Origin of the sequence: Streptomyces sp. NPDC006733 (genome assembly GCF_040636125.1) — a bacterium.
In the GTDB taxonomy this organism is placed as follows: Bacteria; Actinomycetota; Actinomycetes; order Streptomycetales; family Streptomycetaceae; genus Actinacidiphila.
This window is the reverse complement of sequence record NZ_JBEYJD010000008.1, coordinates 57,672-113,113: the sequence shown is the minus strand read 5'-3', so window position 1 is coordinate 113,113 and position 55,442 is coordinate 57,672. Positions and strand designations below refer to the sequence as shown.

The following is a 55,442-nucleotide window of genomic DNA, read 5'->3' as shown; positions in this document are numbered from 1 at the left end:
CCTCACCTACGCGATCATCGAGGCGCCGGAGGCGGGGTGGACGTCGGCGCTGATCCTCGGCTGCCTGGCCGTCTCGATCGGCTCGCTGGCCGGGCTGCTGAGCTACGAGCGGCGCCGGGTGGACCCGCTGATCGAACTCGGCTTCTTCCGCAGCGCGCCCTTCAGCGGCGCCACGGTCATCGCGGTGAGCGCGTTCGCCGCGCTCGGCGGCTTCCTCTTCCTCAACACCCTCTACCTGCAGAACACCCGCGGGCTCTCCGCCCTCGACGCGGGGCTCTACATGCTGCCGATGGCCCTCATGTGCCTGGTCTTCGCCCCGCTCTCCGGGCGGCTGGTGGCCAACCGGGGGCCGCGGCTGTCGCTGGTGCTCGCGGGCAGCGCGATGACGCTCAGCGGGGTGATGTTCGCGGCGCTGGACGCCGAGTCCTCCAACACGCTGCTGTTCACCTCGTACGTGATCTTCGGGATCGGGTTCGGGCTGGTCAACGCGCCGATCACCAACACGGCCGTGTCCGGGATGCCGCGCTCGCAGGCCGGGGTGGCGGCGGCCGTCGCCTCCACCAGCCGCCAGGTCGGGCAGTCGCTCGGGGTCGCCGTGATCGGTGCCGCCGTCGCCGCCGAGCTGCACACCGCCGCCTGGTGGATCATCGCAGGCTGCGGCGCCGCCGTCCTGGTCCTGGGCACGCTCACCACCGGCCGCTGGGCCGCCGGGACCGCGGAGCGGGCCGCCGAGCGGCTGCGCGAGCCGTCGGTCGGGCCCGGCGCGGCACTGACGAAGAGCTGAGGGCGGGAGACCCTACGAGCGCCCGGCCGCCGCGAACACCGGGCGGGCCTCGGGGGCGGCCGCGGGCGCGGTGCACAGCTCGTACAGCCGCTGCAGCCGGGTGCGCGTCACGTCGTCCGCCGGGGTGTACGTCACCAGCCGCGGCCCGGAGCGCGGGCCGAGCCACAGGTGGGTGAAGTCGAAGGTGAGCAGCCCGACCTGCGGGTTCAGATAGCGCTTGGAGCGGTTGTCCGGCTGGAGCACCTCATGGCGCTCCCAGGCCTCGCAGAACTCCGGGGACGCCTGCTGGAGGCGCTTGAGGAGCGACTTCCACGCCGGTTCCGCGAGGTGCTCGGCCATGCCCGACCGGAACTTCGCGGCCATCAGCCGGATCACCTCGTCCCGGTCGATCAGCGCCTCGCGCCAGGCCGGGTCGGTGAAGGCGAGCCACATGATGTTGCGGTCCTCGAAGGGCCGCGCGTCCAGGTCGTCGATGAGCCGGTTGTAGGTGCGGTTGTACGCGATCACGTCGTGCCGGCTGTTGGCGACGAAGGCGGGCAGCGGCTCCAGTTGCCGCAGCATCAGGCGGATCTGGTCGGACATGCCGGGGCAGTCGGCGAACGGGCTGGGGTCGGCGACACCGGCGAGGGTGAACAGGTGCACCCGCTCGTTCCGGTCGAGCATCAGGGCGCGGGCGATGGCGTCGGCGACCTGCGCCGAGACCTGGATGTCGCGGGCCTGCTCCAGCCACGTGTACCAGGTGACGCCCACGGCGGCGAGGTTGGCGACCTCCTCGCGGCGCAGCCCCGGCGTGCGGCGCCGCCGCCCCGCCGGCAGCCCGACCTGCTCGGGAGCGATGCGCTCGCGGCGGCTGCGCAGGAACGAGGCGAGCTCGCGCCGCTTGATGTCGGCTGCCGACTCGGGGTGCGCGCTGGTCGTCGTAGGCATGCTTTCAGCATGCCCGATCGCGCAGCCAGTTGCCTGGTGGTTCTTATACCTGGATAAACGCTCTCTGGTACCACCCTGAAAACGGGCGCAAGGTTGCTCACGTGACCCCCATGGAACGTACTCCCGTCCTTCCCTCCCGCGCCGCGGTGCTCCCCCGCGTGACCCGCATCGGCGCCCCGGCGCCCGCCGCGCGGCCCGCCGGCCCCGTACTGACCGCCCTCGGCCTGTTCACCGTGCTGCTCGGCGCGGCCCTGCCGCTGATCGACTTCTTCATCGTCAACGTCGCGCTGCCGACCATCGACCGCGACCTCGCCGCCGGGCCGGCCCTGCTGGAGCTGGTGGTGGCCGGCTACGGCACCGCGTACGCCGTGCTCCTCGTGCTCGGCGGGCGGCTCGGCGACATGTTCGGCCGCCGCCGGCTCTTCCTCGCCGGGATGGCCGCCTTCGGCCTGACCTCGCTGGCCTGCGGGCTGGCGCCCGACGCCTGGACGCTGGTCGGCGCCCGCGTGGCGCAGGGCGCCGCGGCCGCGCTGATGCTCCCCCAGGTGCTCGCCACCATCCAGTCCACCACCGCCGGGACCCGGCGGGCCCGCGCGCTGAGCCTGTACGGCGCCACGGCCGGCCTGTCGATGGTCGCCGGGCAGATCCTCGGCGGCGTGCTGGTGGCCGCCGACATCGCGGGCACCGGCTGGCGCGCGGTGTTCCTGGTGAACGTGCCGGTCGCGCTGATCGGCCTGGTCCTGGCGGCCCGCACCATCCCCGAGACCCGTTCCGAGCGCCCCGCCCCCATCGACGTGCCCGGCACCGTACTGCTGGCCGTCTCCCTGGTGACGCTGCTGGCGCCGCTGACCGAGGGCCGCGCCTCCGGCTGGCCGCTGTGGACCTGGGTCTCGCTCGCCGCCTTCCCGTTCGCCGCCTGGGCGTTCTACGCAGTCGAGCGCCGCGCGGACCGGCAGGGCCGTACCCCGCTGGTGCCGCCGAGCCTGTTCGCGCTGCCCGGCATCCGGCGCGGGCTGCCGCTCGTCGTGCCGTTCTCCATCGGCTTCGGCGGCTTCATGCTCGTGCTGGCCGTCGCCCTGCAGCAGGGGCTGGCCTTCGGCCCGATCGCGGCCGGTGCGGCGATGGCACCGCTGGCCGCCACCTTCTTCGCCGCGTCCCTGATGGGCCCGCGCCTGGTCGCGCGGTACGGCAGCCGGGTGGTCACCGTCGGCGGCCTGATCCAGGCGGTCGGCCTGCTCCTGCTGGTCGCCGCCGCCCTGCACGACTGGGACCACCTGAACATCGCCCTCCTCGCCCCGGGCATGGCGGTGGCCGGCTTCGGCCAGGGCCTGCAGCTCCCGGTGCTCTTCCGCATCGTGCTCGCGGACGTGCCCGCCGAGCGGGCCGGCGTCGGCAGCGGCGTCATGGTCACCACCCAGCAGTCCGCGCTCGCGCTCGGCGTGGCGACGCTCGGCACCCTCTTCCTGGCCCTGGTCCCCTCGGCCGGTATGCGGAACGCCCTGGTCATCACCCTGCTCGTGCAGCTGGGGGCGATCGCCCTGACGATCCTGCTCAGCCTGCGGCTGCCGCGCCATGTCTCCTGAATGGAGTGACAGATATTGAAATCTGTCACTCCACATGCCATGCTTCAGTCGTACCCGCCCCCGCACCGCCCAAGGAGCACCCCGTGCTGAAGCGCACCCTCGGAACCACCGGCCCCTCCGTCTCCGCCCTCGGCCTCGGTGCCATGGGCATGTCCGCCCTCTACGGCGGCGTGGACGAGCAGGAGTCGACCGCCACGATCCATGCCGCGCTCGACGCCGGCGTCACCCTCATCGACACCGGTGACTTCTACGGCATGGGCCACAACGAACTCCTCATCCGCGACGCCCTGCGCAGCAGCTCCCAGGGGCGCGACGGGGCCGTGCTCAGCGTCAAGTTCGGCGCGCTGCGCGACATCGACGGCGGCTGGTCCGGCGTCGACGGCCGGCCCGCCGCGGTGAAGAACTTCCTCGCCTACTCCCTCAACCGGCTCGGCACCGACCACATCGACGTCTACCGGCTCGCCCGCCTCGACCCCGACGTGCCGATCGAGGAGACCGTCGGCGCCATCGCCGACCAGGTCCGAGCCGGCCACGTCCGGCACATCGGCCTCTCCGAGGTCGGCGCGGACGCGATGCGCCGGGCCGCGGCCACCGCACCCATCGCCGACCTGCAGATCGAGTACTCGCTGTTCTCCCGCGGCATCGAGGCCGACATCCTGCCGACCGCCCGCGAGCTGGGCATCGGCATCACGGCGTACGGCGTCCTGTCCCGCGGGCTGCTCAGCGGCCACTGGACGCGCGAGCGCTCCGAGCAGAGCGGCGCCAACGGCGACTTCCGCGGCATGAGCCCGCGCTTCTCCGGCGACAACCTGGACCGCAACCTCGACCTCGTGGAGGCGCTGCGGAAGATCGCCGACGGCAAGGGCATCAGCGTCGCCCAGGCCGCGATCGGCTGGGTGCTGGCCCAGGGCCCCGACATCGTCCCGATCATCGGCGCCCGCCGCCGCGACCGCCTCGCCGAGGCGCTCGGCGCCCTCGACACCGCCCTGGACGCGGCCGACCTGGCGGCCATCGAGGCCGCGGTCCCCGCCGGAGCGGCGGCGGGCGACCGCTACCCGCAGTCCCAGATGGCCAGTCTGGACAGCGAGCGGTAACCCTCCCGGCGGGCCGGGCGGACGGCGGCCTCCGTCCCGTGGAGCCCCTTCGCGCCGTCGCGCCCGCCGCGGGCATCGCCCGCTCTCTCCGGCCCGCCCGCCGGCGGTGGGGTGGGGTCCGGCGCGGGGCCGGCCCCCGAGCCAGCACACTGGGGACGTACGACCCCGCACCGAGAGGCCCGTCATGCCGCCGACCCTGACCACCGACCGCATCCTCGAAGCCACCGAGGACGTGCTGCGCCGCTACGGCCCCGCCAAGGCGACCGTGGTCGACGTGGCGCGGGCCCTGGGGGTCAGCCACGGCACCGTGTACCGGCACTTCGCGAGCAAGGCCGCGCTCCGCGAGGCCGTCACCCAGCGGTGGCTGGACCAGTCGCACTCCACGCTCTCCGCCGTCGCGGACGGGCCGCAGCCCGCCCCCGAGCGGCTGCGGCGCTGGCTGGCCGAGCTGTTCGCGGCCAAGCGCCGCAAGGCCGGGGGCGACCCGGAGCTGTTCGCGACGTACATGACGCTGGTGGGCGAGGCCAGCACGGTGGTCGCCCGGCACATCGAGGACATGGTCGGCCAGCTGGCCGACATCATCAGGAGCGGGCTCGCGCGCGGCGAGTTCGGCCTCCCCGGCTCGGCCGACCCCGCCCTCGCCGCCCGCGCCGTGTGGGACGCCACCGGCCGCTTCCACGACCCGGCGTACGCGGCCGAGTGGTCGCAGCCCGGCATCGACGCCGCCTTCGACGCGGTCTGCGACCTGCTGGTGGGCGGGCTCCGGCCTCAGGGCGCCCCGGAGGCTCCCTAGGGACAATGCCGCTTACTTAGCGGCTCCTCAAGTCGCTGACCAGCTGTGATGACGCTAGTGGAGCGCTCTGAGAGAGGGCAAAGTCACCGGTATTGGACCTAGTCCTGGTCCCGGTAGACCACGTCCACCGACCCGGACCCGGCCGTCGCGTCGATGACCCGCGGCGAACCGCTCTGCTCCAGCCCCGGGGCGTACTCCCGCGACCCGCTCCCGCTGCGCCCGACCACCTGGTAGCGGGACCCGGGCGGGACGCCGATCAGTACGGAGCCGGAGCCGACCTTCGCCGTCACCTTCTCCGGGGCCGCGGTGAACGCGAGGTCCAGCGAACCCGAGTTCGCCCGCACGTCGGCGGTACGGGAGGCGAGCCGGGTGCCCTGGATCGTGCCCGATCCGGTGCGGGCCCAGATGGTGCCGCCGACGTCGGCCAGGACCGTGGACCCCGAGGTGCTCGACAGGTCGAGCCGGCCGGTGGTGCCGCGTACGTCCGTGGATCCGGACGTGCCCGCGATCTGCAGCTCGGTCTCCGGCGGGACGTCGAACTCCAGCTTCACCGAGCAGCCGAGGCCGGCCATCGACCACCAGTCGGAACACCCCGCCTCCACCTTCAGGATGCCGCCGTCCCACACCTTCCTGATCTGCGGCTTCGTCGTCGACCAGGTCAGCGTCTGCCGGACGCGCACCTGGCCGGCGGGCCCGGGGCGCACCGTGACCGACGCGTTGCCCGCGTCCACCTGCAACCGCTCGACCCGTCCCCGCGGCGGCAGTTCGAGCGACTGGGTGGGCTCGGGCCGGTGCGCGCCGAAGTACGCCCAGGTCTCCACGGCCATCGGCGACACGATGAGCAGCGCGCTGAGCACCGCGACCACCAGCCAGGCCCCGCGGTGCCTGCGGAGCCCCCCGCCGCCGGCTCCCCCGGCCCCCGCGCCGCTCACGACCCTTCCAGGAAGCGCAGCACCGCGAGCACCCGGCGGTGGTCCCCGTCCGCCTGCGGCAGGTCGAGCTTGGCGAAGATGTTGTTGATGTGCTTGGCGACCGCGCTCTCGCCGACCACCAACTGCTCCGCGATCCCCACGTTGGAACGCCCCTCCGCCATCAGCGACAGCACCTCGCGCTCGCGCGGCGTCAGCCGCTCCAGCGGATCGGAGTTGCGGCGCAGCAGCAGTTGCGCGACCACCTGCGGGTCGAGCGCGGTGCCGCCGTTCGCGACGCGGCGCAGCGCGTCGATGAACTCCTCGACGTCCGCGACGCGTTGCTTGAGCAGGTAGCCGATGCCGCCGCCGTGCGCCGACAGCAGGTCGGCCGCGTACCGCTCCTCCACGAACTGCGAGAGCAGCAGGACGGCGGTGTCCGGCCACTGCCGGCGGATCATCAGGGCGGCCCGCACCCCCTCGTCGGTGTAGCCGGGCGGCATTCTCACGTCCAGCAGGGCCAGGTGCGGCCGGTGCTCGTCGACGGCGGCCAGCACCGCCTCGGCGTCGCCCACTTCGGCGGCGACCTCGAAGCCCGCGGTCTCCAGAACCTTGACCAGCCCTATCCGCAACAGGACCGAGTCCTCAGCGATCACAGCCCGCACGGCAACTCCACATCGATGATGGTCGGGCCCCCGACGGGGCTGCTGATACCGATCGCTCCGTCGACGGAGCCGACGCGCTGCGCGAGCCCGGCGAGGCCCGTACCGCCCGCCACGTCCGCGCCGCCGATCCCGTCGTCCGTGACGGTCACCCGCAGCACGTCGCCGCGCGACCGCACCGCGACGTCCACCCGCTCCGCGCGGGCGTGCTTGACCACGTTGGCGAGCGCCTCGGAGACCACGAAGTACGCGACGGCCTCGACGGTGGGCGCCGCCCGCCGCTCCAGGTCCACCTTCAGGTGCACCGGCAGCGGCGCCCGCGCGGCGACGCCGGACAGCGCGGCGTCCAGGCCCCGGTCGTCCAGGACGGCCGGGTGCAGGCCGCGCACGAGGTTGTTGAGCTCCTCGATGGCCTCCTTCGCCTCGCGGTGTGCCTCGTCGATCACCCGGCGCGCCTCGGGCGGCAGGTCCTTGAGGGTGGCGCGGGCCAGGCCGAGGTTCATCGCGAGGGAGACCAGCCGCTGCTGCGCGCCGTCGTGCAGGTCGCGCTCGATCCGGCGGCGCTCCGCGTCCGCGGCGTCCACCACGCCCGCCCGGCTCTCCGCCAGGTCCTCGACGCGGCGCCGCAGCTCCTTGGCCCGGTTGGGCCCCAGCAGCGCCGCGGCGGCCGAGGTGTCGAGCCGGGTGACGGCGGCGGCCAGCAACGGCGCGGCGAACAGCAGGACGACCCCGGCGGCGGTGACGAGCGTGTACCGCTGGGTCCACCCGGGCAGTCGATCCTCGACGGGCAGCGCCCACACCCAGGAGAAGACCAGTGTGCCGAAGATCCCCGCGACCCAGGCGCAGACCACCAGCACCGCTCCGGCCGCCGCGAGCGGGGCGGCGAGCAGGTGGTAGCCGCACTGCCGCCACGTCGCCTCCGAGCGCAGCCACTGCGCGGCGCCGCGCGGGGTGTACCAGGGGCGGGCGCGGGGCACCCGGGGGACGTTCAGCTCCAGCAGCGACCAGAACCGGCTGCGCTGGAGCGCCGTCAGCGGGCCGCACACCAGGGGCAGCGCGGGCAGCAGGATCAGCGACCGCCAGTCCGTCACGACGTCGAACACCAGCAGCGCGCCCACGCCCGCCGGCGGTACGCCCGCCGTGACGAACGCCGTGTTCCGCCATGCCCAGGCAGACCACGGGGCGTACGCGGCGGCCTGCTGGAGTGCGCGCCGCAGCGGCCCTGTCGATGCCATGGGCTCACCGTAGAGCCCCAGGTGGGGCGGTGTGCATCCCGCAGGGGTCCGCTCCGGGGGTGTAGCTGGCACCACCACAGGTCGGACCCGGGCGTTACTGACCCGCGGGGGCCCGGCGACGAGGCTTGTTCGCGTACCCGACAGCCGGGTCCGGAAGGAGTTCACCACCATGTCCGTCCTGGAGATCCCGGCCCACCGGATCCGTCCCGCCACCGAGACCGCCGCGACGTACCGCGCCGAGGTCATCGAGTTGCACGCCGTCCCGGAACCGCCGGCGAGGCCGGAGCCGCACCGTCCCAGACCGCTGGGCTACGTCCTGATCGCGCTCGGACTGGCCCTGATCCCCTGGCTGTTCGTCCTCGCGACCTCGCTCCCGGACACCGCGCAGGCGTCCCACTGGTCGGCCGCCTGGGTGGGCCTGGACGCCCTGGAGGCCGTCGGCCTGATCGGCTCCGGCGTGCTGCTGCGCCGCCGCGACCACCGCCACGGCCTCGCGGCGTCCGCCACCGCGATGCTGCTGGTCGTCGACGCCTGGTTCGACGTCACCACGGCCGCCCCCGGAGCGGATCTCGCGTCCGCGCTCCTGATGGCCGGCTGCCTCGAACTGCCGCTGGCCGCGCTGTGCGCGACCCTCGCCGTGCGGGCGTCGGGACGCGCGAACGCCGGTGCGGCCGGATGATCCGGCCGCACCGGCGTTCGCTGCGCACAGCCCGCCCGGAGGGCGGTCAGCAGCCGAGGAGACGGCCGCCCAGGTAGGACTGGATCTGGTCCAGCGACACGCGCTCCTGCTTCATGGTGTCGCGCTCGCGCACCGTCACCGCGTTGTCGTCGAGGGTGTCGAAGTCGACGGTGACGCAGAACGGCGTGCCGATCTCGTCCTGGCGGCGGTAGCGGCGGCCGATGGCGCCCGCGTCGTCGAACTCGATGTTCCAGTTCTTCCGCAGGTCGGCCGCCAGGCCCTTGGCCTTCGGCGACAGCTGCGCGTTGCGCGACAGCGGCAGCACGGCGACCTTGACCGGCGCCAGGCGCGGGTCGAGGCGCATGACCGTGCGCTTCTCCATGACGCCCTTGGCGTTGGGCGCCTCGTCCTCGTTGTACGCGTCGAGCATGAAGGCGAGCATGGCGCGGTTGACGCCCGCCGCCGGCTCGATGACGTACGGGAACCAGCGCTCGCCGGCCTCCTGGTCGAAGAACGACAGGTCCTGGCCCGAGGCCTCGGAGTGCGCCTTGAGGTCGAAGTCGGTGCGGTTGGCCACGCCTTCGAGCTCGGAGAACTCGTTGCCGCCGAAGTTGAAGCGGTACTCGATGTCAGTGGTGCGCTTCGAGTAGTGGGACAGCTTCTCCTTGGCGTGCTCGTACCAGCGCATGTTGTCCGGGTTGAGGCCCAGGCCGGTGTACCAGTTCCAGCGCTGTTCCATCCAGTACTCGTGCCACTGCTCGTCCTCGCCCGGCTTGACGAAGAACTCCATCTCCATCTGCTCGAACTCGCGGGTCCGGAAGATGAAGTTGCCGGGCGTGATCTCGTTGCGGAAGCTCTTGCCCATCTGGGCGATGCCGAACGGGGGCTTCTTCCGCGACGTGGTCTGCACCTGGGCGAAGTTGGTGAAGATGCCCTGGGCGGTCTCCGGCCGCAGGTACGCGACGGAGCCCGCGTCCTGGGTCGGGCCGAGGTGCGTCTGGAGCATGCCGGAGAACTGCTTGGGCTCGGTGAACGCGCCCTTGTTGCCGCAGTTCGGGCAGTTGATGTCGGCGAGGCCGTTGGCCGGCGGACGGTGGTGCTTGGCCTCGTACGCCTCCTCCAGGTGGTCGGCGCGGTAGCGCTTGTGACAGGAGGTGCACTCGGTCAGCGGGTCGGAGAACGTCGCGACGTGGCCGGACGCCTCCCACACCTCGCGCGCCAGGATCACCGACGAGTCGAGTCCGACAATGTCGTCGCGCGAGGTGACCATGGAGCGCCACCACTGGCGCTTGATGTTCTCCTTGAGTTCGACGCCGAGCGGCCCGTAGTCCCAGGCGGCCTTCGAGCCGCCGTAGATCTCGCTGGACGGGAATACGAAGCCTCGGCGCTTGCTCAGGCTGACGATGGTGTCGATCTTGTCGGCGGCCACGGTGCTCTCTTCAGTACGACGAAGCGGTCAGTTGCCCCAGGTTACCGGCGCGCCGGGTCCCCATATCAAATCGGTTCCGGCGGAACTCCGGGCTTCGACGGCAATTGACAATCGTTTCCACTTCAGATGAAAATGAGTGTCATGAACAAACGCTCCCGCCTCATACCCGCAGCCGTCGCCTCAGCCGCCGCCCTCGGGCTGCTCACCCTGAGCGCCTGCTCGGCCTCCGATGCCGCGGACGGTGCGGGCGGCAGCGGAAAACTCAAGGTCACGGCGTCCTTCTACCCCATGGAGTTCCTGGCGAAGGAGATCGGCGGCGAGCGTGTGGACGTGACGGCGCTCACCAAGCCCGGCGTCGAGCCGCACGACCTGGAGCTCACCCCGCGGCAGACCGCCGCCCTCGGCAAGGCCGACGTGATCGTCTACCTCAAGGGCCTGCAGCCCGCCGTCGACGAGGCCGTCAAGCAGTCCGGCGTGAAGAACACCGCCGACGCCGCCTCGCTGACCCGGCTCGAGGAGCACGGCACCGAGGTCGACGGCCACGCCCACACCACCGGCGACAACCACTCCGGCGAGGGCGAGGCCGGCGCCGATCCGCACGTCTGGCTCGACCCGGTGAAGTACGCCGAGGTCGCCAAGGGCGTCAACGCCGCGCTCACCAAGGCCGACCCGGACCACGCCGCCGCGTTCCAGAAGAACACCGACGAGCTGGTCAAGAAGCTGGACGGGCTCAACAAGGAGTTCACGGACGGCCTGCGGAACCGCGCCTCCGACACCTTCATCACCACCCACGCCGCCTTCGGCTACCTCGCCGAGCGCTACGGCCTGGTCGAGGAGGCCATCGGCGGCATCGACCCCGAGGCCGAGCCCAGCGGCGCCCGCATCAAGGCCCTGCAGCAGCTCTCCGCGAAGCACCACGTCACGACGGTCTTCTTCGAGACGCTCGCCAGCAACGCCACCGCCAAGACCCTGGCCGGCGACCTGAAGCTCAGGACCGATGTACTGGACCCCCTGGAAGGCATCACCGACAAGTCCAAGGGCGCCGACTACTTCGCCGTCCAGCGGAGCAACCTCAAGGCCCTGCAGACGGCGCTCGGCAGCAAGTGAGGACGCGATGACGGAGGCAGGCATGCAGACGGACCCGGTCATCTCCCTGCGCGGGGCGACGGCCTCGCTCGGATCCCGGCCCGTCCTGCGCGGGGTGGACCTGGCGGTCGGCCGCGGCGAGGTCGTCGCGCTGCTGGGCGCCAACGGGTCCGGCAAGTCGACGGCGGTCCGGGCCGTCGTCGGCCAGGTGCCGCTGAGCGAGGGCCGGCTCGACCTCTTCGGCACCCCGCTCAAGCGGTTCCGCGACTGGGCCAGGATCGGCTACGTCCCGCAGCGCACCACCGCCGCGAGCGGCGTGCCGGCGACCGTCCGCGAGGTGGTCTCCGCCGGGCGGCTGGCCCGTGCCCGGCTGCGGCCGCTCGGCCGCGCCGACCGCGCGGCGGTCGACCGGGCGCTGGAGCTGGTCGGCATGGCCGACCGCGCCAAGGACTCCGTCGACGCGCTCTCCGGCGGCCAGCACCAGCGGGTGCTGATCGCGCGGGCGCTGGCCGTGCGGCCGGAACTGCTGATCATGGACGAGCCGATGGCGGGGGTCGACGTCGCCAGCCAGGAGATCCTGGCCGGCACCCTGCGCGAGCAGGTCGCGGGCGGCGCCACCGTGCTGCTCGTCCTGCACGAGCTGGGGCCGCTGGAGCCGCTGATCGACCGCGCGGTGGTGCTGCGCGACGGCTGCGTCGTCCACGACGGGCCGCCGCCGCGCGCCGTCGGGCAGCACGCGCTGCCCGGCCACGACCACGTGCATCCGCACGCCGCACACGACGCCGCACCGATCAGGACAGGGCTGCTCAGCTGATGGACATCCTCGACTACGCCTTCATGCAGCGGGCCCTGATCGCGGCCGTCCTGGTCGGCATCACGGCCCCCGCCATCGGCATCTACCTCGTGCAGCGCCGCCAGGCGCTGATGGGCGACGGCATCGGCCACGTCGCGATGACCGGCGTGGGCCTCGGCTTCCTGCTGAACACCAGCCCGATCTGGATGGCCACCGCCGTCGCCGTCGTCGGCTCCGTCGCCATCGAGCTGATCCGCTGGTACGGCAGGACGCACGGAGACATCGCGCTCGCGATGCTCTTCTACGGCGGCATGGCCGGCGGCGTGATGCTGATGAGCATGTCGGACACGGGGTCCAACGCGAACCTCGTCACGTACCTCTTCGGGTCCCTGAACACCGTCTCGCCGCAGGACGTCACGACCATCTGCGTACTGGCCGCGTTCGTGGTCCTCGTCACCGTGGGGCTGCGACGGCAGCTCTTCGCCATCTGCCAGGACGAGGAGTTCGCCCGCGTCACGGGGCTGCCGGTCCGGCTGCTGAACCTGCTGGTGGCCGTCACGGCCGCCGTCACGGTCACCGTCGCGATGCGCGTCGTGGGCCTGCTGCTGGTCAGCGCCCTGATGGTGGTGCCGGTCGCGGCCGCCCAGCAGCTCTCCCGCAGCTTCGCGATGACGTTCGCGCTGGCGGTGCTGATCGGGGTGACGGTGTCACTCTCCGGAGCCGTCACGTCGTTCTACGTGGACGTTCCGTCGGGGCCGACGATCGTCCTGCTGGCCATCGCGATCTTCGTGGTGCTGGCGGTGCTGGCCGGTCCCCTGGCAAGAAAACGGGCCCGCGGTTCCGCCGCGGCGGCGGAACGGTGCACCCTGGAGGTACCCGGCGCGCGCGTCCCGCAGGACGACGTTCGGGTGCAGAGCCCGCGGCCTGACACAATGACGACCGACCGGACATCTGGACGGTGACGGTTACGACCGAGAAGGAGGCACCGGTGACGACCGCCAAGCCCCCCGTGCAGGGCCGATCGACCCGGCAGCGCGCTGCCGTCGCCGCCGCGCTCGACGAGGTCGAGGAATTCCGCAGCGCGCAGGACCTGCACGACCTCCTCAAGCACCGCGGCGACTCCGTCGGCCTCACCACCGTCTACCGCACGCTGCAGTCCCTCGCCGACGCCGGCGAGGTCGACGTGCTGCGCACCGACGACGGCGAATCGGTCTACCGCCGCTGCTCCGACGGCCACCACCACCACCTCGTCTGCCGCATGTGCGGCAAGGCCGTCGAGGTCGAGGGCCCGGCCGTCGAGAAGTGGGCCGAGGCCATCGCCGAGGACCACGGCTTCGTCAACGTCGCCCACACGGTAGAGATCTTCGGCACCTGCGCCGACTGCGCCACCGCGCAGAAGGCCTGACGCCTCAGCGGTCACCACCGGAACCGGTGGTCGGCCGCGCGTGCGCGGCGGACCCCCGGTTCCCGCGCGCTCACGCGCTCGGGGGCCGCTTGTCCGTCGGGGCCAGGTCGTTGGGGAGGGCTCCGCCGAAGCGGCGGTCTCTTGAGGCGTACTCGTGGCAGGCGCGCCAGAGGTCGCGGCGGTCGAAGTCGGGCCACAGGACGTCCTGGAAGACCATCTCGGCGTACGCCGTCTGCCAGAGCAGGAAGTTGGACGTGCGCTGCTCGCCCGAGGGGCGGATGAAGAGGTCCACGTCCGGCATGTCCGGGTAGTACAGGTACTTCGCGAAGGTCTTCTCGTTGACCTTCGCGGGGTCGAGCTTGCCCGCCTTCACGTCCGCCGCCATCGCCGCGGCCGCGTCGGCGACCTCCGCCCGGCCGCCGTAGTTGACGCAGAAGTAGAGCGTCATGGCGTCGTTGTCCTGCGTCTGCTCCTGCGCGACCTGGAGCTCCTGCACGACGGACTTCCACAGCTTGGGCATCCGGCCCACCCAGCGGATGCGGATGCCGAGCTCGTCCATCTCGTCCCGGCGGCGGCGGATGACGTCGCGGTTGAAGTTCATCAGGAAGCGCACCTCGTCGGGCGAGCGCTTCCAGTTCTCGGTGGAGAAGGCGTACAGGGAGAGGTTCTTGACGCCCAGCTCGATGCTGCCCTTGAGGACGTCGAGGACGACCGACTCGCCGACCTTGTGCCCCTCGGTACGCGGCAGGCCGCGCTCCTTCGCCCAGCGGCCGTTGCCGTCCATGACGATGGCGACGTGCTGCGGCACCAGCTCCCCCGGGATCTTCGGGGGCACCGCACCGGACGGATGCGGGTCCGGAGTCCGGTACTCCGGTCGGGAACGGCCCAGAATCCCGCGACGTGCCATGCGCGTTGCCTCTCCTACGTCTCGTACAGCTCGGTACTACTTCTCGACGAACTTCAGCGAGCGCAGCCCCCGCTCCAGGTGCCACTGCAGATAGGCCGCGACGAGCCCGCTGCCCTCCCGGCAGAAGTGCGGCTCGCAGGCGTCCGCCGTCTCCCAGTCCCCGCCCAGCAGCGCGCCGAGCAGTTCCAGGGACTCCCGTGAGGGTACGACGCTTCCCGGCACCCGGCACTCGGCGCAGACGACTCCTCCCGCTCCTACCGAAAAGAACCGGTTCGGCCCGTCCATCCCGCATTTGGCACAGTTGTCGAAGCTCGGCGCGTAGCCGTTCACCGCCAGCGAGCGCAGCAGGAAGGCGTCCAGGATCAGCCGCGGCTGGTGCTCGCCGGAGGCGAGGGTGCGCAGCCCGCCCACCAGGAGCAGGTACTGCTGGAGGGCCGGCTCGCCCTCGTGGTCGGTGAACCGTTCCGCCGTCTCCAACATCGCCGTGCCGGCGGTGTAGCGGTCGTAGTCGGCCGCGATGGCGCTACCGTACGGAGCGATCGTCTCGCCCTGCGTGCACAGCGGCAGCCCGCGCCCGACCAGCTCCCCGCCGCGCGCGAACAGCTGCACGTCGACGTGGCTGAACGGCTCCAGCCGCGCGCCGAACTTCGATTTCGTGCGGCGCACCCCCCGCGCCACCGCCCGCACCCGCCCGTGCCTGCGGGTGAGCAGCGTGATGATCCGGTCCGCCTCACCCAGCTTCTGGGTGCGCAGCACGATGCCGTCGTCGCGGAACAGACTCATACGGCCCATTGTCCCGTACCCGAAGCGGCCCCCGGCCCTCCCGGCCCGCATACGCTGCCGCGTATGTCGATCACCGCAACCGTGGCAGTACTGGCCATCGCCGTCCTGCACGTGTACATCCTGGTCCTGGAGATGTTCCTGTGGACCACTCCGCGGGGCAGGGCCGCCTTCGGCCTGACCGCCGAGTTCGCCGCCGAGACCAAGGCCTTGGCCGCGAACCAGGGGCTCTACAACGGGTTCCTCGCGGCCGGCCTGGCGTGGTCCGCGTTCGCCGCCGACCCGGTGGGCTTCCAGACCCGGATCTTCTTCCTCGTCTGCGTCGCCGTGGCCGGCGTGTACGGGGCCGCCACCGCGAGCCGCCGCATCGTCCTCGTCCAGACCGTGCCGGCCCTCGTCGCGCTGGCGCTGGTCCTGGCGGCCCACTAGGCGGCGCCCAGCGGGCGGGACCTGCCGAGCGGCGCCTACCGGGCGGCGCCTACCGGGCGGCGCGGCCGTCCGCCCGCCGGGGCGGCCCGGCGCCCGGCCGCGTCAGGACGGGGTGCCCGCCGCCTCGGCGAGCAGCCGGGCGGTGTCCCCCGCGGGCAGCGACAGGCAGCGGCCGACCGCGACCAGCACCTCGCGCTCGGCGGGCAGGTACGGCCCGTCGGCGAGGGCGATCCGCGCGCCCTGCAGCAGGATCCGCTCGCGGCCCTGGGGCGCGAGGTGGGCGGAGAGCGGCTCCAGTGCCTCGTGCAGCTCGATGGAGAGCCAGCTGCCGCACCCGTCCAGGGCGTCGGCGAACGAGTCGGGGCCGAGGACGTCGGCGGCGCCGGGGAACCGGCCCGCGTCGGCGACGATCGCCGCCAGCAGTCCGAGGAGCTGGTCCTCCGTGCAGTCGGTGAAGCCCGCCGAGCGCACCGCGCGGACGGCCTCCTCGCGCGCCGGCCGGCCGGTGGCCCCGCCGGCCGTCAGCACGGCGAGCGCGACCGTGTGCACGGCGTCGCGCAGCATCGCCGAGAAGCGGGTCGTCGTGAGGTGGTCGAGCGTCTCGGCGCCGAAGTGCCCGTGGCAGCCGCTGCATTCGATGACGGTTCCGGCCGGCCCGCGGGTCAGCACGGGAACGTTGAGCACGGTCAGGCGCCGCGTGCCGCTGCGCCGGTGGTAGGCGCGGTCGCCCCCGCAGTCGGGGCAGAAGAACTCGCCGTCGTCCTCGGTGTGCCACGCGGTGCGCACACCCCAGAAGCACAGCCCTCGCAGCTGAACCACGTTGCACCCTCCGGCGATTCGTCCCGGTACGCACCGGTCCGGCACGCACATGTGCGTAACGCCTCGGCAACGGTGCCGTTACTGCTGCCGTGATGTTAGCCACACCAGTGACGCCCAGTCAGTACCGCGTAAGGGGGGATTTCCGGATCGGCCGCGTCCGTACCGCGTCGTAGCAGGTCACGGCGGGTGGGCCCGCGAAGAGGATTGACGCGATCCCGCCGTCGGCCGGCCCCGGCGGCCGGGCGGTCCGGGACGGGGGATTCCGCACGGATTCACGGTGTTTCGCCGCTCGCGGTGCCGCTCTCCCCCGACGCGGCAACGGCCGCGGCGAGCCCCCTGGGGGCCGCCGCGGCCGTTGCCGTCACCGCTCGTCCGCCCGCCGGCCGGCCGGCTCGGCGGCGGATGCGATCACCCGAAGGCGGTAGTCAGCGAGCCGCCCGGTTGACGGCCGAGACGACCGCCTTCAGCGAGGCGCGCGTGGTGTTCGGGTCGATGCCGATGCCCCACAGCACCTTGCCGTCGATCGCGCACTCGATGTACGACGCCGCCTGGGCGCTCGCGCCCTCGCTCAGCGTGTGCTCGGTGTAGTCCAGCAGCCGCGCGTCGATGCCGACCGAGTGCAGCGCGTCGAAGAACGCCGAGATCGGGCCGTTGCCGCGTCCGGTGAGCACCGTCGTGACGCCGTCGACGACGGCCTCCACGGTCAGCGCGTCGCCGCCGTCGGTCGTGGTCTCGGCCTGCGCGGAGCGCAGCTCGATGCGGCCCCAGGCGTTCTCCGCCGTCGGCAGGTACTCGTCGCGGAACGCGGCCCAGATCTCGGCCGGCGTGATCTCGCCGCCCACGTCGTCGGTCCGGGTCTGAATGATCTTGGAGAACTCGATCTGCATCCGGCGCGGCAGGTCCAGCTTGTGGTCGTTCTTCAGGACGTACGCGATCCCGCCCTTGCCGGACTGCGAGTTGACCCGGATGACGGCCTCGTAGGAGCGGCCGACGTCCTTCGGGTCGATCGGCAGGTACGGCACCGCCCACGGGATCTCGTCGACGGTCTTGCCGGCGGTGGCCGCGTCGGCCTCCATCGCCTCGAAGCCCTTCTTGATGGCGTCCTGGTGGGAGCCGGAGAAGGACGTGTAGACCAGGTCGCCCGCGTACGGGTGGCGCGGGTGGATCTCCATCTGGTTGCAGTACTCGGCGGTGCGGCGGATCTCGTCGATCTGCGAGAAGTCGATCTCCGGGTCGACGCCCTGGCTGAACAGGTTCATGCCCAGGGTGACCAGGTCGACGTTGCCGGTGCGCTCGCCCTGCCCGAACAGGCAGCCCTCGATGCGGTCCGCCCCCGCCATGATCGCCAGCTCGGCGGCGGCCACCGCGGTGCCGCGGTCGTTGTGCGGGTGCACGGACAGGCAGATGTTCTCGCGGCGCGACAGGTTGCGCGACATCCACTCGAAGCGGTCGGCGTGCGTGCTGGCGGCGGAGCGCTCGACGGTCGCCGGCAGGTTCAGGATGATCTCGCGGCCGGCCTCCGGCTGCCAGACGTCCATGACGCCCTCGCAGACCTCCAGGGCGAAGTCCAGCTCGGTGTCGGTGAAGATCTCCGGGCTGTACTGGTAGCCGAAGACGGTGTCCGAGCCCAGGATCTTGTCCGCGTACTCCATCACCAGCCGGGTGCCGTCCACTGCGATGGCCTTGACCTGCTCCTTCGAGCCGCGGAAGACCACCCTGCGGAAGACCGGCGCGGTCGCGTTGTACAGGTGCACGGTGGCCTGGGGGGCGCCGACCAGCGACTCGACGGTCCGCTCGATCAGCTCCTCGCGGGCCTGCGTCAGGACGGAGATCGTCACGTCCTCGGGGATCGCGCCCTCTTCGATGATGGAGCGCACGAAGGCGAAGTCGGTCTCGCCGGATGACGGAAAACCGACCTCGATCTCCTTGTAGCCCATCTTCACCAGCAGTTCGAACATCGCCCGCTTGCGCGCCGGGGACATCGGGTCGATCAGCGCCTGGTTGCCGTCCCGCAGGTCCGTGGACAGCCAGCGCGGCGCCTTGGTGATCCGGGCGTTCGGCCACGTGCGGTCCGGGATGTCGACGGCGTCGTAGGGCGCGTACTTGTGGATCGGCATCGCCGTGGGGCGCTGGCGCACGCTCGCCGCGGTGATGGGCGTGGGGCGGCCTACGGAATTCACGGGGTTCTGGGACATCTGCGGTGGGCTCCTCATGGGTCCGGCTCCAGTACGGCCGACGGCGATGCGCACGCCTGAACTCCGCGGGGAGGGGGTCGGCCTACGACTACAGGCCCTCGCCGCGGCAGCTAAGGAGAAGCAGCCCGAAACGCATGATGTGGACGACCATAGCCGAGCCCGCTCGAATATCGCACTCGAACCGTGCTCCCTCTCAGTATGCAAGACGAGTGGTTCTGTCCAGTAAAACCATGATCTTCCGTCCCTTTTCAGTAATCATCGTCGCAAGCAGTGACAGCGCTGGGACCACGTGCCACATTGCGGCCATGGACGCGACACCTACTTTCTGCACGATCATTCCTCCGCATGTCCTCGACAAGATGGCCACATCTGAGGACCGCGCGCTCTCCGATCTCGCCCGGGCCACACTGGAGCGGGACGCCTTCGAGCGCACCCACCGCCGGCTGACCACCGTCATCGGCGCACCCTCCATCGCCGGAGCGGTCGCCTCCGACAAGCCCAAGCGGACGATCTACGACGCCAAGCACGGGACGACCCTGCCCGGCCGCAAGGTCCGCGGCGAGGGCGACAAGGAGAGCAAGGACCAGACCGTCAACCGGGCGAGCAACGCTCTCGGCGCCACCTTCGAGCTCTACCTGAAGGCGTTCCAGCGGCATTCGATCGACGACCAGGGCCTGCCCCTGAACGCGACCGTCCACTTCAGCCAGCGGTACAACAACGCCTTCTGGAACGGCGAGCAGATGGTGTTCGGCGACGGGGACGGCGACATCTTCCTGGACTTCACGCTGCCGATCGACGTGATCGGCCACGAGCTGACGCACGGCGTGACCCAGTACACGGCCAACCTCACGTACTTCGGCCAGCCGGGCGCGCTCAACGAGTCGATGTCCGACGTCTTCGGCTCGCTCGTCAAGCAGCACTCCCTGCAGCAGACCGCCGACCAGGCGGACTGGCTGATCGGCGCCGGGCTGCTCGGGCCGAACATCCACGGCGACGCGCTGCGCTCGATGAAGGCCCCGGGCACCGCCTACGACGACCCGAAGCTGGGCAAGGACCCGCAGCCCGCCACGATGGACCACTACGTGACGACCGGCCGGGACAACGGCGGCGTGCACATCAACTCCGGCATCCCGAACCATGCCTTCTACCTGGTGGCCGAGGCCCTCGGCGGGTATGCATGGGAGCAGGCCGGGCAGATCTGGTACGACGTGCTCACGGGCGGGCAGATCTCCCCGCAGGCGTCGTTCGCCGACTTCGCCCGGCTGACCGTCTCCGCCGCCCACACGCGGTACGGGGACGGCGAGGCGCACCAGGCCGTCCTGAAGGCGTGGTCGCAGGTCGGCGTTCCGACGTCGACGAATGGCGCGGACCTCCCGCGTCAGGCCGGGCAGCCGGAGGGCGCGTCGGGCCAGCAGGGCTGAGGAGCGCAGTGCGCATAGAAGTGATCCGTTCCGGCGGCTTCGCCGGAATCGAGCGTCGGGCCGAGCTGGACACCGCAGGCCGGCCCGACGCCGCCCATCTGCACGCAGTGGCCCGTGCGACCGTCGAGCAGGCGCGTGCCGCGCCCCAGCACGGGGTGCCGGACGGTTTCCACTACGAGATCACCGTCGACGGCCGGACCGTGCACTGCGCGGACCCGAACCTGACGGAGGCGCAGCGCGACCTGATCCAGACGGTGCTCAAGGAAGGCGCGTGACGGGCGGCCTCCGGCGCGGAAACGCTGGAGGCCGCCCGCCGCCGCGGAACGGGCGGGCGTCGGAACGGCCGCGCGCCGGAGCAGGCCGCGGTCAGAACCCGAGCTTGCGCAGCTGCTTCGGGTCGCGCTGCCAGTCCTTGGCGATCTTCACATGCAGATCGAGGAAGACCGGCGTGCCGAGCAGCGCCTCGATGTGCTTGCGGGACTTGGTGCCGACGTCCTTGAGGCGGGCGCCCTTGGGGCCGATGATGATGCCCTTCTGGCTGGACCGCTCGATGTAGATGTTGGCGTGGATGTCGAGCAGCGGCTTGTCCTTCGGCCGGTCCTCGCGCGGGATCATCTCCTCGACGACGACCGCGATGGAGTGCGGCAGCTCGTCCCGCACGCCTTCGAGCGCGGCCTCGCGGATCAGCTCCGCCACCATGATCTGCTCGGGCTCGTCGGTGAGGTCGCCGTCCGCGTAGAGCTGCGGGCCCTCCGGGAGCAGCGGGATGATCAGGTCGGCGAGCAGACCGACCTGGACGTCCCCGACGGCCGAGACCGGGATGATCTCCGCCCACTCGATGCCCAGCTCGCGGCCGAGCTCCGAGATCGCGAGCAGCTGCTCGCGCAGCACCTTGTCGTCGACCAGGTCCGTCTTGGTGACGATGGCGATCTTGGGGGTCTTGCGGACCCCCGCGAGCTCCTTGGCGATGTACTTGTCACCGGGGCCGAGCTTCTGGTCGGCCGGCACGCAGAAGCCGATCACGTCGACCTCGGCCCACGTCGAGCGGACCACGTCGTTGAGCCGCTCGCCCAGCAGCGTGCGCGGCTTGTGCAGACCAGGGGTATCGACCAGGATCAGCTGCGCGTCCGGGCGGTGCACGATGCCGCGCACCGTGTGCCGGGTGGTCTGCGGCCGGCTCGAGGTGATGGCGACCTTGATGCCGACGAGAGCGTTCGTGAGGGTCGACTTGCCCGCGTTGGGACGGCCGACGAAACAGGCGAAGCCGGACCGGTGGACGGCCTCGGAGGACTGGGGACTGGCGCTCATGCGGCCCATTCTCCCCGATCGCGGCGGGCCCGGCTCACACCGGCACCCGTGAGAGCGCGTGGCGACCGGATCCGCGGCGGGCCGCACGGGCGGGCGGGTGGCCGCGTGTGCGGTCGCACGGTCGGGTGTGCGGCCGCGTGTGCTGCCGCACGCACGGCCGCGGGTGCGGTCGGATGTGAGGCGCCGGTAACTCCGCAGCAACACGAAACACGGCGGAAACACGTCTGCCCACTGCCGGAAACGGCCGCCGGTGAGGCTCGTGGGCGACCACCGCCGCACACCACCCCCCGCCGCCCCGGGAAGGGAAGCCCTCGTGCCGTACCTGTCGGCCGGAATCGACTCCGGTGACACCGCCTGGCTGCTCGCCGCCACCGCCCTCGTCCTGCTGATGACGCCGGGCCTGGCGCTCTTCTACGGCGGCATGGTCCGCACGAAGAGCGTCCTGAACATGCTCATGATGAGCTTCGTGTCGATCGCCCTCGTGACGGTGGTCTGGCTGGTCGCGGGGTACTCGCTCGCCTTCGGCCCGGACGCCGGCGGCCTCGGCCTGATCGGCGGCCTGGACCACCTGGGCATGCACGGCATCGGCCCGACGAGCGTCACCGGCCACGTCCCGACGCTGCTGTTCGCCACGTTCCAGCTGACCTTCGCCGTCGTCACCGCCGCACTGATCAGCGGCGCCATCGCCGACCGCGCGAAGTTCGGCGCCTGGGTCGTCTTCGTGCTCGCCTGGACACTGCTCGTATACGTCCCGGTGGCCCACTGGGTCTTCGGCACCGGCGGCTGGATCGTGGCGAAGCTGGGCGCCCTGGACTTCGCGGGCGGCACCGTCGTCGAGATCTGCTCCGGCGCCTCGGGGCTGGCCCTGGCGCTGGTCCTCGGCCCGCGCCTCGGCTTCCGCAAGGAGGCCATGCGCCCGCACAACCTCCCGCTGGTGGTGCTCGGCGCCGGGCTGCTCTGGTTCGGCTGGTTCGGCTTCAACGCCGGCTCGGCGCTCGGCGCCAACGGCCTGGCCGCCGCCGCGTTCCTCAACACCCAGGTCGCGGGCTGCGCGGGCCTGCTCGGCTGGCTCGTCGTGGAGAAGCGCCGCGACGGCCACGCCACGACGCTGGGCGCCGCGTCCGGCGCGGTGGCCGGGCTGGTCGCGATCACCCCGGCCTGCGGCTCGGTGGACCTGATGGGGGCGCTGGTCGTCGGCCTGGCCGCCGGCGTGCTCTGCTCGTTCGCCGTCAGCTGGAAGTTCCGGCTCGGCTACGACGACTCCCTCGACGTGGTCGGCGTGCACCTCATCGGCGGCATCACCGGCACCCTGCTCATCGGCCTCTTCGCGACCGCCACCATGACCTCGGGGCCCGAGGGCCTGCTCTACGGCGGCGGCCTCGGCCAGCTCGGCAAGCAGGCCGCCGCGGTGCTGGTCGTCGGGGCGTACGCGTTCACCGTCACGTACGGGATCGGCAAGGCCATCGACCGGCTGATGGGCTTCCGGGTCTCCCCCGAGGACGAACTCACCGGCCTGGACCTGACCGTGCACGCGGAGTCGGCATACGATCACGGCGTCGTCTCGCAGGGCGCGCCCCATGTGCACGCCTCGGCTCTCGCCCAGGCGCTCGCCCACGCCAAGAACAGGAGCTCCGCCGAATGAAGCTGGTCACCGGCGTCATCAAGCCGTTCAAGCTGGACGAGGTGAAGGCGGCGCTCCTGGAGCTGGGCGTCCACGGCCTCACCGTCACCGAGGCCAGCGGCTACGGGCGCCAGCGCGGCCACACCGAGGTCTACCGGGGCGCGGAGTACCGCGTCGACCTCGTACCGAAGGTGCGCCTGGAGGTCCTGGTGGAGGACGCCGACGCCGAGGCCGTCATCGAAGCGGTCGTCAACGCCGCCCGCACGGGCAAGATCGGCGACGGCAAGGTCTGGTCGGTCCCGGTCGAGACGGCCGTACGGGTCCGCACCGGCGAGCGCGGACCCGACGCGCTCTGATCCCCTGACCCGCCGGGGCCGCGGTCGGCGCGGCCGAGGAGATGGCGGGGGTTCCTGGACGGTCCCTCGCTAGCCCGCCTGGACGGTGACGCGCAGCGTCCCGTCCGGGCCCGCGAGGTGCACCGGCGTCCCCGGCCCGCCGAGGTCCCGGACCGCGGCCCGGTCCGCGTCGGCCGGCGTCTCGGCGGCGGTCACGACGGCCGCCGCCTCCAACGACTGCGCCCCGCTGGCGACCGCCATCGCGACGGCGGTCTGCAGCGCGCTGAGCTGCAGCGACTCCAGCGCGACGGTCCCGGCGACATACGTACGCCCGGTCTCGTCCCGCACGGCCGCACCCTCGGCCACGCCGTTGCGCGCGCGGGCCGACCGCGCCAGGGTGATGATCTTCAGGTCCTCGGGCCCCAGCGGGGTCGCATCGCTCATACCGGGAGCATAGAGCGCGGGAAACGGCGGCGGCGTTCGCGGGGGCGGGGCCGTCCCGAGGGGCGGCGCGCCCCCCGGGGGCGTCCTCCGACCGGCGGACGGCCCGCGGCTCAGCCCGCGACCGGCCGCATCGTGTCCCGGCGCCCCTGCGGTGACGTCAGCCGCTCCAGCTTCGCCGCGGTGTCCGTGTCCGGGAGCGGGTTGTGCATCACGATGGTCAGGTCCGGGCGGGCCGGCAGCCGCAGCTGGGTGCTCTCGAAGTGCAGCGACCCGACCGTGGGATGCGCGATCTCCTTGAGCGTCTGCCCGCTGGCCTGCACGTCCCCGCGCGCCCAGAGCTCCGCGAACTCCGGGCAGGTGGACGCCAGTTCCTCGACCACCGTGCGGAACCCCTCGTCGTCGGGGCGCTCGGAGGCCGTCGCCCGGTACTGGGCGACGACGGTCGCGGCCAGCTCCGCGCGGTCGACGGTGCCGCCGAGGTACAGCGGGCTGGTGAAGAAGGCGACCAGGCAGTTGGTGTCGTCCTTCGTGAAGCCGAAGGTCAGCCCGGCCGACTCGTTGAAGGCGACGATGTTCCAGTACGCGTCCATGACGTGGGCGGGGAACGGCATCCAGGCGTCGATCAGGCGGTGCAGCCCGTCGCAGAAGTCGGTGTCGGGGACGGCCTCCGGCAGCGGCGGGTTGAGCCCGGCCAGCCCGTACAGATGGCGCCGCTCGGCGCCGTTCAGCTTCAGCACCCGCGCCACCGCGTCCAGCACCTGCGGCGAGACGGTGATCTCGCGCCCCTGCTCCAGCCACTGGTACCAGGACACCCCGACCCCGGCGAGGACCGCGACCTCCTCACGGCGCAGCCCCGGCGTGCGGCGGCGGGCACCGCCGTCCGGCAGTCCGGCCTCGGCGGGGCTGATCCGGGCCCTGCGGGCCATCAGGAAGTCGCGCAACTCCTGACGGCGGTACGACTTGGCAGAAGGTGTCGACCTGGCTGAGTTCTCCACTCCCGCTCCCCCTGGCTGGTGGTCCGGCCACCAGCATAAGCACGGGCTCCCCACCCCAACGAGATCAGCCCGAGGGTTGGGACATGGCGACACAGACCCCCTCCGCAACAGCCCCGGCTGCCCTCCCCGGGCCGACGCCCGAGCCGGCGCCGGGCACCGGCAAGCTCACCACCCGCGCCAAACTCGTGCTGTTCGTGCTGTGCGCGGCCCAGTTCATGGTCGCGCTCGACTTCTCCATCCTGAACGTCTCCCTGCCGGTGCTCGGCAAGGACCTCGGCATGACGCAGGCCAACCTGCAGTGGGCCGTCACCGCGTTCGCGCTGCCGTCCGGCGGCTTCCTGCTGCTCTTCGGGCGGATCGCGGACCTGTTCGGACGGCGCAAGCTCTTCCTGACGGGGCTGGCCGTCTTCACCGCCGCCTCCGTCCTGGCGACCCTGGCCTGGGACCCGGCCTCCTTCCTCGCCGCCCGCGCCGTCCAGGGGCTGGGAGCGGCCGTCATCGTGCCGACCGGCATGTCCCTGCTCACCACCACGTTCCCCGAGGGCCCGCAGCGCGACCGCGCGCTCGGCATCAGCGGCACGCTGCTGTCGCTGGGCTTCACCATCGGCGTCGTCCTGGGCGGCGTCTTCACCGACACCTTCGGCTGGCGCTCGACCATGGGCATCCTCGCCGTCGCCGGCGTCATCGTGCTGGCCGCGGCCCCCGGCCTGCTGACCGAGTCCCGGCACCCCCAGCGCCCCCGCATCGACATCCCCGGCGCCGTCACCGTCACCGGCGGCCTGCTGGCCCTGATCTACGCCCTGACCACGGCGGCGCAGCAGGGCTTCGGACGGGCCGACGTCGCCACCTCGCTCGCGGCGGGGATCGCGCTGCTCGTCGGCTTCGTCGTCGTCGAGTCCCGCGCGGCCGAACCGCTGGTCTCCCTGCAGATGCTGCGCAAGCGGACCGTGGCGTGGGGCAACCTCGCGGGGATCACCACGTTCGCGATGATGAGCACCGTCGTCTTCCTGCTCACCCTGTACCTCCAGGAGATCCGCGGCCTGTCGGCGTTCAGGACCGGCCTGGTCTTCGGCGTGCAGGGAGTCGCCGCCGCACTCACGGGCATGACCGCCTCCCGCGTGATCGGCCGCTTCGGCACCCGCACCGTCCTGATCGGCGGCCTGCTCCTGCAGTCCGCACTGACCGCGGCGCTCCTCCTCCTGGGCACCGGCCCGTCCGGCACCTGGATCGCCCTGATCGCCGTCACCGTGGCCTGCGTCGGCCACCTCTGGGTGATCGTCTCCTACGGCATCACGGCCACCTCCGGCCTCCCCGACCACGAACAGGGCCTGGCCACCGGCCTGGTGACCAGCTCCCAGCAGCTCGGCCTCACCATAGGCATCCCCCTCCTGAGCGCCCTGGCCTCCAGCCGCACCCACCTCCTGGACGGCATCCACCTCGCCCTGGCCGCGGACGCGGCGATCCTGCTGGCGGTGGCGGTGCTGGTAGCGATCGGCCTGCGGCGGACTTACGCGGGCACCCGGTAGGCGGCCGGGGTCAGCCGCGCGGCATGGGGCCCGGTTCCCAGGAGAGCTGGGCGCGGAGCGTGCCGTGCAGGAGGTCCGCGTCGACCAGTCGGCGGTCCGGCCGGGGCGCGCAGCGCCAGCTCAGGGGCCAGGTGGCGCCGGTGAGGGCCGGGATGCCGACGTAGGCGTCCCGGCCGTCCGACCCCAGGCGCGTCACACCGGGCGGCCACCTGCGCCCCGCGCAACTCCCCGCGGCGACCAGGAAGTACATCCACCGCCCGCCGGCCGACTCCCCGACCACCGGCCCCGGCTCCCCGTTCGTCAGCGCTTCGAGACGCGTCGCCAGCTCCTCCCCCGCCCCCGGCCCGACCCGCACGGCGTCGAAGAAGACACCCACCTTGCGCAGCCGGTGCCCGGAGACCGGCACCCATGGGGAAAAGATGCTCGCGTGATTACTTTCTGTATTCATACCTCCACTCTCGGCAAGCATGGCTAGCCTGAACAGGACCGGAGCCTCGACAGGGCCCGGGTGGGGGTTGGGGGTCGACTCCCCTGGAGACACGTGGAATCGAGCTGACGAGTGTGGGGTGGCGGAGATGGGTCAAAACGCTGGATCTTCGGGGACCGCGCGGTACTTCGCCGAGCTATTGCGATCGTTCCGCAAGTCCCGCGGGCTCACACAGGCACAGCTGGGCGAGCGGATTCACGTCTCCGACTCCTACGTCAGCGCCATCGAGACGTGCGAGCGGATCCCGTCGCCCGAGTTCATCGCGGCGGCTGACGAGGCTCTGGAGGCGGGCGGCCTTCTGGCGCTCGCTACTGAGCATCTGGCGAATGACCGCTACCCAGCCTTCTTCAAGGACTTCGCGAAGTTAGAGGCGGAAGCGCTGAGCGTTTCGTCCTACAGCACGCACATGCTGAACGGGCTGCTGCAGACCGAGGACTACGCGCGGGCCGTAATCACATCACGGTTCCCACCGCTGGAGGACGAGGAGGTCGACCGACTGGTCGAGGCACGCATCGCGCGGCGGTCGCTGTTCACTCGGAAACCGGTGACGTTATTCAGTTTTGTAATCGAGACCGCCGTCCTGGAGAGGCAGTACGGCAGCAGCGAGGTCATGCACGAACTACTTGACCACCTCCTACGCTGTGCGGCCATGCGAAACGTCGTCGTGCAGCTCATCCCGTCCAACCGCGGTGAGCACGCGGGCGTAGATGGCACCGTGAAGCTGATCGAGACTCCGGAGCACAAGCATCTGGCGTATCTGGAGATGCAGGAGCGCAGTCTTCTGATCGCCGACCCGGACGAGGTCGCCCGCTACTCCCAGCGTTATGCGATGATCCGAACGCAGGCCCTCGGGATCGAGGAATCCGCAGCTCTGATCAAGCAGTTGGCGGGAGAGCTATGAAGGACCTTGTCTGGTTCAAATCCAGTCGCAGCGGTGGCAGCGGCGGCGACTGCATAGAGATCGCCTACGACTGGCGCAAGTCCACCCACTCCGGCAGCAACGGCGGCGACTGCGTCGAGGTGGCCATCCACCCCACCACCGTCCACATCCGCGACTCCAAGGACCCGCAGGGTCCGGCCCTCGCCGTTCCCGCCGCCTCCTGGGCCTCCTTCGTCGCCTTCGCGGCCGCTCAGCGCAGCTGAACCCGCTGAACCCGCCGAACCCGCCCTACTCGCCGCTTCCGCCCGCCGTCCCCGACGCCCCTTCCGCCTCCTCCGCCGTTGCCCCGATCGGCTCCACCAGGACCGTGCCGATGCGGTTGCGGCGGCCGGCCTGGGTTTCGGCGGTGAGGCGGAGGGCGGTGGGTTGGGCGGGGGTGTGGGAGCCGTCCTGGGGGAGTTCCACGAAGGCGGAGGCGCCGGGGATGGGGACGCGGCCCAGCGACTTGGCGAGCAGGCCGCCGACCGTCTCGACGTCGTCGTCGTCGAGTTCGCAGCCGTACAGGTCGCCGAGGTCGCCGATGTCCAGGCGGGCGGTGACGCGGTAGGAGCCGCCGCCGAGGTCTTCGACGGGCTGGACCTCGCGGTCGTACTCGTCGGTGATCTCGCCGACGATCTCCTCGAGGATGTCCTCGATGGTGACGATCCCGGCCGTGCCGCCGTACTCGTCGATCGCGACGGCGACGTGGTTGCGCTCCTGCTGCATCTCGCGCAGCAGGTCGCCCGCGTTCTTGGTGTCCGGGACGAAGGTGGCGGGCCGCATGACGGACGAGACGAGGTCGTTCTCGGCGTCGCGGTTGATGTGCACGCGGCGGGCGAGGTCCTTGAGGTAGACGACGCCGACGATGTCGTCCTCGCTCTCGCCGGTGACCGGGATGCGGGAGAAGCCGCTGCGCAGCGCGAGGGTCATCGCCTGCCGGATGGTCTTGAAGCGCTCGATCATCACCAGGTCGGTGCGGGGCACCATCACCTCGCGGACGATGGTGTCGCCGAGCTCGAAGACGGAGTGCACCATGCGGCGCTCGTCGTCCTCGATGAGGGACTCGGACTCGGCGAGGTCGACCATCGCGCGCAGTTCGGCCTCACTCGCGAACGGGCCGCGCTTGAAGCCCTTGCCGGGCGTCAGCGCGTTGCCGAGGAGGATCAGCAGGCCGGGGACGGGTCCCATGATGCGGGCGAGCGGCAGCAGGACGTAGGACGCGGCCGTGGCCGTGTTCAGCGGGTGCTGGCGGCCGATGGTGCGCGGTGAGACGCCGACGGCGACATAGCTGACCAGCACCATGATGCCGATGGCGACGCCGAGCACCTGCCACGTGGTGTCGAAGTGCCGGTCGCAGACGACCGTCACCAGGACGGCGGCCGCCATCTCGCAGCCGACCCGGACGAGCAGGGCCACGTTGAGGTAGCGGGTGGGGTCGGAGGCGACGGCCATGAGCTTGTCGGCGCCGCGCCGGCCGGTGCGGACGGACTCCTCGGCGCGGAAGCGCGAGGTGCGGGCGATACCGGCTTCGGCGCAGGCGGCGAGCCAGGCGACGACGACCAGCAGTACGGCGGAGAGGACCATCGCCGTCAGTGGGTGGTGGTCGGGGCCGGGGAGGGGCCCTCGATGCCGCGCTCGGCGCGCCAGCCGTCGAGGATGGCCTTCTGGAGGCCGAACATCTCGGCCTTCTGGTCGGCTTCCTCATGGTCGTAACCGAGCAGGTGCAGCACCCCGTGGACGGTGAGGAGCTGGAGCTCCTCGTCCATGGAGTGCTGCGTCTCCGCTTCCTCGCCCTGCTTCTTCGCCACTTCCGGGCAGAGCACGATGTCGCCGAGCAGGCCCTGCGGGGGTTCCTCGTCGTCCTTCCCGGGGCGCAGCTCGTCCATCGGGAAGGACATGACGTCGGTCGGACCGGGGAGGTCCATCCACTGGATGTGCAGCTGCTCCATGGCGGCCGCGTCCACCACGATCACCGACAGTTCGGCGAGCGGGTGGATCCGCATGCGCTGGAGGGCGTAGCGGGCGATCTCGAGGACCGCCTGCTCGTCGATCTCCCAGCCTGACTCGTTGTTGACGTCGATCGCCATGGTGCGGTGCGGCTACTCTCGGTTAGGAGGTACGGGCTTTGCCGCCGTTTGCGGCGCTTCGCCCGGCCTTCGGGTCGGCGTTCCCCTCGTCGAAACGCTCGTACGCATCCACGATGCGCCCCACCAGCTTATGACGCACGACGTCGGTACTTGTCAGGCGCGAGAAGTGGACGTCCTCGACGTCCTCCAGAATGTCCTGCACCTGCCGCAGACCGCTCTTCGTGCCGTTCGGCAGGTCGACCTGCGTGACGTCGCCGGTGATCACCATCTTGGACTCGAAGCCGAGGCGGGTCAGGAACATCTTCATCTGCTCGGCGCTGGTGTTCTGCGCCTCGTCGAGAATGATGAACGCGTCGTTCAGCGTCCGGCCGCGCATGTACGCCAGCGGGGCGACCTCGATCGTCCCGGCGGCCATCAGCCGCGGGATGGTGTCCGGGTCGATCATGTCGTGCAGCGCGTCGACCAGCGGGCGCAGGTACGGGTCGATCTTCTCGAAGAGCGTGCCGGGCAGGAAGCCGAGCCGCTCCCCCGCCTCGACGGCCGGGCGGGTGAGGATGATCCGGCTGACCTGCTTGGCCTGCAGGGCCTGGATGGCCTTGGCCATGGCCAGGTAGGTCTTGCCGGTGCCCGCGGGGCCGATGCCGAACACGATGGTGTTCTTGTCGATGGCGTCGACGTAGCGCTTCTGGTTGAGCGTCATGGGGCGGATGGTGCGGCCGCGGTTGGACAGGATGCTCTGCGTGAGCACCTGTGCCGGGGTCTCCCCCTCCGGGTCGGCCGCGTTGCCGTTGGTGCGCAGCATCGCGATGGACCTCTCCACTCCGTCTTCCGTCATCGGCTGGCCGGTGCGCAGCACCAGCAGCATCTCGTCGAAGAGCCGCTGGATGAGGGCGACGTCCTTGGGCTTCCCGGTCGCGCTGATCTCGTTGCCCCGTACATGGATGTCGGCGGCCGGGAAGGCCGTCTCGATCACACGGAGGAGGGCGTCCCCCGATCCCAGGACCGTCACCATGGGGTGCTTGGCCGGAACGACGAAGTGGGCGCGTGCCTGCGGCTGGTGCTGTGTCGGTGTCTGAGTCATGGGCCGGCTCGGAGCCTGGGAAACCCACCTTCTGATGACGACGTGCCCGGTGAGGGCCTTGGAGTACCCAGGGTACGTCGGTGACCCTTCTGGCCCGAGGGGTTTTCCGCCGGGGTTTCGCGGCGGGTTCCGGCGGCTGTTCCGGCAGGCGCTCCGGCGGCCGGTCCGGTGGACGGTCCACCGTGCGCGCCGCGGCGGGCCGCGCGGGCTGCCGCGGCGCGCGCGGTCAGCGTCTGCCCGTCCCCGCCGGTCCCGCCGGGCGGCGGCGGAAGCCGATGGTCGGGACGGCCCGGGGCAGCGGTCCCGGGCGGCTGACGGACGGCAGCAGGGCGTCGAGGAAGGCGTACCGGCGCAGCGCGTCCCGGTCCTGGTCGTCGAAGGCCTTGGCGTGCTGCCACCAGGCGGCGATCTCGATCCAGCCGGGGGCCGACAGCGAGCCGCCGAACTCCTGGACGGAGAGCGCCGCCGACAGGCAGGAGAACGCGAGCCGGTCGGCGAGCGGCCAGCCGGCCAGCGAGCCGGTGACGAACGCGGCGACGAACACGTCGCCCGCGCCCGTCGGGTCCAGCGCCTCGATCAGCAGGGCCGGGACCTCGGCGGTCTCGCCGGTCGCGGAGTCCACGGCGTAGGCGCCCTCGGCGCCCAGCGTGACGACGGCCAGCGGCACCAGCTCGGCCAGCTTGCGGGCGGCGGCGCGCGGGCAGTCGGTACGGGTGTAGTGCATGGCCTCGGCCGCGTTCGGGAGGAAGGCCGCGCAGTGCTCCAGGTCCGCGAGGTCCGCCGGGTCCCACCGCCCCGAGTCGTCCCAGCCCACGTCGGCGAAGATCCGGCTGCCGTGCCGGGCGGCGTGCCCGATCCACTCCTGGCCGGGGCCGCCCGGCTCCAGCGAGGCCACGCAGGCGCGGGCGGCGGGCGGGCACTCGGGGGCGGGCTCCTCGGGCGGCGGCGCCTCGTGGCCGTGCGAGACCATCGTCCGCTCGCCCTCGTAGGCCATGGAGACCGTGACCGGCGAGTGCCAGCCCGGGATGCGGCGGGACAGGCCGAGGTCGATGCCCTCCCCCTCCGACAGGCTCTCCCAGCAGTAGTCGCCGTACATGTCGTCGCCGAAGGCGGCGGCCAGCTGGGTGCGCAGGCCGAGCCGGGCCAGGGCGGTGGCCATGTTGGCGATGCCGCCGGGGCTGGAGCCCATGCCGCGCGCCCACGACTCCGTGCCGCGCACCGGCGCGCTGTCCAGGCCGGTGAAGATGATGTCCAGGAAGACGGTCCCGGTCAGATACACATCGGGTAGCGGATCCGCGGGCGGGCGGATCGCGGCCAGTGGGTCGAACACGGGGTGGTCGTCCATGAACAACACTGTGCACGATGAGACTGACAGTGGAGGTCACAGACGCATGAGACTTGTGATTCTCGGTGGCGGCGGTTTCCGCGTCCCGCTGGTGTACCGGGCGCTGCTCGCGGACGCGGGCGCCCCCGGCGCCTGCCGCGAGCTCGTGCTGCACGACACGGATCCGGTACGGCTGCGGGTCGTCGCGTCCGTGCTGGCCGACCAGGCGGCCGGCGTGCCGGGCGCGCCGGCGGTGCGGCTCGCCCCCGACCTGGACGACGCGCTGCGCGGCGCCGACTTCGTCTTCTCCGCGATCCGGGTCGGCGGCACGGCGGGCCGGGTGTGCGACGAGCGGGTGCCGCTCGCGGAGGGCGTGCTCGGGCAGGAGACGGTCGGCGCGGGCGGGGTGCTGTACGGGCTGCGGACGCTGCCGGTCGCGGTCGCGATCGCCGAACGGGTGAAGGCGCTGGCGCCCGACGCGTGGGTCATCAACTTCACCAACCCGGCCGGGATGGTGACCGAGGCGATGGCGCGGGTGCTCGGTGAGCGGGTGATCGGCATCTGCGACTCGCCGGTCGGGCTGGTCCGCAGGGCCGCGCGCGCCGCGGGCGCCGACCCGGACTCCCCCGCGTTCCGCTACGACTACGTGGGCCTCAACCACCTGGGGTGGCTGCGCGGGATGTCGGACGGCGGCCCCGACCTGCTGCCGGGCCTGCTCGCCGACCCGGCAGCGCTGGACTCGTTCGAGGAGGGCAAGCTCTTCGGGCCGCAGTGGCTGGCCGCCCTGGGGTCGCTGCCCAACGAGTACCTGCACTACTACTACTTCGAACGGGAGGCGCTGGCGGCGGTGCGCTCGGCCGAGGCGACCCGCGGGGAGTTCCTGGACCGGCAGCAGGGCGCGTTCTTCGCAGCGGCGGCGGCCGGGTCGGCGGACCGGCCCGGCGAGGCGTACACGCTCTGGGACCGGACGCGGCTGGAGCGGGAGGAGACGTACATGGCGGAGAACCGTGCCGCCACGGGTGGCTGGCAGCGCGACCCCCACGACCTGGACGGCGGCGGCTACGACCGGGTCGCGCTGGCCCTGATGCGGGCGATCGCGCGCGACGAGCGGACCACGCTGATCCTGAACGTGCCGAACGGGACGACGGTCGCCGCGCTCGACGCGGAGGCGATCATCGAAGTGCCCTGCGAGGTGGGCGCCTTCGGTGCCCGTCCGCTGCCGGTGGCGGCGCCCACCGAGCACCAGGCCGGGCTGATGCTCACCCTCAAGGCCGTCGAGCGCTCCGCGATCGAGGCCGCCGCCTCGGGCTCCCGGGCGGCGGCCCTGCGGGCGCTGGCGCTGCATCCGCTGGTGGACTCGGCGACGGTCGCGGGCCGCATCCTGGACGCCGCGCTGCCGGGGTAGGCGGGCGCGGCGTCCGGGGGCGGGCGGGGCGTCGTCCGAGGGCGGGCGGTGCGACGTCCGGGGGCAAGCGGTGCGGCGTCCTCAGAACACGACGACCGACCGCAGCACGTCGCCCTCGTGCATCCGCGCGAACGCCTTCTCGATGTCGCCGAGCCCGATCTCCTCCGTCACGAAGGCGCCCAGGTCCAGCCGGCCCTGCAGATGGAGGTCGATCAGCACGGGGAAGTCCCGGGACGGCAGGCAGTCCCCGTACCAGGACGACTTGAGCGAGCCGCCGCGCCCGAAGACGTCCAGCAGCGGCAGCTCCAGCGTCATCTCGGGGGTGGGCACGCCGACGAGCACGACGGTGCCCGCCAGGTCCCGCGCGTAGAACGCCTGCTTGTACGTCTCGGGGTGGCCGACCGCCTCGATGACGACGTCCGCGCCGAATCCGCCGGTCAGCTCGCGGATCGCCTCGACGGCGTCGGTGGAGCGGGAGTTGACGGTGTGCGTGGCGCCCATCCGGCGCGCCGTCTCCAGCTTCCGGTCGTCGATGTCGACGGCGATGATCCGGCCCGCGCCCGCGAGCCGGGACCCGGCGATGGCCGCGTCCCCGACGCCGCCGCAGCCGATGACGGCGACGGAGTCGCCGCGCCCGACACCGCCGGTGTTGATCGCGGCGCCGATCCCCGCCATCACGCCGCAGCCGAGCAGCCCGGCGACCGCGGGCGAGACCGCCGGGTCCACCTTCGTACACTGTCCGGCCGCGACCAGGGTCTTCTCGGCGAACGCGCCGATGCCGAGCGCCGGGGACAGCTCCGTGCCGTCCTCCAGGGTCATCTTCTGGCGGGCGTTGTGGGTGTTGAAGCAGTACTGGGGACGGCCGCGCAGGCAGGAGCGGCACTGGCCGCACACCGCGCGCCAGTTGAGGATGACGAAGTCGCCGGGCGCGACCTCCGTCACGCCCTCGCCGACCGACTCCACGATGCCGGAGGCCTCGTGGCCGAGCAGGAACGGGAAGTCGTCGTTGATGCCGCCCTGCTTGTAGTGCAGGTCGGTGTGGCACACCCCGCAGGCCTGCACCTGGACGACGGCTTCCCCGGGCCCGGGATCCGGCACCAGGATCGTCTCGACACGGACGGGTTCGTTCTTGCCGGGCGCGATGACGCCGCGTACCTGCTGAGTCATGGATTCACCGTACGCCCCGCCCGCCGGGTCGGCGGTCAGTCGAAGACGTACGCGTCGACCTCGGCGAGGTACGCGGCCCGCAGTGCCTCGTCCTCGCCGAGGAACGCCGCCTCGAACGAGTTGCGGGCCAGTTCGCGCAGCGTCTCGTCGTCCAGGGCGAGCGCGTCGCGGACCGCGTCGTAGTTGTCGCCCGCGTACCCGCCGAAGTAGGCGGGGTCGTCGGAGTTGACGGTCGCCAGCAGTCCGGCGGCGAGCATCGCGCGCAGCGGGTGGTCCTCGATGCGGTCGATGCAGCGCAGCCGCACGTTGGACAGCGGGCAGAGCGTGAGCGGGACGCGGTCGCGGACCAGGCGGGCGACGAGCTCCGGGTCCTCCAGCGAGCGCAGGCCGTGGTCGACGCGCTCGACGCCCAGCACGTCGAGGGCCTCCCAGACGTACGCGGGCGGCCCCTCCTCGCCCGCGTGGGCGACGCGGCGCAGCCCCTCGGCGGCGGCCCGCTCGTAGACCTCGCGGAACTTCGACGGCGGGTTGCCGACCTCGGCGGAGTCCAGCCCGACGGCGGAGATCCGGGACAGGTACGGCTTGGCGGCCTCGAAGGTGTCCAGCGCGGACTGCGCGGACTCGTCCCGCAGGAAGCACATGATCAGCTGCGTGCTGATGCCGTGCCGCTCCCGGGACGCGTCCAGCGCGCGCCCCAGCCCCTCGATGACGGTGCCGATGTCGACACCGCGCGCGGTGTGCGCCTGCGGGTCGAAGAAGATCTCGGCGTGCCGTACGCCCTGCTCGGCGGCGCGGGCGAGGTACGCGTCGGCGAGGTCGGCGAAGTCGTCCTCGGTGCGCAGCACGGCCATCAGCGCGTAGTACAGGTCCAGGAAGGACTGCAGGTCCGTGAAGGAGTAGGCGCGGCGGAGCTCGTCGGCGTCGGCGTACGGCAGCGTGACCCCGCCGCGCGCGGCGAGCGCGAAGGCCAGCTCCGGCTCCAGGGTGCCTTCGATGTGGAGGTGCAGTTCGGCCTTGGGGATGGCCTGGGAGACGGTCCGGGAGACGGCCTTGCGGAGGGGCACGGGGGGATCACTTCACAGTCGGTACACGTCGGTACGGCGGCGGGGGGCCGTTCAACGGTACAGGTCAGCGCGGTGCGGGCCGTACCGGCCCGCAGCGCCGTCGGCCCCGCGGCCGTGCCGCCGCCTCAGGTCGTGATCTTGAGGGTGTGGACGATCTGGTCGGCCGCCGCCGTCATCAGGTCGACCAGACCCGGTGCCGTCCAGGAGACCAGGACCATGACGGCGCTCTCGATGCCCGGCGGCCGCACCCCGTAGGTGACCGTCTCCATCAGGGAGCGCTCACCGCTCTCCCCGGTCCCGCGCCCCGCCAGGCCCTGGCGGATGCGGACGGCGGGCCCGGCGGGCACCGTGGCCCGCTCCACCTCCGGCTCCTGGAAGTCCCCGGTCGCGAAGACCTCGGTGATCCAGTCGAGAGTGATCGACGGCACTTCGGCGTCGGGGTGGATGACGTCCACCTCCAGCACGGCCAGCGCGGTGTCGAACCCCTCCGGGTACAGCCCGAACGCGAACACCGGCTCCCGCCCCCGGCTGTCGGCGGCGCGCTCCCGCAGGTCGTACATGAGCGCCTCGGCGTCGACCTCCTCCGACGTGGCCGCCGCCAGCTCCTTCGCCTGCTCCAGCGCCCACGCGCCGAGGTCGATGCCCGGCTCCAGGGGCAGCGGGATCCAGTCCTCGGGGCACTCGATGCCGCAGTTCCACGTGTCGTCGCTCACGGGTCACGCACTCCACTTCAGGGACAGCGCCACGGCGTCGAAGAGGTCCGCCATCGCGTCGGCGATCGGGTCGAGGGGCGTGGAGAAGGAGAGCAGCAGGTAGGCCTCCGAGCCCGGCACCGGTACGTGGTAGTCCACGGACGTGACCGGCAGCGCGCTGCCGGACGGATCGTCCGCCGGCGGCACCGTCCGGGCCCGCGTCCGCACGGACGTGCCGGCCGGCAGGTCCTCGACGGTCACCTCGTACTCGGCGGGACCGCCGCGCTCCGCCAGGAACCCGGCCAGCTCGTCCACCGGCACCCCGGAGCCCAGGCTCTCCTGCGGCACGAGCGTGACCAGCAGCGACGCGGGCACCGTCAGCCCGCCGGCCGCCTGCAGGCTCATGTACAGCTCGATGCCGCCGTTCCGGTACGCGTCCAGCGCACGGCCGCGCAGCTCCTCGCGCACCTGCTGCTTGACGATCGGCGCGTCGTCGACCCCCCGGAACTGCCGCTCCACGAGCGCGTCGACCGCCCCCTCCCGCCGTTCCGGATCGAGGTCGATCCGGAACCAGCCGTCGGGGAGCAGGAGCTGGTAGTCGCTCGGCGCGTCCGGCCTGCCGCCGGGGCCGCCGGGACCGCCGGGCTGCGCCTCGGACTGCGCGCCTGGCTGCGCGTCGACGTCGGTCATGAACGTGGCTCCTGTCGGGAAGTGGTCACCGGGACGTGCCCCGGGGCGTCGGCGGGCCCCTGGCCCGGCGCCGGGCGGTCCAGCCGGAGGTGGCTGTGCAGGCTGTGGGCGGCGAGGGGGACGAGCGTGCCGCCGAGGGCGAGGGCCGCGAGCACCGTGCCCGTGAGGCCCGCGCGCGGGTGGTCGGCGATCATCGGCACGCAGCCGAGCAGGGAGAACGCTGCCATGGCGATCGCCTGCCAGGTGCCCCCGCCACCGTGGACGGAAGCCGGAAAGCGCGACGCCTTGCGCGCGGTGGCCGCCGGCAGGCTCGTCAGCAGGCCGACGTCCGCCTGGCCGACCGCGGTGGCGGGCCAAGGCTGCTTCCTGCCCTGACGGCGGTCGTCGGCGCCCCGCCCGGTGGCGCCGCGCAGCTCTGTCCACCGCGCCTCCCCCTCCGGGCCGCCGAACCACGGGTCCCAGGGCAGGACGGCGCGGACCTCCCCGCCCGGTCCCTGGAACTCGATGCCCAGCGGTGCTCCGTTCGCGTTGTCCAGGACGCGGACCAGTGCGGCCACGCGGTGCGGGCCCGAGCGCGCGAGCCACCGCTCCTGCCCGAGGCTGTCCACCAGGACGATGTCCCGCTCCTGCACCCGGACCGCGGCCGTCGCGCAGAACCGGACGCTCGCTCCCGAGCCGGGCGCCGGGTCGGGCGCGATCCGCGACGCGACGGGATGGGCGGCACCGCGCTCGCGCAGCCGGGCCTGCAGGCGGGCGGCGAGGTTCAGCACCGGCATCACCAGGGCGGCGGCGGCCATCACGACCCACAGTTCCCGCGGCGGCTTGCCGACCGGGAAGAGGGCGAGGGCGAAGGCCAGGAACCAGACGGCCGTCGCCAGGCCCCGGCCGAGGGTGTTCCACCGGGGCAGCAGGCGGCCGGGATCGGCATACGTCGCGCTACCGCCGCCGGAGCGCGCGACAGTGGGGTCCTCGCGGTCGTGCACGGTGTGGAGCGGCACACCGGCATCTCTCAGGAGCGCGGCGAGCCCGGTCAGTTCGAGGATCCGGAAGCCGCGGTCCGGACGGAGCCCGCCCAGGACCGGGGACTCCGGGAGCCAGGGCTCCACGTCGATACGCAGCACGAGCTTGCCGTCGGCGTCCTGGAGTTCGACGAAACCCCAGGTGCCGGGGCGGGGCGGCACCGCCATGCTGCCGTCGATCCACGGCCCGACCGCGTCCATGTGGACGGCGCGTTCGATGCCGCCCGAGCCGATCGCGTAGCGGCGCTCACGCCCGTCCCGGGCACGCACCACCAGATCCTGGCCGTCCCGGTGGATCCGGGCGTTGCGGACCACGTCCAGGCCCGGATGGCGTCGCGCGGAGGGCCTCAGCGCGGGCTCGGCCACGAGCACGTCCGATCCCCGCCCGGAGGGCACGTCGTGCGGATCAGTCACCGATCTCCCTGACCGTCGAGTCCTTCAGTCCCAGCGCGTCACCCGCGCCGGCCTTGTCCGCCGCGTCGATGCTCGACGCGAAGCCCGTCGCGCCTATCCAGATCCGGGTCTGCGTCTTGAAGACGTCCGCCCCGGCGTGGACCGCGCTGTTGGCGACGTTGCCGACGCCGGCGCGGGCCAGGTTGGCGGCTTCCGTGGCGAGGCCCGTGTCGCCCACGGCGGCGCGCACGCCGGTCCAGGTGCTGCCGTGGAAGAGCTGCGGGACGTCGCGGAAGGCCTTGAGGTCCTTCACGCTCTGCCAGCTCTCTTTGGCGATCTTGACCGGGTTGACGGCGTCACCGACCCTGCCCCAGCCGGGGAACCAGCCCTTCGGCGCGTTCTTCATCGCGCTCGCGGCGTCCTTGCCGCGGGCGGCGCCGCCGGACTCGCGGTTGGCGATCTTCCAGGCCTTCTGCATCTGCTTCTGGTACGCCTTGCTGCCCTTCTTCAGGCCGTTCGCGACCGCGCCTTCCATGATGGACTTGTAGCGGGCCGAGCGCGCCAGCGCCCGCGTCCCCGCCGACGCGCCGCGCGCGCCCGCGATGGCGCCGCGGCCGATGCCGAACGTGGCGAGGCCCACGACGTCGAGGGCGACGTCGAACCAGTTGCCGTCGCCGGACAGCGCCAGCAGGACGTGGGCGACGAGCGAGACGAGGGTGGCGACCAGGGCGATGGTGCCCAGGATGCCCGCCAGGGCCTGGCCGATGACGGGGATCCAGCCGACGAGCAGGGAGAGCGTGCCGCAGATCGTGGCGACCCAGCCCGCGATGTCGGCGATCTTGCCGATGATGTCGGCGTGTTCGTGGACCCAGCCCTTGAACTTGTCCCAGCGGCTGTCCTTGAGGCCGTCGTGGTCGATGGCGTGCCGGATCGCGTCGGCCGCCTTCTTGGCGGCGTCGTCGCGGATGTGCTTCGCCCGCTGCAGTTCCTTCTTCGCCTCGGCGATCGCGCCCGTGGCGGCGTCCTGCTTGGCCTTGAGCTTGGCGGCCGTCGGGTCGTCCTTGGGCGTGTCGGCCGGCTGCTGGGAGATCGCGCGCTGCGCGCCCGCGTGCTCGGTGTCGGCGTCCTGGGCGTCGCGCAGGGCCTTGTCGGCGATCTTCTGCGCGCGGTGCAGGTCGCGCGCGTACGTGCCGCTGCTGACGCCGTCGCCCGCGTCCTCGCCGAGGGCCTTGGCTGCCTCGTCGTAGCGGTGGAAGGCCTTGCGCAGCTTGTCCGACGCCTTCGACGCCTGGTCGCGGAACTCCGTGGCGGCCTTGCCCTTCCACGCCTCCACGCCGGCGAGCGCCTTGATCTCGCGCGCCTCGCGCTCGATCGACTCGGCTGTTTTGCGCAGGTCCCGTCCGAGCGTGGCGACCGTGTCCGGGTTCCCGGGGATCGGGTCGCCGTGTTCGCCGAGGACTTCCCAGCCGTACGAGGGGCGGCTCATTTCGCGTCCTCCCCGCGCAGCGCCTTGGCGAGTTCGGAGTCCACCTGGTCGTAGGTCTCCGCCGCCTGCTCCGTGATCTTGGCGAGCTTCTCCAGTTCCTCGGTCAGTTTGGTGCGGTGCACCTTCCAGTTGCTGCCGAAGTCGTGGAAGACGTCGGTGAGCAGGTCGGATCCGATGTCGGACCGGCCGTACCCCTCCGACGGGTCGGCGTGCTTGTCGAACTCGTCGTGGATGCGCTTGAGCGCGGCTGAGCACTGCCGTATCCGTTGCGTGTCCGCAGCAAGATCCGGTTCCCCCATGGCTGTCCTCCGCTGACCTCGAACGGGAAGGGACTCGTACAAGTCCTGGGCAAGGTCGCAGCAGGGTACCAACGGCCCGCCGACAGGGCGAGGTTGAGCCGGACGCGGTCAGCGGCGCTTCGGGACAGGGACGCGCATCAGGTCCTCCGCCACCGTCAGTTCGCCCTCGAAGCCGGCCGCGCGGGTCTGCTTGCCGAAGAGCGAGGCGTCGGTGTAGCGCTGCGAGAAGTGGGTGAGCACGAGGTGGCGGACGCCGGCCCGCGCGGCCACCGCTCCGGCCTGGCCCGCGGTCAGGTGGCCGTGGTCGCGGGCGAGGTGCTCGTCCTCGTCCAGGAAGGTGGACTCGATGACCAGCAGGTCGCAGCCCTCGGCGAGGACGTCGACGCCCTCGCACAGCCGCGTGTCCATGATGAAGGCGAAGCGCTGGCCGCGCCGGACCTCGCTCACCTCCTCGAGGGTCACCCCGCCGAGCACGCCGTCGCGCTGCAGCAGGCCCACGTCCGGGCCGAAGATGCCGTGCGCGGCCAGGCGGGCCGGGATCAGCCGGCGGCCGTCGGGTTCGACGAGGCGGTAGCCGTAGCTCTCCACGGGGTGCGAGAGCTTGGCCGCGGAGAGGGTGAAGGCGCCGGTCTCGGCCAGCACGCCGTCCGCGGCGACCGGCTGCTCGGTGATCACGGCCGTCTCGCGGTACGCGGTCGAGTAGCGCAGCCGCTCGAAGAAGTGCTGCCCGCTGGCCGGGTAGTGGGCCGCGATGGGATGCGGGACCCGGTCGAGGTTGATCCGCTGGATCACCCCGGCCAGGCCCAGCGAGTGGTCGCCGTGGAAGTGCGTGACGCAGATCCGCGTCAGGTCGTGCGCGGCGACGCCCGCCAGCAGCATCTGGCGCTGGCTGCCCTCCCCCGGGTCGAAGAGGATGCCCTCGTCGTCCCAGCGCAGCAGGTAGCCGTTGTGGTTGCGGAGCCGGGTCGGGACCTGGCTGGCGGTGCCGAGCACCACGAACTCGCGGATGGACAACGCCGCTATCCGGGGGGCCACTCGAGACCGCGTCCGCCGAGCACGTGGGCGTGCGCGTGGAAGACGGTCTGGCCGGCGCCCGCGCCGGTGTTGAACACGATGCGGTAGCCGCGGTCGACGGTCTTCTCCGCCTCCGCCACCTCGCCCGCCTCGCGCAGCACGTCGGCGGCGGCCTGCGGGTCGCCGACCGCGAGCGCGGCGGCGTCCGCGTAGTGCACCTTGGGGATCACCAGCACATGGGTGGGCGCCTGCGGATTGATGTCGCGGAACGCCACTGTCGTGTCGGTCTCGCGGACGATCGTCGCCGGGATGTCACCGGCCACGATCTTGCAGAACAGGCAGTCCGCCTGGGGTTCTCCCGCCATGGGTGGTTCTCCCTCGTCGCTCGTCGGGCAGTGGTCGCCGAAAGGCGCCATCGTATCGGCCGGGCGCGCCCCGCCGCCGTTACGGCAGCGGCGGCGGTGTCTTGGCCGGGCGCTCCGCGAGGGACGCCAGCGCCAGGTCGATGGCGGTGTCGAGCTGCGGATCGACGCCCGCGGCCCAGTCCTGCGGGCGCTGCAGCACCTCGACGTCCGGGTCGACGCCGTAGTTCTCGACGTCCCAGCCGTACCCCTCCAGCCAGAAGGCGTACTTGGGCTGGGTGACGGCCGTGCCGTCCACCAGGTCGTACCGGCTGTCGATGCCGACCACGCCGCCCCAGGTGCGGGTGCCGACGACCGGGCCGATGTCCAGGGCCTTGATGGCGGCGTTGACGACGTCGCCGTCCGAGCCGGAGAACTCGTTGGCGACCGCGACGACCGGCCCGCGCGGCGCGTCCAGCGGGTAGCTCTGCGGGCGCAGCCCGCGCGGCAGGTCCCAGCCGACGATGCGGCGGGCCAGCTTCTCGATGACGAGCTGCGACGTGTGGCCGCCCCGGTTCTCCCGGACGTCCACGACCAGGCCCTCGCGGGCGACCTCGACGCGCAGGTCGCGGTGGAGCTGCGCCCAGCCGAAGCCGACCATGTCCGGGACGTGCAGGTAGCCGAGCCGGCCGCCGGAGCGCTCGTGGACGTGGGCCCGGCGGCCCGCGACCCAGTCGTGGTAGCGCAGCGGCTCCTCGTCGGCGAGCGGCACGACGACGACGTGGCGCGGGGCGCCGCCGTCCGCCGGGGCGACGGTCAGCTCGACGGGCTTGCCCGCGGTTCCGGTCAGCAGCGGGCCGGGCCCGGCGACCGGGTCGACGGCGTGGCCGTCGACCGCCAGCAGGCTGTCGCCGGCGCGCACCGCGACACCGGGCGCGGCCAGCGGGGAGCGGGCCTGCGGGTCGGAGGACTCGCCGGGCAGCACGCGGACGACCTGCCAGCGGCCGTCCTCCGCGCGGGCGAGGTCCGCGCCGAGCAGCCCCTGGCGGGTCAGCGCGTCCCGGTGGCCACCGGGCGGCGTGACGTACGCGTGCGAGGTGCCCAGCTCTCCCTGGACCTCCCACAGCAGGTCCATCAGGTCGTCGTGGGTGGCGACGCGCTCCAGGACCGGCCGGTAGCGCTCGGCGACCGCGTCCCAGTCGGTGCCGCCCATGTCGGCGCGCCAGAAGTTGTCACGCATCAGCCGGTGCGCCTCGGCGTACATCTGCCGCCACTCGTCCTGCGGGCGGACGGTCACGCGGACCCGCGACAGGTCGACGGTGACGCTCGCGTCCGAGTCGTCGTCGTCCGACGACTTGCTGTCGGCGGGGACGACGCGCAGCCGGCCGTTGGTGGCCAGCAGCACCTTGGTGCCGTCACCGGTGACGGAGAAGTCCTCGGCGTCGTCCGCGAGTTCCTCCACCCGCAGCTGCTTGAGGTCGTAGCGCTCCAGGACGCTGCCGGGCGGCTGCGCCTCGGGCGTGGCCAGTGCCGTGCCCAGGGTGCCGAGCAGCGGGTGGCGCAGCCAGAGCAGGCCGTTCTTGGCGGCGGTCAGCGACGTGTACCGGCCGGCCTCGACGGGGAACGGGACGATGCGGTCGGCGATCCCCTCGAAGTCGACGCGGGTGGCGGGGACGCGGGGGCGGTCCTCGCCGTCGCCCTGCCGGCCGTCCTGGCCCGCGCCGTCGCCGTCGGCGTCGGAGCGGTCGTCCTTGGCCTCGTCGTCCGGCTCCTCGACCGGGCGGCCGTGCCGCTGCGGTCCGAACGGGGACGGGGTGGTCGCCGCCAGGGTGAGCAGGTGCGGGCGGCAGGCGTTGGGGAAGGACAGGTCGAAGACGTGGGCGTCGTAGACCGGGTCGAAGGCCCGCTCGGACAGGAAGGCGAGGTGCTTGCCGTCCGGCGTGAACGCGGGCGCGGAGTCGTTGAAGCGCAGCGGGGTCGCGTCGGCCACCGACAGGTCCGAGGTCGCGGCGATCTTCAGCTGGCGCAGCGGGTCGGGGCCGGGGTGCGACCAGGCGAGCCAGGCCGAGTCCGGCGAGAACGCCAGACCGGTCACGTCGCCGGCGTCGCTGACCGCGACCTCGCGCACCTCGCCGGTCTGCGTCTCGACCAGCAGCACCCGGCCGTCGTGCGAGGCGACGGCGATCCGGTGCCCGTCCGGGGACACCTCGAGCTCCAGGACGCGGCCGAGGCGGCCGGCCGCCAGCCGGCGGGGCGCGGCGCCGGGCGCCAGACCGGCCGCGGGCGAGAGTTCGAGGGCGTCCTCGCCCTCGGCGTCGGTGACCCAGACGACCTGCTGGTCGCCCCCGCCGCCGAAGGTGCGCGGCAGCCGTGTCCTGACCCCCGGCTGCGCGGCGAGCGCGCGGGCCGGGCCGCCGCGGTGGGTGACCCAGTGCGTGGTGCCGCGGACCTCGACGGCGCTGCCGCGTCCCGTGTGGTCCGGGCGGGCGTCCCCGAGGTGGTGCGCGGCCCGGATCGGGTGCGGCTGCAGGTCGGTGCGCTGGCCGCCGAGGCGGACCGCGACCGGGCGCGGCTCGGCCGACTCCAGGTCGTCGAGCAGGAACAGCTCGCCGGCCGAGGTGTACACGACGCGGGTGCCGTCGGTCGCGGCCTGCCGGGCGTAGAAGCCGTCGAGGGGGGTGTGCCGGCGCAGGTCCGAGCCGTCGGGGAGGCTGGAGTAGAGCGCGCCGGTGCCCTCGTGGTCGGAGAGGAACGCGATGCGGTCCCCCACCCACAGCGGGGATTCGAGGTTGCCGTCCAGGTCCGCGTGCAGCCGCTCGAAGTCGCCGCCGCCCGTCAGGTCGATCCACAGCCTGCCCGCCGTGCCGCCCCGGTAGCGCTTCCAGGCCGCGGCCTCGCGGCCCATCGTCGCCGACAGCAGCAGCACCGCGTCCCCGGGCCCGTACGCCAGATCGCCGACCGGCCCGAACGGCAGGGTGCGCGCCGGCCCGCCGTCCAGCGGCACCGCCCGCGCCCACGTGCGGCGCAGCGAGGGCTGGCCCTGGGTGCTGATCGCGACGACCTCGCCCTGCGGCGTCCAGCCGCGCACCGACGTCCTGCCGCTGCCCCAGTGCGTCAGCCGGGTGGACGGGCCGCCGTCGAGGGGCGCGACGTGCACCTCGGGCGCCCCGTCCCGGGTGGAGGTCCAGGCGACCGTCGTTCCGTCCGGCGAGATGCGGGGATGGCCGACCGGCATGTTGTCCGCGCTGACGCGCCAGGCGCGTCCGCCGTCGAGCGGCGCCACCCAGACGTCGTCCTCGGCGACAAAAGCGACCAACTCACCGTTTACATGCGGATACCGGAGGTACGAAGGCTGTGTCACTCCGCCACATTAACCATGATCGAGGAGGCGAACGAGCGCTTTGTCTTCAGCTCCTGGCGGAGGCGGCGGACGTTTCGGCGGTCGCCCCGGCGTCCTGTCAGGACGTCTTGGATGTCCTCCCGGTGGCCGGTCCCGACGGCGCCGTGCAGTCGCCCAGCCCGCCCACGTCGAAGACCGTGCGCTTGCCGACCTGCGCGGTCAGCCGGCCGCGCACGCAGCGGCCGTCCAACTGCTCGGTGATCCGGCCGGTGACGGTGATCGCCTGCTGGTCGGCGGTCTCGCCCTGGCAGTCCACGGACGCGATGCCCTTGGTCGTCGCGCCGGACGGCCGCGGGCTCGCCGTCCGGGTCGCGGTCGTGGCGCTGTTCACCGAGGCGCTGCACGACAGCCACCGGACGTCGAAGCCGCGGTCCTTCAACGCCCGGGTGCCCAATTGGTCCGTGGTGATCGACACCGCGGAGGCGGTCATCCCGTCGGCCGGATCGCACGCCACCACGCCGCCGAACGCCGCCAGTGCGAGGCCTCCGGCCACTCCCCACTGCTGTAAACGTCTCATACCGGCAGCGTCCCGCGGCCCCGTGCGCCGCACATCGCCCACGCGACGTAGAACGTCCCTTACGGGACACGGAATCGGCCGCACGGCCGCACGGCCGGGCGGCGGGGCCCGGCCGGACCCGCCGGTCAGGACCAGCGGCCGGTGCGCCCCAGCAGCAGCGCGGTGGCGGCGACCCCGGCGGTGGAGGTCCGCAGCACCGTCGGACCCAGCCGGTACGGCTTCGCCCCCGCGGCGGCGAAGGCGTCGAGCTCGTCGGGCGAGACCCCGCCCTCCGGCCCGACGACCAGCACGATGTCTCCCTCGGACGGCAGTTCGGCGTCGGCCAGCGGCGCGGAGCCCTCCTCGTGCAGGACCGCGGCGAACGCGGCCCCGCCGAGCAGGCCCGCCAGCTGCCGGGTCGTCATCATCTCGGCGACCTCGGGGAACCGCAGCCGCCGCGACTGCTTCGCGGCCTCCCGCGCCGTCGAGCGCCACTTGGCGAGCGCCTTGGCGCCGCGGTCGCCGCGCCACTGGGTGATGCAGCGGGACGCCGCCCACGGCACGATCGCGTCGACGCCGGTCTCCGTCATCGTCTCGACGGCCAACTCGCCGCGGTCGCCCTTGGGGAGCGCCTGCACGACCGTGATCCGCGGCGCCCGCGCCGGTTCCGTGCGCAGCTCCGAGACCGCGACCTCCAGCCGGTCCTTGCCCTCGACGGAGGCGACCACCCCGTACCCGCCCGCGCCCTCGCCGTCGGTCAGGACGATCTCCTCGCCGACCGCGAGCCGCCGCACGGACACCGCGTGCCGCCCCTCGGCGCCGGACAGGACGACCCGGCCGCCGCCCGCCTCCCGCAACTGCCCGGGTTCGACGATGAATACCGGCGCGGTCATCCGCATGCCTTCCGTACTGTGTCGAGTTCCTTCATGAGCACGGCGACGAGTTCCGCCGCCGGCAGCGCGCGCGCCAGCCGGTGTCCCTGCCCCGCCCACAGCGCCATCGCCTGCGGATCCCCGGCCGCCGCGGCGGCCTTGCGGATGCCCGCGGTCAGATGGTGGATCTGCGGGTACCCGGCGGGCGCGTACGGCCCGTGCTCCCGCATGAAGCGGTTGACCAGCCCGCGCGCCGGCCGCCCGGAGAACGCCCGGGTGAACTCGGTGCGGGCGTAGACCGGATCGGTGATGGCGCGCTTGTGCAGCGCGTTGGCCCCGGACTCCGGGCAGACGAGGAACGCGGTGCCCAGCTGCGCGGCGTCCGCGCCCACCGCCAGGACGGCAGCGATCTGGTTGCCGCGCATCAGCCCGCCCGTCGCGATGACGGGCAGCTGGACGGCCTCGCGGACCTGCGGGACGAGCGTCAGCAGCCCGAACCCCGCGTGGTCCAGCTCCGGGTCGTCCCGGTGGGTGCCCTGGTGGCCGCCCGCCTCCGTCCCCTGGACGCAGACCGCGTCGGCGCCCGCCCACTGGGCGGCGAGCGCCTCGGCGGGGGTGGTCACCGTCACCACGGTGTACGTCCCCACCTTCGCGAACGCGTCGAAGACCGGCCGGTCCGGGCAGCCGAACGTGAAGCTGACGACGGGGACCGGGTTGTCCAGCAGTATCGCGACCTTGGCGTCGTACGCGTCGTCCTGCCCCGACTCGGGGTCGCCCAGGGGCGTGGAGTACCAGGCGGCCTCGCCCGCGAGCTGCTCGGCGTAGACCTCGATGGCGGACCGGTCCGCGGTGTCCGGCTGCGGCGTGAACAGGTTCACCCCGAACGGTTTCGACGTCAGGTCGCGCAGCTGCCGGATCTCCTCGTACATCGCTTCCGGCGTCTTGTAGCCGGCGGCGAGGAATCCCAGGCCGCCGGCGTCGCCCACGGCCGCGGCGAGCCGCGGGGTGGAGCCGCCGCCAGCCATCGGCGCCTGGATGATCGGGGACTCCGAGAACGACGAGAGATCGGTCAACGGGGACATACGCCCATCGTTTCACGCCGGGCGGGCCCGAACAGGTCGGACCCGCCCGGCGGGGCGGCGGCCTCAGCGGCCGTTGAAAGCGTCCTTCAACCGGGAGAACAGCCCCTGCTGGCCGGGCTGGAAGTGGCCGGTGGGCCGCTCCTCGCCGCGCAGCTTGGCCAGCTGCCGCAGCAGGTCCTCCTGGGCGGCGTCGAGCTTGTTCGGCGTGATGACCTCGACGTGCACGATCAGGTCACCGCGGCCGCCACCGCGCAGATGGGTCACCCCGCGCTGGTGCAGCGGGATCGACTGGCCGGACTGCGTGCCCGGCCGGACGTCGATCTCCTCCATGCCGTCGAGCGTCTCCAGCGGGCACTTGGTGCCCAGGGCCGCCGCCGTCATCGGGATCGTCACCGTGCAGTGCAGGTCGTCACCGCGCCGCTGGAAGGTCGGGTGCGGAAGCTCCCGGATCTCCACGTACAGGTCGCCGGCGGGGCCGCCGCCGGGGCCGACCTCGCCCTCGCCCGCCAGCTGGATGCGGGTGCCGTTGTCGACGCCCGCCGGGATCTTGACCGTGAGCGTACGGCGGGACCTGACCCGGCCGTCGCCCGCGCACTCGGGGCACGGGGTCGGCACCACGGTGCCGAAACCCTGGCACTGCGGGCACGGCCGCGAGGTCATGACCTGGCCCAGGAAGGACCGGGTGACCTGCGAGACCTCACCGCGACCGCGGCACATGTCGCAGGTCTGGGCCGCCGTGCCGGGCGCCGCGCCCTCGCCGGAGCAGGTGCCGCACGTCACCGCCGTGTCGACCTGGAGGTCCTTGGTGGTCCCGAAGGCCGCCTCGTCCAGCTCGATCTCCAGCCGGATCATGGCGTCCTGGCCGCGCCGGGTCCGCGACCGCGGACCGCGCTGCTGGGACTGCCCGAAGAAGGCGTCCATGATGTCGCTGAAGTTGCCGAAACCGGCACCGAAGCCGCCCGCGCCCGCCCCGCCCTGCGACGACAGCGGATCGCCGCCCAGGTCGTAGACCTGCTTCTTCGCCGGGTCGGAGAGCACCTCGTAAGCGGCGTTGATCTCCTTGAAGCGCTCCTGGGTCTTCGGATCCGGATTCACGTCCGGATGCAGCTCGCGCGCGAGGCGGCGGAAGGCCTTCTTGATCTCGTCCTGTCCGGCGTCACGGCGCACGCCAAGGACCGCGTAATAGTCCGTGGCCACCTACGACTCCGCCAGGATCTGTCCGACGTAACGTGCCACTGCGCGTACCGCTCCCATCGTTCCGGGGTAGTCCATGCGGGTCGGGCCGACCACACCGAGTTTGGCGACTGCCTCGTCGCCCGAACCGTAGCCGACTGCCACAACGGATGTGGAATTCAGGCCCTCGTGAAAATTCTCATGACCGATCCGCACCGTCATGCCCGAGTCGTTGGCCTCGCCGAGGAGCTTGAGGAGCACCATCTGCTCCTCCAGGGCTTCCATCACGGGCCGGATCGTCATCGGGAAGTCGTGGTTGAAGCGCGTGAGGTTGGCCGCGCCGCCGAGCATGATCCGCTCCTCGGTCTCCTCCACGAGCGTCTCCAGCAGCGTCGCCAGCAGGATCGACACCGACGGCCGGTCGTCGTACTCGAAGCCGTCCGGCAGGTCCGCCACCAGCGGCGGGACGTCCGCGAAGCGGCGGCCCACCACCCGGGCGTTCAGCCGGGCGCGCACGTCGGCGAGGAGCGTGTCGCTCACCGGCGCCGGGCAGTCGATGAGCCGCTGCTCGACGCGTCCGGTGTCCGTGATGAGGACCAGCATGATCCGGGCCGGCGCCAGCGCCAGCAGCTCGACGTGCCGCACCGAGGAGCGGGTGAGCGAGGGGTACTGGACGACGGCGACCTGCCGGGTGAGCTGCGCGAGCAGCCGAACGGTGCGGCCCACCACGTCGTCCAGGTCGACCGCGCCGTCCAGGAAGTTCTGGATCGCGCGCCGCTCGGCGGATGTGAGCGGCTTCACCCCGGCGAGCTTGTCGACGAAGAGCCGGTAGCCCTTGTCCGTCGGGATCCGGCCCGCGCTGGTGTGGGGCTGGTGGATGTAGCCCTCCTCCTCCAGCGCCGCCATGTCGTTGCGCACCGTGGCGGGCGAGACGCCCAGGCCATGGCGTTCGGTGAGCGCCTTGGAGCCGACCGGCTCCTCCGTGCCCACATAGTCCTGGACGATGGCGCGCAGGACCTCGAGTCTGCGTTCGCTGAGCATCGCGCACACCTCCAGCCGTAGTTACCACGCCGGCCCTGCCGGGCCTGGCACTCATCCGATACGAGTGCCAGCGTCCTTCGCAGTCAGTGTACGGCGGAGTAGCAAGAGCAGGGCAAGGGTCGGGCAGCGTAGCGCGCGGGGAGGGTCCCCGCGGCGATAGCGTCGCCCCGTGGATACCGCAGAGTCCGGCGCCGACGGCTGGGAGCAGCTGGCTCCCGGCGTCGCCCGCCGCCGTCTTCCCTTCCTGGACGTGACGATCGGCCTGGTCGTCGGTGACGAGGGCGTCCTGCTCATCGACACCGGCTCCACCGTCGCCGAGGGCGCTCGACTCCGGCTGCGGGTGCGGGAGCTGACCGGACGCCCTGTGACGCACATCGCCCTCACCCACGGACACTTCGACCACGTCTTCGGCACCGCCGCCTTCCCCGGGGTGCGGGTGTACGGGCACCCGGCGCTCGACGGCTGCCTGGAGCACGGCCGCGACGCGCTGCGCGAGGACGCCGTCACCTACGGCGTCGGCCCCGGGCCCGCGGCCGAGGCGGCCGCCGCGCTGGTCCGCCCGGACCGGCTGGTGGACGACACGCTCGACCTCGACCTCGGCGGCGGCCGCAGGGTCACGCTCTTCCACCCCGGCCCCGGCCACACCCCCCACGACCTGGCCGTCCACGTGCCGGGCACGCCCGCCGTCGTCTTCTGCGGCGACCTGGTGGAGGAGTCCGGCGAACCCCAGGCGGGCCCCGACGCGGACCCGGCCGGCTGGCCGGCGGCCCTCGACCGGCTGCTCTCGGTGGGCGGCGGGGCGGCTCTCTACGTCCCCGGCCACGGCGCCGTCGTGGACGCCCGCTTCGTCCGCGCCCAACGCGACGCGCTGACGGCCCGGTTCGCCGCGTCGTAGCCCGTGTCCCGCCCGCGGCTCTGGGTACGATCCGCCCCATGCGCAGCAGAGAATACGGCCCGGACCTCACCCCGCCCTGGAAGAAGAGCGTGCCCGCGCCCGAGGTGGCGGCGGAGCCGGACCTGGTGGTGGAGGAGGTCTCGACCGGCTTCTGCGGGGCGGTGGTCCGCTGCGAGAAGACGGCGGAGGGGCTGACCGTGACCCTGGAGGACCGCTTCGGCAAGCACCGGGTCTTCCCGATGGAGCCGCGCGGCTTCCTGCTCGACGGCAGAGCCGTCACCCTGGTGCGGCCGCGCGCCGGAGGTCCGGGCGCGCCGCGCGGGCAGCGGCGCGGGCCGCTGCTGTCCGCGTCGGGCTCGATCGCGGTGCAGGGCGCCCGCGCCCGGGTGGCGCGGGCCGGCCGCATCTACGTGGAGGGCCGGCACGACGCGGAGCTGGTCGAGCGGGTCTGGGGCCACGACCTGCGCGTCGAGGGCGTCGTGGTCGAGTACCTGGAGGGCATCGACGACCTCCCGGCGATCGTCGAGGCGTTCTCCCCCGGCCCGGACGCCCGCCTCGGCGTCCTCGTCGACCACCTGGTGCCGGGCTCCAAGGAGTCGCGGCTCGCGAGCCAGGTCTCCGGCGTCGCCGACGTCCTCGTCGTCGGCCACCCCTACATCGACGTCTGGGAGGCCGTGAAGCCGTCCTCCGTCGGCATCCCCGCCTGGCCCACGGTCCCCCGCGGCCAGGACTGGAAGACGGGCGTCTGCGACGCGCTGGGCTGGCGGGAGACGACGGGCGAGGCCTGGCAGCGGATCCTCGCGTCGGTCCGCTCGTACAAGGACCTGGAACCGGCGCTGCTGGGCCGCGTCGAGGAGTTGATCGACTTCGTGACGGCCCCCTGAGCCGCGCGGGCGGCGGACCCGCTCAGTCGACCAGGTCCCGCACCACCGCGTCCGCCAGCAGCCGGCCCCGCAGGGTCAGCACGGCCCGCCCCTCGGCGTAAGGACCGCCCTCCAGGAGCCCGTCCGTCACCGCCCGCGCCGCGGCCGCCGCTCCCGCGGGCGCCAGCAGCGACAGCGGGCACCCGGCCGCGAGCCGCAGCTCCAGCAGGATCCGCTCGACCCGCCGGTCCTCGTCCGCGAGCAGCTCGCGGCCCGCGCCGGGGCTGCGCCCCTCGGTCAGCGCCTGCGCGTACGCGCCCGGGTGCTTGACGTTCCACCACCGGACGCCGCCGACGTGGCTGTGCGCGCCGGGGCCCGCGCCCCACCAGTCGGCGCCGGTCCAGTACAGCTCGTTGTGGCGGCAGCGGCCCGCCTCCGACGTGGCCCAGTTCGACACCTCGTACCAGTCGAAGCCGGCCGCGGCGAACCGCTCGTCGGCGATCAGGTAGCGGTCGGCGTGCACGTCGTCGTCGGTCATCGGCACCTCGCCGCGGCGGATCCGCCGCGCGAGCTGGGTGCCCTCCTCGACGATCAGGGCGTACGCCGAGACGTGGTCGGGCCCGGCGCCGATCGCCGCGTCCAGGGAGGCCCGCCAGTCGTCGTCGGACTCCCCCGGCGTGCCGTAGATCAGGTCCAGGTTGACGTGCTCGAAGCCGGCGGCGCGCGCCTCGGCGACGCACGCCTCCGGGCGGCCCGGGGTGTGTTTGCGGTCCAGGACCCGCAGAACGTGCTGCTTCGCGCTCTGCATGCCGAACGAGATGCGGTTGAATCCGCCGGCCCGCAGTTCGGCCAGGTAGGCCGGGTCGACGGACTCGGGGTTGGCCTCCGTGGAGATCTCCGCGCCCGGCGCGAAGCCGAACTCGTCGCGGATCGCCGCCAGCATCCGCACCAGGTCGGCGGCGGGGAGCAGGGTCGGCGTGCCGCCGCCGACGAAGACGGTCTCGACCTGGCGCGGGTCGTCGCCGAGCACCTTGCGGGCGAGCCGGACCTCGTCGATGAGGTGGTCCGTGTAGTTCTCCCGCGAGGCGAGGACCCCGCCGGAGCCGCGCAGCTCGCTCGCGGTGTAGGTGTTGAAGTCGCAGTAGCCGCAGCGGGTGGCGCAGTACGGGACGTGCAGGTAGAACCCGAGCGGCCGGGCGCCCGCCCCTGCGAGCGCGCTCGCGGGCAGCGCCCCGTCCTCGGGCATCGGCTCACCATCAGGCAGTACGGAAGGCATAACCCCATTGTCCGCCCCCGGCGGAGCCCCTCGTCCCACCGGACGGGGAGCCGCCGGGGCCGCCGCTCACTGCGCCCGCAGGACGAGCATGGCCAGGTCGTCGTCGGGCGGGGTGTCGTCGTAGTCGTGCACGGCCCGCCGGATGCGCTCGGCGACGCCCGCCGCCCCCAGCCCGGCACAGCCGCCGAGCACCGAGGCGAGCCCGTCGTCGTCGTCGAACTGGCGGTCCCCCCGGCGCCGCTCCGTCACCCCGTCGGTGACGCACAGCAGGGTGTCGCCCGGCAGCAGGTCGAAGGTCTGGCTGCCGTACCGCACCTCGTCCGCGATGCCGAGCAGGATCTGCGGCGACGCGGCCGGCCGCACCACGCCGTCGGCCGCCAGCACCAGGGGCAGCGGATGGCCGGCGGAACCGACGGTGCAGCGCGCTCCGCGCCCGGACGGGTGCGGGACGATCTCGCCGTACAGCAGGGACAGGAAGCGGGTCCTGCCGCCCTCCCAGGCGGCGACCTCGCCGGTGGGCGAGGCGGCCGCCTCGTCGGTGAAGGCCTTGTTGAGCCGGTCCAGGACGTCGGCGACCCCGAACCCCTGCCGGGCCAGCCAGCGGATGACGGGCCGGGCGATCCCGGTCACGGAGGCCGCCTCCGGGCCGCTGCCGCAGACGTCGCCGAGGGCGAAGCACCAGCGCCCGTCGTGGACCTGGAAGAGGTCGTAGAAGTCGCCGCCCGCCCAGACGCCCTCGCCGGTCGGCTCGTAGACGATCGCGGTGTCCACGCCGGGGATCCGGCCGACCTCGGGCGGCAGCAGGCCGCGCTGGAGCACCTGGCTGACCCGGGCCTGCCGGGAGTACTGGCTCGCGGTGCTGATCGCGAGGGCCACCCGGCGCGCGAAGTCCTCCAGGAGGCTGGTCACTTCGTCCGGGATGCGCGGCAGGCCGTGCCGGCCCAGCAGCAGTGTGCCGTGGTACTGCCCGGCGGTCAGCAGCGGGAAGGCGAGGGCGGCGCCGTCGGGGCTCCGCAGGCCGTGCGGGGGCGGCCACGGCCAGGGGGCGGCGCCGGGGGCGGCGTCGGCCGGCGGCGGCTCCTTCTCCAGGACCAGCCGCAGCGCCTCGATGCGGTTCTCCGAGCTGTGCCAGACCTGGGCCAGCCGCTGCTCGGGCCCGGGGCCGGCCAGCCACACCGCGCACCAGTCGGCGAGCCGGGGCACGAGCAGCTGGCCGGCGAGCGAGGCGACGTTGTCCTCGTCGAGCTGCCCGGCGAGGAGGTCGGAGGCCTCGGCGAGGAAGGAGAGCGAGCCGCGGCTGAGCCAGTCGGAGTCGTACCGGCGGGGTCCGCGGGCCGGCGCGGGCACCAGGATGTCGATGCTGCGCCGCTCCCAGCCGGAGGTGTGGCCGTACGCGTCCTGCGGTGGTGCGGAACCGTTCCGCCCGTCGTCCCCCGCGCACTCCAGCCGGCACCAGACGGTCTTGCGGTCGCGGTGGTAGGTGATGCCCCACGAGTGCGAGAGGCCGTCGACGAGCTGCAGCCCGCGGCCGCCGTCCCGGTCCTCCTCCGGGTGCCCGCCGCCGCGGACCACGCGGGCGGGGTGGCGGTCGGAGACCTCGATGACGACGGCGGCCGGTTCGCACCGGGTGTCGAGCCGGCAGAGCACGTCCACGGAGGTGCCCGCGTGGATGACGGCGTTGGTGACGAGTTCGCTGATGAGCAGCATGCCGTCGTCGACCAGGCGGCAGGTGGTGCTGTCGGCGGGCCGCAGACCGCGGGCGGTCCACTCGGCGATCGCGGATCGTACGAACGTGCGTGCGGCCGAGGCCGCGCGCTGGTTTCCCGGCAGGTTCTTGCGGGAGATGAACTCCCCCGTCGATGAAACCGACTCCACTGTGCGTCTCCTGGGCAGATCCGGCATTACGCCGTTTGCGGTACACCAAGCGTGACAGAATGAGCCCGCTCAGATGCTACGAGTTACCAAGAAGGCTCGACATGGCTCCGCAAACGGCTGTGCCCCGTCCTCAGTCCGCCTCCCCGAAGCGCCCCGCGACGGAGTGTCCGCCGGAAGGCGAATGGGTCCGGGCGGCCGAGCTGCGTCCGCTGCTCACCGCCCTGACGGCCCTGGCCGACGGCGACTTCCGGGTCCGGCTGACGGGTCTGCACGACGGGGTGCTGGCCGAACTGACCGGGGTCGTCAAGCAGATCGTCGCCCGCAACCAGCACTTCGCGGGCGAGTTGACCCGCGTGCGCCGCGAAGTGGTGCGCCAGGGGCGGCTGGACGAGCGGCTGGCCCCCAGTCCCGGCCAGGGCGCGTGGGCGATGAGCGTCGACGCGACCAACAGCCTGCTGGACGCGCTGGTCATCCCGGCCGCCAACGCCACCCGGGTGCTGGACGCGGTGGCGGGCGGCGATCTGACCCAGCGGGTGGACCTGCACGACGGCAACCGCCCGCTCCGCGGCGACCTGCGGCGGCTGGGCCGGGCGGTGAACCGGATGGTGGACCAGCTGTCGCTGTTCACCGGCGAGGTCACCCGCGTCGCCCGCGAGGTCGGCACCGAGGGCCGGCTCGGCGGGCGCGCCAAGGTGCAGGGCCTGTCGGGCAGTTGGCGCGACGTGACGGAGGCCGTCAACACGATGGCCGCCCGGCTGACCGCGCAGGTGCGGGACATCGCGGTGGTGACCACGGCGGTGGCCCGGGGCGATCTGACCCGTCAGGTGACGGTCGAGGCCACCG

The 55,442-nt window shown here is 72.7% G+C and carries 55 protein-coding genes (2 of these 55 cut by a window edge); 21 read left to right on the top strand and 34 right to left on the bottom strand.

Annotation, left to right across the window (positions count from 1 at the left end):
* Nucleotides 1-784, top strand: partial view of an MFS transporter gene (locus ABZ721_RS09935; RefSeq protein WP_358788110.1) — the 3' portion only. 635 nt of this gene lie to the left of the window's left edge; only the last 784 of its 1,419 coding nucleotides appear in the window; its start codon lies beyond the left edge, outside the window; it ends in the stop codon at nt 782-784.
* 12 nt (nt 785-796) lie between these two features.
* Here ABZ721_RS09935 and ABZ721_RS09930 read toward each other — a convergent pair whose 3' ends face one another.
* Nucleotides 797-1,711, bottom strand: coding sequence for a helix-turn-helix transcriptional regulator (locus ABZ721_RS09930; protein WP_358788109.1), 915 nt, complete (start codon nt 1,709-1,711; stop codon nt 797-799).
* 110 nt (nt 1,712-1,821) lie between these two features.
* Here ABZ721_RS09930 and ABZ721_RS09925 point away from each other — a divergent pair, with 110 nt between their 5' ends.
* The 3 genes from ABZ721_RS09925 (at nt 1,822) to ABZ721_RS09915 (ending at nt 5,181) form a co-directional block, all read left to right on the top strand.
* Nucleotides 1,822-3,294, top strand: a complete 1,473-nt coding sequence (locus ABZ721_RS09925; protein ID WP_358788108.1) for an MFS transporter — start codon at nt 1,822-1,824, stop codon at nt 3,292-3,294.
* 83 nt (nt 3,295-3,377) lie between these two features.
* Nucleotides 3,378-4,388 (top strand): aldo/keto reductase, encoded by a 1,011-nt coding sequence (locus tag ABZ721_RS09920; protein ID WP_358788107.1) that lies wholly within the window; start codon nt 3,378-3,380, stop codon nt 4,386-4,388.
* Between the two features lie 184 nt (nt 4,389-4,572).
* On the top strand, nt 4,573-5,181 hold the full coding sequence (locus tag ABZ721_RS09915; protein WP_358788106.1) for a TetR family transcriptional regulator: 609 nt from the start codon (nt 4,573-4,575) through the stop codon (nt 5,179-5,181).
* 98 nt (nt 5,182-5,279) lie between these two features.
* Here the strand turns inward: ABZ721_RS09915 and ABZ721_RS09910 are convergent, their stop codons facing one another.
* The 3 genes from ABZ721_RS09910 to ABZ721_RS09900 are packed head-to-tail and all read right to left on the bottom strand — an operon-like array spanning nt 5,280 to nt 7,986.
* Nucleotides 5,280-6,113, bottom strand: coding sequence for a hypothetical protein (locus ABZ721_RS09910; protein WP_358788105.1), 834 nt, complete (start codon nt 6,111-6,113; stop codon nt 5,280-5,282).
* A complete protein-coding gene (locus ABZ721_RS09905) occupies nt 6,110-6,754 on the bottom strand; it encodes a response regulator transcription factor (RefSeq protein ID WP_358788104.1) in 645 nt (214 codons plus the stop codon). Before ABZ721_RS09905 ends, ABZ721_RS09910 begins: the two co-directional genes overlap by 4 nt.
* On the bottom strand, nt 6,742-7,986 hold the full coding sequence (locus ABZ721_RS09900) for a histidine kinase (RefSeq protein ID WP_358788103.1): 1,245 nt from the start codon (nt 7,984-7,986) through the stop codon (nt 6,742-6,744). The genes ABZ721_RS09905 and ABZ721_RS09900 overlap by 13 nt, the downstream gene beginning before the upstream one ends.
* 169 nt (nt 7,987-8,155) lie before the next feature.
* Here ABZ721_RS09900 and ABZ721_RS09895 point away from each other — a divergent pair, with 169 nt between their 5' ends.
* A complete protein-coding gene (locus tag ABZ721_RS09895; RefSeq protein ID WP_358788102.1) occupies nt 8,156-8,665 on the top strand; it encodes a hypothetical protein in 510 nt (169 codons plus the stop codon).
* A 46-nt stretch (nt 8,666-8,711) separates the two neighbouring features.
* Here ABZ721_RS09895 and ABZ721_RS09890 read toward each other — a convergent pair whose 3' ends face one another.
* A complete protein-coding gene (locus ABZ721_RS09890; protein WP_358788101.1) occupies nt 8,712-10,094 on the bottom strand; it encodes a glycine--tRNA ligase in 1,383 nt (460 codons plus the stop codon).
* Nucleotides 10,095-10,235: 141 nt separating this feature from the next.
* On the opposite strand from ABZ721_RS09890, the gene ABZ721_RS09885 reads away from it, so the two are divergent.
* Genes ABZ721_RS09885 through ABZ721_RS09870 form a run of 4 tightly spaced genes read left to right on the top strand, consistent with a single transcriptional unit; the run spans nt 10,236 to nt 13,378 of the window.
* On the top strand, nt 10,236-11,201 hold the full coding sequence (locus ABZ721_RS09885; protein WP_358788100.1) for a metal ABC transporter substrate-binding protein: 966 nt from the start codon (nt 10,236-10,238) through the stop codon (nt 11,199-11,201).
* Nucleotides 11,202-11,223: 22 nt separating this feature from the next.
* On the top strand, nt 11,224-11,994 hold the full coding sequence (locus ABZ721_RS09880) for a metal ABC transporter ATP-binding protein (RefSeq protein WP_358788099.1): 771 nt from the start codon (nt 11,224-11,226) through the stop codon (nt 11,992-11,994).
* Nucleotides 11,994-12,935, top strand: coding sequence for a metal ABC transporter permease (locus ABZ721_RS09875; protein WP_358788098.1), 942 nt, complete (start codon nt 11,994-11,996; stop codon nt 12,933-12,935). Before ABZ721_RS09880 ends, ABZ721_RS09875 begins: the two co-directional genes overlap by 1 nt.
* A gap of 26 nt (nt 12,936-12,961) precedes the next feature.
* A complete protein-coding gene (locus ABZ721_RS09870; protein ID WP_358788097.1) occupies nt 12,962-13,378 on the top strand; it encodes a transcriptional repressor in 417 nt (138 codons plus the stop codon).
* Between the two features lie 70 nt (nt 13,379-13,448).
* Here the strand turns inward: ABZ721_RS09870 and ABZ721_RS09865 are convergent, their stop codons facing one another.
* Nucleotides 13,449-14,285, bottom strand: a complete 837-nt coding sequence (locus ABZ721_RS09865) for an isoprenyl transferase (protein ID WP_358788096.1) — start codon at nt 14,283-14,285, stop codon at nt 13,449-13,451.
* Between the two features lie 36 nt (nt 14,286-14,321).
* Nucleotides 14,322-15,068: a DNA repair protein RecO gene (recO, locus tag ABZ721_RS09860; RefSeq protein ID WP_358788095.1), complete on the bottom strand. Its 747-nt coding sequence runs from the start codon at nt 15,066-15,068 to the stop codon at nt 14,322-14,324.
* Nucleotides 15,069-15,131: 63 nt separating this feature from the next.
* On the opposite strand from recO, the gene ABZ721_RS09855 reads away from it, so the two are divergent.
* Entirely contained in the window at nt 15,132-15,494 is a 363-nt protein-coding gene (locus ABZ721_RS09855) for a DUF1304 domain-containing protein (protein ID WP_358788094.1), read from the top strand.
* 102 nt (nt 15,495-15,596) lie between these two features.
* Here the strand turns inward: ABZ721_RS09855 and ABZ721_RS09850 are convergent, their stop codons facing one another.
* Nucleotides 15,597-16,313 (bottom strand): TerB family tellurite resistance protein, encoded by a 717-nt coding sequence (locus tag ABZ721_RS09850; protein WP_358788093.1) that lies wholly within the window; start codon nt 16,311-16,313, stop codon nt 15,597-15,599.
* 425 nt (nt 16,314-16,738) lie between these two features.
* Entirely contained in the window at nt 16,739-18,526 is a 1,788-nt protein-coding gene (gene leuA / locus ABZ721_RS09845; RefSeq protein ID WP_358788092.1) for a 2-isopropylmalate synthase, read from the bottom strand.
* A gap of 287 nt (nt 18,527-18,813) precedes the next feature.
* Between leuA and ABZ721_RS09840 the strand changes: the two genes are divergently transcribed.
* Nucleotides 18,814-19,929: a M4 family metallopeptidase gene (locus ABZ721_RS09840; protein WP_358788091.1), complete on the top strand. Its 1,116-nt coding sequence runs from the start codon at nt 18,814-18,816 to the stop codon at nt 19,927-19,929.
* Nucleotides 19,930-19,937: 8 nt separating this feature from the next.
* Nucleotides 19,938-20,204, top strand: coding sequence for a protealysin inhibitor emfourin (locus tag ABZ721_RS09835; RefSeq protein WP_358788090.1), 267 nt, complete (start codon nt 19,938-19,940; stop codon nt 20,202-20,204).
* A gap of 91 nt (nt 20,205-20,295) precedes the next feature.
* Here ABZ721_RS09835 and era read toward each other — a convergent pair whose 3' ends face one another.
* Nucleotides 20,296-21,246, bottom strand: a complete 951-nt coding sequence (era, locus tag ABZ721_RS09830; RefSeq protein ID WP_277438172.1) for a GTPase Era — start codon at nt 21,244-21,246, stop codon at nt 20,296-20,298.
* Between the two features lie 304 nt (nt 21,247-21,550).
* Between era and ABZ721_RS09825 the strand changes: the two genes are divergently transcribed.
* Nucleotides 21,551-22,879: an ammonium transporter gene (locus tag ABZ721_RS09825; protein WP_358788089.1), complete on the top strand. Its 1,329-nt coding sequence runs from the start codon at nt 21,551-21,553 to the stop codon at nt 22,877-22,879.
* Nucleotides 22,876-23,214 carry a P-II family nitrogen regulator gene (locus ABZ721_RS09820; RefSeq protein ID WP_358788088.1) on the top strand — a complete coding sequence of 113 codons (339 nt, stop codon included), beginning with the start codon at nt 22,876-22,878 and terminating at the stop codon, nt 23,212-23,214. The genes ABZ721_RS09825 and ABZ721_RS09820 overlap by 4 nt, the downstream gene beginning before the upstream one ends.
* A 69-nt stretch (nt 23,215-23,283) precedes the next feature.
* On the opposite strand, the gene ABZ721_RS09815 is transcribed toward ABZ721_RS09820, so the two are convergent.
* Nucleotides 23,284-23,637: a cytidine deaminase gene (locus ABZ721_RS09815; protein ID WP_358788087.1), complete on the bottom strand. Its 354-nt coding sequence runs from the start codon at nt 23,635-23,637 to the stop codon at nt 23,284-23,286.
* 110 nt (nt 23,638-23,747) lie between these two features.
* The gene (locus ABZ721_RS09810; protein WP_358788183.1) at nt 23,748-24,563 is read right to left on the bottom strand and encodes a helix-turn-helix transcriptional regulator; all 816 of its coding nucleotides are present in this window, start codon (nt 24,561-24,563) and stop codon (nt 23,748-23,750) included.
* Nucleotides 24,564-24,715: 152 nt separating this feature from the next.
* On the opposite strand from ABZ721_RS09810, the gene ABZ721_RS09805 reads away from it, so the two are divergent.
* Nucleotides 24,716-26,158 carry an MFS transporter gene (locus ABZ721_RS09805; protein ID WP_358788086.1) on the top strand — a complete coding sequence of 481 codons (1,443 nt, stop codon included), beginning with the start codon at nt 24,716-24,718 and terminating at the stop codon, nt 26,156-26,158.
* 10 nt (nt 26,159-26,168) lie between these two features.
* Here ABZ721_RS09805 and ABZ721_RS09800 read toward each other — a convergent pair whose 3' ends face one another.
* The gene (locus ABZ721_RS09800) at nt 26,169-26,606 is read right to left on the bottom strand and encodes a hypothetical protein (RefSeq protein WP_358788085.1); all 438 of its coding nucleotides are present in this window, start codon (nt 26,604-26,606) and stop codon (nt 26,169-26,171) included.
* 127 nt (nt 26,607-26,733) lie between these two features.
* On the opposite strand from ABZ721_RS09800, the gene ABZ721_RS09795 reads away from it, so the two are divergent.
* Together ABZ721_RS09795 and ABZ721_RS09790 are read left to right on the top strand one after the other, a co-directional pair.
* Nucleotides 26,734-27,546, top strand: coding sequence for a helix-turn-helix transcriptional regulator (locus ABZ721_RS09795; RefSeq protein WP_358788182.1), 813 nt, complete (start codon nt 26,734-26,736; stop codon nt 27,544-27,546).
* On the top strand, nt 27,543-27,788 hold the full coding sequence (locus tag ABZ721_RS09790; protein WP_358788084.1) for a DUF397 domain-containing protein: 246 nt from the start codon (nt 27,543-27,545) through the stop codon (nt 27,786-27,788). Before ABZ721_RS09795 ends, ABZ721_RS09790 begins: the two co-directional genes overlap by 4 nt.
* A 25-nt stretch (nt 27,789-27,813) precedes the next feature.
* Here the strand turns inward: ABZ721_RS09790 and ABZ721_RS09785 are convergent, their stop codons facing one another.
* From ABZ721_RS09785 to ABZ721_RS09770, 4 genes are all read right to left on the bottom strand, one after another.
* A complete protein-coding gene (locus ABZ721_RS09785; protein WP_358788083.1) occupies nt 27,814-29,148 on the bottom strand; it encodes a hemolysin family protein in 1,335 nt (444 codons plus the stop codon).
* A gap of 5 nt (nt 29,149-29,153) precedes the next feature.
* Nucleotides 29,154-29,651 carry an rRNA maturation RNase YbeY gene (gene ybeY / locus ABZ721_RS09780; protein WP_277438179.1) on the bottom strand — a complete coding sequence of 166 codons (498 nt, stop codon included), beginning with the start codon at nt 29,649-29,651 and terminating at the stop codon, nt 29,154-29,156.
* A 22-nt stretch (nt 29,652-29,673) separates the two neighbouring features.
* Nucleotides 29,674-30,732, bottom strand: coding sequence for a PhoH family protein (locus ABZ721_RS09775; RefSeq protein ID WP_358788082.1), 1,059 nt, complete (start codon nt 30,730-30,732; stop codon nt 29,674-29,676).
* Nucleotides 30,733-30,958: 226 nt separating this feature from the next.
* Entirely contained in the window at nt 30,959-32,077 is a 1,119-nt protein-coding gene (locus ABZ721_RS09770) for a PfkB family carbohydrate kinase (RefSeq protein ID WP_358788081.1), read from the bottom strand.
* A 46-nt stretch (nt 32,078-32,123) separates the two neighbouring features.
* On the opposite strand from ABZ721_RS09770, the gene ABZ721_RS09765 reads away from it, so the two are divergent.
* The gene (locus tag ABZ721_RS09765; protein ID WP_358788080.1) at nt 32,124-33,461 is read left to right on the top strand and encodes a 6-phospho-beta-glucosidase; all 1,338 of its coding nucleotides are present in this window, start codon (nt 32,124-32,126) and stop codon (nt 33,459-33,461) included.
* 81 nt (nt 33,462-33,542) lie between these two features.
* Here ABZ721_RS09765 and ABZ721_RS09760 read toward each other — a convergent pair whose 3' ends face one another.
* From ABZ721_RS09760 to hrcA, 15 genes are all read right to left on the bottom strand, one after another.
* Nucleotides 33,543-34,628: an S-(hydroxymethyl)mycothiol dehydrogenase gene (locus ABZ721_RS09760; protein WP_358788079.1), complete on the bottom strand. Its 1,086-nt coding sequence runs from the start codon at nt 34,626-34,628 to the stop codon at nt 33,543-33,545.
* A 35-nt stretch (nt 34,629-34,663) separates the two neighbouring features.
* Complete coding sequence (locus tag ABZ721_RS09755) at nt 34,664-35,692, bottom strand: adenosine deaminase (RefSeq protein ID WP_358788078.1); 1,029 nt, start codon at nt 35,690-35,692, stop codon at nt 34,664-34,666.
* 125 nt (nt 35,693-35,817) lie between these two features.
* Nucleotides 35,818-36,405, bottom strand: a complete 588-nt coding sequence (locus tag ABZ721_RS09750; RefSeq protein ID WP_358788077.1) for a hypothetical protein — start codon at nt 36,403-36,405, stop codon at nt 35,818-35,820.
* 3 nt (nt 36,406-36,408) lie between these two features.
* A complete protein-coding gene (locus ABZ721_RS09745) occupies nt 36,409-37,074 on the bottom strand; it encodes a hypothetical protein (protein ID WP_358788076.1) in 666 nt (221 codons plus the stop codon).
* Entirely contained in the window at nt 37,071-38,507 is a 1,437-nt protein-coding gene (locus tag ABZ721_RS09740) for a hypothetical protein (RefSeq protein WP_358788075.1), read from the bottom strand. The genes ABZ721_RS09745 and ABZ721_RS09740 overlap by 4 nt, the downstream gene beginning before the upstream one ends.
* Nucleotides 38,500-39,972 (bottom strand): putative T7SS-secreted protein, encoded by a 1,473-nt coding sequence (locus ABZ721_RS09735; protein WP_358788074.1) that lies wholly within the window; start codon nt 39,970-39,972, stop codon nt 38,500-38,502. The genes ABZ721_RS09740 and ABZ721_RS09735 overlap by 8 nt, the downstream gene beginning before the upstream one ends.
* Nucleotides 39,969-40,271 (bottom strand): hypothetical protein, encoded by a 303-nt coding sequence (locus ABZ721_RS09730; RefSeq protein WP_358788073.1) that lies wholly within the window; start codon nt 40,269-40,271, stop codon nt 39,969-39,971. The genes ABZ721_RS09735 and ABZ721_RS09730 overlap by 4 nt, the downstream gene beginning before the upstream one ends.
* 108 nt (nt 40,272-40,379) lie before the next feature.
* The gene (locus tag ABZ721_RS09725) at nt 40,380-41,285 is read right to left on the bottom strand and encodes a ribonuclease Z (RefSeq protein ID WP_358788072.1); all 906 of its coding nucleotides are present in this window, start codon (nt 41,283-41,285) and stop codon (nt 40,380-40,382) included.
* Between the two features lie 5 nt (nt 41,286-41,290).
* Nucleotides 41,291-41,650 (bottom strand): histidine triad nucleotide-binding protein, encoded by a 360-nt coding sequence (locus tag ABZ721_RS09720; protein ID WP_358788071.1) that lies wholly within the window; start codon nt 41,648-41,650, stop codon nt 41,291-41,293.
* A 79-nt stretch (nt 41,651-41,729) separates the two neighbouring features.
* Nucleotides 41,730-44,987: a PDZ domain-containing protein gene (locus ABZ721_RS09715; RefSeq protein ID WP_358788070.1), complete on the bottom strand. Its 3,258-nt coding sequence runs from the start codon at nt 44,985-44,987 to the stop codon at nt 41,730-41,732.
* Nucleotides 44,988-45,084: 97 nt separating this feature from the next.
* Complete coding sequence (locus tag ABZ721_RS09710; protein ID WP_358788069.1) at nt 45,085-45,543, bottom strand: hypothetical protein; 459 nt, start codon at nt 45,541-45,543, stop codon at nt 45,085-45,087.
* Nucleotides 45,544-45,668: 125 nt separating this feature from the next.
* On the bottom strand, nt 45,669-46,415 hold the full coding sequence (locus ABZ721_RS09705; protein WP_358788068.1) for a 16S rRNA (uracil(1498)-N(3))-methyltransferase: 747 nt from the start codon (nt 46,413-46,415) through the stop codon (nt 45,669-45,671).
* Nucleotides 46,412-47,476: a nitronate monooxygenase gene (locus ABZ721_RS09700; RefSeq protein ID WP_358788067.1), complete on the bottom strand. Its 1,065-nt coding sequence runs from the start codon at nt 47,474-47,476 to the stop codon at nt 46,412-46,414. The genes ABZ721_RS09705 and ABZ721_RS09700 overlap by 4 nt, the downstream gene beginning before the upstream one ends.
* 63 nt (nt 47,477-47,539) lie before the next feature.
* A complete protein-coding gene (dnaJ, locus tag ABZ721_RS09695; protein WP_358788066.1) occupies nt 47,540-48,673 on the bottom strand; it encodes a molecular chaperone DnaJ in 1,134 nt (377 codons plus the stop codon).
* Complete coding sequence (gene hrcA, locus ABZ721_RS09690; RefSeq protein ID WP_358788065.1) at nt 48,674-49,690, bottom strand: heat-inducible transcriptional repressor HrcA; 1,017 nt, start codon at nt 49,688-49,690, stop codon at nt 48,674-48,676.
* A gap of 169 nt (nt 49,691-49,859) precedes the next feature.
* Between hrcA and ABZ721_RS09685 the strand changes: the two genes are divergently transcribed.
* Complete coding sequence (locus tag ABZ721_RS09685) at nt 49,860-50,585, top strand: MBL fold metallo-hydrolase (RefSeq protein ID WP_358788064.1); 726 nt, start codon at nt 49,860-49,862, stop codon at nt 50,583-50,585.
* Between the two features lie 38 nt (nt 50,586-50,623).
* Nucleotides 50,624-51,469: a DUF3097 domain-containing protein gene (locus tag ABZ721_RS09680; protein WP_358788063.1), complete on the top strand. Its 846-nt coding sequence runs from the start codon at nt 50,624-50,626 to the stop codon at nt 51,467-51,469.
* Nucleotides 51,470-51,491: 22 nt separating this feature from the next.
* Here the strand turns inward: ABZ721_RS09680 and hemW are convergent, their stop codons facing one another.
* Both hemW and ABZ721_RS09670 read right to left on the bottom strand, forming a co-directional pair.
* The gene (gene hemW / locus ABZ721_RS09675; protein ID WP_358788062.1) at nt 51,492-52,724 is read right to left on the bottom strand and encodes a radical SAM family heme chaperone HemW; all 1,233 of its coding nucleotides are present in this window, start codon (nt 52,722-52,724) and stop codon (nt 51,492-51,494) included.
* Between the two features lie 66 nt (nt 52,725-52,790).
* The gene (locus tag ABZ721_RS09670; protein ID WP_358788061.1) at nt 52,791-54,599 is read right to left on the bottom strand and encodes a SpoIIE family protein phosphatase; all 1,809 of its coding nucleotides are present in this window, start codon (nt 54,597-54,599) and stop codon (nt 52,791-52,793) included.
* 221 nt (nt 54,600-54,820) lie between these two features.
* Here ABZ721_RS09670 and ABZ721_RS09665 point away from each other — a divergent pair, with 221 nt between their 5' ends.
* Nucleotides 54,821-55,442: the 5' end (the start) of a HAMP domain-containing protein gene (locus ABZ721_RS09665; RefSeq protein ID WP_358788181.1), read on the top strand. It continues 3,521 nt past the right edge of the window; only the first 622 of its 4,143 coding nucleotides appear in the window; the start codon lies at nt 54,821-54,823; the stop codon falls past the right edge of the window.

Bases quoted from the DNA above. Each gene is read 5' to 3' on its own strand.
- ABZ721_RS09930 (WP_358788109.1), bottom strand. From the start codon at position 1,711: ATGCCTACGACGACCAGCGCGCACCCCGAGTCGGCAGCCGACATCAAG.
- ABZ721_RS09925 (WP_358788108.1), top strand. From the start codon at position 1,822: ATGGAACGTACTCCCGTCCTTCCCTCCCGCGCCGCGGTGCTCCCCCGC.
- ABZ721_RS09915 (WP_358788106.1), top strand. From the start codon at position 4,573: ATGCCGCCGACCCTGACCACCGACCGCATCCTCGAAGCCACCGAGGAC.
- ABZ721_RS09900 (WP_358788103.1), bottom strand. From the start codon at position 7,986: ATGGCATCGACAGGGCCGCTGCGGCGCGCACTCCAGCAGGCCGCCGCG.
- ABZ721_RS09895 (WP_358788102.1), top strand. From the start codon at position 8,156: ATGTCCGTCCTGGAGATCCCGGCCCACCGGATCCGTCCCGCCACCGAG.
- ABZ721_RS09885 (WP_358788100.1), top strand. From the start codon at position 10,236: ATGAACAAACGCTCCCGCCTCATACCCGCAGCCGTCGCCTCAGCCGCC.
- ABZ721_RS09880 (WP_358788099.1), top strand. From the start codon at position 11,224: ATGCAGACGGACCCGGTCATCTCCCTGCGCGGGGCGACGGCCTCGCTC.
- ABZ721_RS09875 (WP_358788098.1), top strand. From the start codon at position 11,994: ATGGACATCCTCGACTACGCCTTCATGCAGCGGGCCCTGATCGCGGCC.
- ABZ721_RS09865 (WP_358788096.1), bottom strand. From the start codon at position 14,285: ATGGCACGTCGCGGGATTCTGGGCCGTTCCCGACCGGAGTACCGGACT.
- recO (WP_358788095.1), bottom strand. From the start codon at position 15,068: ATGAGTCTGTTCCGCGACGACGGCATCGTGCTGCGCACCCAGAAGCTG.
- ABZ721_RS09855 (WP_358788094.1), top strand. From the start codon at position 15,132: ATGTCGATCACCGCAACCGTGGCAGTACTGGCCATCGCCGTCCTGCAC.
- leuA (WP_358788092.1), bottom strand. From the start codon at position 18,526: ATGAGGAGCCCACCGCAGATGTCCCAGAACCCCGTGAATTCCGTAGGC.
- ABZ721_RS09840 (WP_358788091.1), top strand. From the start codon at position 18,814: ATGGACGCGACACCTACTTTCTGCACGATCATTCCTCCGCATGTCCTC.
- era (WP_277438172.1), bottom strand. From the start codon at position 21,246: ATGGGCCGCATGAGCGCCAGTCCCCAGTCCTCCGAGGCCGTCCACCGG.
- ABZ721_RS09820 (WP_358788088.1), top strand. From the start codon at position 22,876: ATGAAGCTGGTCACCGGCGTCATCAAGCCGTTCAAGCTGGACGAGGTG.
- ABZ721_RS09815 (WP_358788087.1), bottom strand. From the start codon at position 23,637: ATGAGCGATGCGACCCCGCTGGGGCCCGAGGACCTGAAGATCATCACC.
- ABZ721_RS09810 (WP_358788183.1), bottom strand. From the start codon at position 24,563: ATGGCCCGCAGGGCCCGGATCAGCCCCGCCGAGGCCGGACTGCCGGAC.
- ABZ721_RS09805 (WP_358788086.1), top strand. From the start codon at position 24,716: ATGGCGACACAGACCCCCTCCGCAACAGCCCCGGCTGCCCTCCCCGGG.
- ABZ721_RS09800 (WP_358788085.1), bottom strand. From the start codon at position 26,606: ATGAATACAGAAAGTAATCACGCGAGCATCTTTTCCCCATGGGTGCCG.
- ABZ721_RS09795 (WP_358788182.1), top strand. From the start codon at position 26,734: ATGGGTCAAAACGCTGGATCTTCGGGGACCGCGCGGTACTTCGCCGAG.
- ABZ721_RS09790 (WP_358788084.1), top strand. From the start codon at position 27,543: ATGAAGGACCTTGTCTGGTTCAAATCCAGTCGCAGCGGTGGCAGCGGC.
- ABZ721_RS09785 (WP_358788083.1), bottom strand. From the start codon at position 29,148: ATGGTCCTCTCCGCCGTACTGCTGGTCGTCGTCGCCTGGCTCGCCGCC.
- ybeY (WP_277438179.1), bottom strand. From the start codon at position 29,651: ATGGCGATCGACGTCAACAACGAGTCAGGCTGGGAGATCGACGAGCAG.
- ABZ721_RS09775 (WP_358788082.1), bottom strand. From the start codon at position 30,732: ATGACTCAGACACCGACACAGCACCAGCCGCAGGCACGCGCCCACTTC.
- ABZ721_RS09770 (WP_358788081.1), bottom strand. From the start codon at position 32,077: ATGGACGACCACCCCGTGTTCGACCCACTGGCCGCGATCCGCCCGCCC.
- ABZ721_RS09765 (WP_358788080.1), top strand. From the start codon at position 32,124: ATGAGACTTGTGATTCTCGGTGGCGGCGGTTTCCGCGTCCCGCTGGTG.
- ABZ721_RS09760 (WP_358788079.1), bottom strand. From the start codon at position 34,628: ATGACTCAGCAGGTACGCGGCGTCATCGCGCCCGGCAAGAACGAACCC.
- ABZ721_RS09745 (WP_358788076.1), bottom strand. From the start codon at position 37,074: ATGACCGACGTCGACGCGCAGCCAGGCGCGCAGTCCGAGGCGCAGCCC.
- ABZ721_RS09735 (WP_358788074.1), bottom strand. From the start codon at position 39,972: ATGAGCCGCCCCTCGTACGGCTGGGAAGTCCTCGGCGAACACGGCGAC.
- ABZ721_RS09730 (WP_358788073.1), bottom strand. From the start codon at position 40,271: ATGGGGGAACCGGATCTTGCTGCGGACACGCAACGGATACGGCAGTGC.
- ABZ721_RS09720 (WP_358788071.1), bottom strand. From the start codon at position 41,650: ATGGCGGGAGAACCCCAGGCGGACTGCCTGTTCTGCAAGATCGTGGCC.
- ABZ721_RS09710 (WP_358788069.1), bottom strand. From the start codon at position 45,543: ATGAGACGTTTACAGCAGTGGGGAGTGGCCGGAGGCCTCGCACTGGCG.
- ABZ721_RS09705 (WP_358788068.1), bottom strand. From the start codon at position 46,415: ATGACCGCGCCGGTATTCATCGTCGAACCCGGGCAGTTGCGGGAGGCG.
- ABZ721_RS09700 (WP_358788067.1), bottom strand. From the start codon at position 47,476: ATGTCCCCGTTGACCGATCTCTCGTCGTTCTCGGAGTCCCCGATCATC.
- hrcA (WP_358788065.1), bottom strand. From the start codon at position 49,690: ATGCTCAGCGAACGCAGACTCGAGGTCCTGCGCGCCATCGTCCAGGAC.
- ABZ721_RS09680 (WP_358788063.1), top strand. From the start codon at position 50,624: ATGCGCAGCAGAGAATACGGCCCGGACCTCACCCCGCCCTGGAAGAAG.
- hemW (WP_358788062.1), bottom strand. From the start codon at position 52,724: ATGCCTTCCGTACTGCCTGATGGTGAGCCGATGCCCGAGGACGGGGCG.